We start from the raw sequence: 42855 nt of genomic DNA on the forward strand, positions 1-42855 counted from the left end.
ACGACAAAACCCCCTGGTTTCCCAGGGGGTTTTGATGGTGGGCGCGACAAGGTTTGAACTTGTGACCCCTACGATGTCAACGCAGGGTCCGACTGCGGCTTGCGCACATTATCAATACCTTATGCTGCCACACCGGGCCGACCACGGCCCTAATATGCCCCATGTACCTTTCGCCACGTGCCAGTCACGGGCCAATGGGTCGAGGGATGTCGATTTCCACTTGACCACGTACACCAATAGTGTACATTGCTCTTACAGACAGCGGGGATGGCCCGCTGCACGAGGGGAGCACCCAACATGAACACCTACAGCATCATCCGCACCGATGCCGCCACCCAGACCGTGATTGCTTCGGGCCTCGACGAGGTCGCCGCGGCTGACCGTCTGATCGATGCCGCCGGCGCCTCATATGACATCATTGACGGCGACCAGGCCGGCGCCGATCAAGAGGTTCTGGTGACCACAGCCACCGGCCGCGAGATCTGGTTTGATGCCGCCCTTGATGACGTCAGCGCCACCATCTGCCGCATGCGCCTCCGCAATGGCGCCGCGGTGTACTCCGCAATCGCTCACGTTTGAGGTGCCGGCATGATCCGCTCTGATATCTCAATGGACGACCTGTACGCTGCAGTGACGACCTATGGCGAGACACTGGTGATTACCATCCACCCGTCGCTTGCGGAGGCCCAGGACGAGGCGCTGTGGCGGTGCACAGACGGTGGCATATCGTCTGACCCTGCCGCCTATTACCTCGACGATCACGGCGCCATTGCCATGTGGCCCGACAAGAGCCCTGAGTATACCTGCGTGGCGGGACCGGTCCTGGAGATGCTGCGCAGCGATGTGCAGCTGGCCGCCGACAACGGCGACATCGGGGGGCTTGCTCAGGTCGCCAGGGCCTGGGCACAAGCCCTGGAACAGGTGGAGTGGCCGTGATGAGCACGACGACATTCGGGGCGCTGCTCCGCGCCACGGGGCTATCACAGGTCGAGGCGGCCGCGCTCTATGGCGTCCGCATCGACACCGTCAAATCCTGGTATTCCGGGCGCCGCCGGGCGCCGCCGGATATCATCGGCGATCTGGCGGGGCTGGTCGCCCGCATGGACCGGGCGGCATCCGAGGCCGTCGCCATGATCCGGCGCCAGGCCAAGGCGCAGGGCGCGCCCGGCACTGTCGAGATGGGATATGCCCGATCCGACGCGGAGGCCATCAGCCTCGGCTACCCGACCGCAAGCGCCCATGCGATGACCGTGGCGCTTGCGGTCGGGCGAGCACATGCCGCCGGGTACAATGTCGCGCTTGTCCCGCGCGGGACGACACTCGCGACGGCCGGTGCCCACGATCTGGCATGACGGTTTCCGCTTGACGACGTACACCAATGGTGTACAGTGATCTTACAGACGGCGGGGATGGCCCGCCGCACCAGGGGAGCGCCCGAAATGATCATATCCAGCCAAGAATACCTGAACGAAGAGATCGTCGCCGAGAAGATCGCCGCTTGCGACTTCGAAGTGCAGGTCAGCCCAGCGTTCGTGATTGACGGCGAAATTTACCAGGTAATCCTCGATGGCCACCACAGCTTCGCGGCGGCGATCAAGGCAGGCGTTGCCCCTGTGCTTGTTGAGCGCACTGCGACCGACGATGACCGCATCGGGCTCCTGACCGCCGGCAACATTGATGACTTCATGGCCACATGCTGGATGGACAGCGACTGGCGGGATGCGGTGACTGGGCGTCACGTTTGGTAACACCATGTTCCAACCATTCCCTCATCTCCGCTGCCGCCGGCCACGCTGTCAAGGATTGAGATAATGACCGGCCTCACACGCTATGCCGTCGGCGCGCCCTGGCCGCATCAGCTCGCCGGCGAGGGCTTGCAGATGCTGGTGACGCCCGATGCCGATTGGCTGTCCGTCACCCTGGTGGCCACCGCGCGGGGGCTGACCAGGCCTGAGGTGAGGGCACTGACCAAGGGGCGGATCCGCGTCGGCATTGTCCCGTCCCCACCACTTGTCCATATCCTGCTGATGGCGGACGGAATTGATCTTGACGCGCCCTATTGCATAGGTCTGCACCAGCCAGCCAGCATCGACACCATTCGCCGCGGCGCCGGGCACGCCCGGTCCTGGGCGCCGACCAGACGTGGCGCGCTGCTGCTCGCGGTGGTCGACACCCATGATCGCGCGACCAGGGGGCTGCGCATGGTGTCGCTCAGCCGCGACTGGTGGGTGGCCCTGGCCGATGGTCTCGATGCATGCGGCCCGGTGACGCCGGCCGGGCGCGATGCAGCCATGGGGGCCGCCTATTGCCGGTGGCCTGATGTCACCGCCATGACCGCCGCCGCCACCGTCGTTGAGGTGGCGGGTAAAATATAACCCCGCCCCCCATAAGGGGAGCGGGGCCATATCACGCAACAGATCGGGATGCTTCAATTCACGCCGCCGGCGTAATCAGCCGCCGGCGGCGCGGGCGCCCCGAAGGGCGATAGTCCATCAAGACACGCCGGAGACCAGCGCGTAACTTGAGGATGCATGATCAGGTCGGTGCTGTCAAGCAGGCGGATCAGGTGGCGGCAGATCGGTCAGGCCCACACGCGCCGCGATCATATCGGCGACGTGCTCAGGCGTCAGGCCCAGCCGCGCCATGGCATCCGGCACCGCGCGCTGCGCATAGGCCGTCGCCTCATCGATCGCCAGTTGGCGGCCCGCCTTGCCACCAACGGCGGCCGCCGCTGCCGCAGAAGCACCATAGCGGATCGCCTTGCGCAGCGCGTCGTCCAGATATTGCCGGGTGGTCTCGTCGATCGCCAGATCGGTGAGGATGCGCTTGCGTCGCAGCCATCCGCCGGCCTCACGCACCAGCCATGCCATGCCGGCCACTGCCAGGCCGGCCACCACCTCGACCGCATAGCCGCCGAGCGCCGTCACGATCTGATCCATATCAGCCCCCATACATCACGCCGGCCAGCAGGGCGACGTCAAACACCCGCCGCGTCCAGCCTCGCCCGAAGCGTGGCCATCCCGGTCGGGTCACATAGATGTCCATGCGGCCGGCGCACATATCGACCAACACCGCCCGAGCCAGATCCGGGGCGGCGGCCGCCTTGGCAGCGGCCGCAATGCTGCGCGGGCCGATCACCCCGTCGGGCGCCGCGCCCACCGCCTGCTGCAACAGCCGCGCCGCTCTCGGCACGCCCAGGTTAACCGCCGTGTCGAAGGTGAACAGCGCCAGCGCCGGGTGCAGGTCATCGGCCCGGATCGGTGACCAGAAATGCCCGCGATAGAGCGTCGCCGCATGCTCGCGTGTCATCTCGCGGATGTCGGCCGGTCCTGCATCCGAATCGGCCCGGCGCAGGAAGGCCAGGCTAATCCCCCACCGGGTGATGCCGCCAGGATCGGCCGGATCATCGGTCACCTGACCGTGACCCTCCCAGTGCAGGACGATGTCCAGGGCCTGGTCAAATCGCGTCATGGATCACCTCAATGTCGCGCTGTCGGTGCGCCTCGGTCACCGCCGCCAGCAGCCTGGCGGCCAGATTGATCGCCGCCATATCGGCGCGGACGATGCGGGTCATCTCGCGGCCATGGCTGTCCCAGATCACCAGCACCACCCGGCCATCCACCGCCAGAGCGGTGACCAGCGGCCGGGCGCCAGCATCCACCCGCATATGCGGGTCATGCAGACGGGCCGCGTCGGGCATCTATCAGCCTCCCCATCAGGTGTTCAAGGCCGCGTGGTCCCAGATAGGCGATGGTGACAATGGCCGCGGTGCGGGGTGCGCCGGTCAGTCCGGCATAGGCGACAGCGCCGTCGGCCACGATGCCGATGGCAACCGCCGCGACCAGCTCCCACCACAGATGCTTCGAGAAGAACCGCCGGCGACCGCGCTGAACTTGATCCGCGTGCCATGCCAGGCGCCCGAGATAAGCGAGCACCATCGTGACGCCCAGCAGGTCCATGACCTGTCGCAGCCACGCCCAAAGGTCCGTCAGCATCTGCTGTATTGTCGAGACGATATCCATGCGTCACAGCCCGATCGCCACGGCCATGCCGGCATCTATCGCGTCAAGCTGACCCGACATCAACGCGCCATCAAATATCGCAACGACGGCGAATGTTGCGGCAGCAAATGAGCTTATGGTTGAGTTTGCGCCGATGGCGAATGGTGCCGTGCCAACACCACCACTATAGCTTGCCGTGTCAACCTCCAAACCGTTGATCCGCAAGGAGGCGGTGCCACCAGCCCACGCCAGGCCGACGACGTACCGGGTCGCGGCAGCCAGATTGCTGCCCCCGATCAGATCCGCATACACCACGTCCCCAATCGCGGCGGCCGGCTTGGATCCTTGCGTCCCAAGCCGGAGCCGATGTGTGGCGTCGGTCTCAGACCCGACAAATGTCTGCGCCGATCCAGTAACGCTCGCGGGCATCTTGACTGCGATTACGATGTACCCGGCCGAGGGGGGCGTGATAGACGTCATCAAGACATGACCCGTCCCATCCGTCGTAATCCCAGGGATGCCGGATGCAATACCCGTCGCCGACCACGCCGGCTGTCGGCTGCCCGTGGTCTGCACCGCGACGGCCCCCTCTATGCCCGCCCATGCCGAGACGGCGCCGGCGGCCTGAGTGACAAGGCCGCCGGCGCGCCAGACATCGCGCAGGCCCGTGACAGGGACAGGCGATATATAGTCCGTCAGCAGCGGACAATCCGACGAGAGGGATGCCGGCCCCAGATTGATTGCGTATCCCATAGGTCACCTCAGGCTCAATAAGTGCGTCATAAGCTGCGACGCGATCGCGGCGCCGCCGGTCTCGGATTGATGGCGGCTGTCATACCAGCATCCGAGCGACGACATGGCACCGTATGTCGACCACGCATCGCAAACGTTCAGGACTTCACAACCAGAAGCAGCCGCGACACCAAATATTGCGTCACGGAAATCATAAATTGATGGCGCCGTATTCTCCGAGTTCTTCGGCGGGGCGAATATAATGATGCCCGCGTCTGGGCATACGGAACGAATACTAGAAATATATGCTGATAGGCTCGCGGCGAAATCAACGGTTTGAACGCTGGCAGTCGCATCATTTGTCGCAAGATTGATCATAACAAGATGAGGATTGATTTGGCCAATCCACGTCTTGCTCGTAACGGACAGCGCCTCAAAGTCGGCGGCCGTGGATCCGCCATTGCCCGCCTTGGATATCTCAACGCCGGCAGACGTCGACCGCGCCATGATCCCCCCGATCACGACTGTGCCGACATTGCCCGCGGTCGTGATTGCGATGTCATGAGCGCCTGCGGCAAGACCAGAGACGACGACACGGCTGATGTCTCCGGTGCCGCCTCCGACTGTCTCGATACTTGCGCCGCCATCAACCGACACTTGAAAAGTGCCGTCAAGGTCACGATAGTATACCCAGACCTCAGTGCACCGCGCGCCGCCGATTGACATCGTCGCCGTCGACGCTGTGCTTATGGCGGCGAAACCGTCGAGCGACCACGATTGCGCATCGCCCATGTCATCGATGGTCCATCCCGTGCGGGCATAGGTGACACCATCAAGCGGATAATGGATCGCAGACGACGCATTATTAACGGATATCCAGCCAGATCCGGACAGGGTGTATGTCCCTTGTAAGGCCGTCGATATCGCCTGTGGCACTTGGTACCGCTCCACCTGACTGTCCCCGGTAATGAGGACGCGGAGCACACCGCCGATCTCAGCGGCGACCGCCGATCCGACCGCACGATACGCGTAGAGGCTACGACCATCTGTCGCGAGCGGGTGGCCCGCCGCGCTACCGGACGCTGTGGACGCGGCCGGGAACGTCAGCACCGCTCCACCCCGAGTGACCATGCGCGTGATGCGCTCAGCGCCAGCCGGCCCAGAATACTCGACGTATGGCGGCCATGTATCGGGGGCTTGCCGGACGCGATATCCGTCAAGCCCTATCCCGACACCGCAGCCGATGGACGCGACGATATCGCTGCCCTCAAGCGACAGCGCGACCCGTCCAGTCGTCTCGTCGACCATAAGCGGCCTGCGGCTGCCGATGTAATCGGCGTCGAGCACAGTAACGCGGCCGTTGATATCAGTAATATCTGTCTGTATTGCGACAATGTCGGCGGCAATGTCCGCCGTGGGGCTCGCTGCATGTATCCACCCCGGCGAGCCCTCGACGTCGCCGACATACCACAGTCCGTTGTTGGACGGTGTGTCGTCTGCGATCACCTGACGTGCCGCCGGCGCGTCCGGCACCGGGCTGTCCGGGAGGTCGGCGGCACTCAGCACCCAGGGGACCGCACCGGTGGTGGCAACCTCAAACATGACCGCCTCAAGGGCGCCCCCCCATGCCCGGATCCACGATTTGGGGGGCTCCCATGTCCCGCCCGTCGATGGGTCAAGATCCCGCCAGATCTCCGCAGCCGTCTCAATGGTCATGGTCCCCCACCTGTATCAATAGTGACATCCTCAACGTCCGACCAATCGCCGGTCACCCCTGACCGATTGGTGAGACGCGCCCGCAGGTAATAGCTGCCGTCACCCAGCGCGTCGCCCAGGATCACCACCGTCTCGCCGGGCAGGATCACGCGCGGGCCGGCCGCCGTGACCGGCCCGCTGAAGCCTGCATCGGTATCGCGCTCGATGATCAGCCGGTATGCATGGTCATCATCCGGGATGGCCGTGGTCATCAGGATCTGGTCGAGGCTGCCGCCGGTCAGCGCCAGGGTCAGCACCGGCGCCGCCGGCGCCACCTGATCGGCGACTGCCAGCACCGTGGTGGAGGGCGACCAGTCGGACGCGATGCCGACAGCCGACATCCACCGGATCTGGCCCTCGTACTCGGCGCCATCCTCAAGCGGCGAGATCTCGATTGAGGTCTCGCCTGTGGCCGCGACCGTCGACTGCCAGCCGTCAGCGCCGATCTTGCGCCACCGGACCTGGATGGTCAGCTCGTCGTCATCCCGCGCCGGCCAGCTCACCACCGCCACCGCCGCCCGCGTCACACCGTCAACCACCCGCGACTGCACCACCACATCGGGGGCTTCGGGGGCTGCGACCGGGTCGCGGTCCAGGGCCACCGGCATAGGGTCCGGGTCCGCCTCGTCGGTCTCGGCATCCCATGCCCAAGGATCGTCATAGGCCGCGACCACGATCTTGATGCCCTGATCGGTATCCAGATACTCGTGGTCCAACACCTCATAGACCAGATCGGTCTGGTGCTCGGTCAAGGTCAGCCGCACCCATTGCGACCCGACCACGTCATAGCCCAGCAGATCGGCGGTGATCTCGCCGCTATAGACCGGGCGCTGCGTGCGCAGATGCGCCTTGGCCAGCCGCTGCGCCTGGCCCTCGCTGGGGCAAAAATCCAGCGTGATCTCGGTCGGCTCCACGCCATCGCGGGCCTGGGCATCCAGATCCCGCTGCGGCGCGGCATCTACCACACTCCAGTCGGCGGCCTCAGAGGGGTACGACGCCCGCACCTCATTGATGCGGTCGATCAGGGGTGATCCCGGAGCCAGGTCGAGCGACCAGATATGGTCATCGGTCAGCACCGGCACGTCGACCGGCGCCTGCCCACCGACGGTCAGCCGCTGCCGGCCGTCCGGCCCGGTATCGAGGCGGCCGCCGCAGCACGCCCGCATCTTGTCGAGCACGTCGGCCTTTTTTGCGTCGCTCGTCCATGTGCCGGCGAGCCGCCAGCGTGGTTCAGTGCCTCCCGCCTTGAGCGGGATGGCGTCATCGCAGACATCGGCGGCGGCCGCAAATGACGCCATGTCGATCCGCGCCGGCGGCAGACCATAGCCCACCGGTAAGCCGTGCTCGTCACGCCCGATCAGGTAATACAGGATGACCAGCGCCGCATTGTCCGACCACACCCAGGTCGACGGGTCATCGACATCCTGCGCCGGGTCGCGCGGGTCATAGACACGGGCCGTCTTGCCGACAATGGTCACCGGCGGCGGGCCCTGGTCATAGATCTGGTAGTGGGTCTCCGCCGTGCCGGGCCGATAGGCCGCGACGCTATAGGCGAGGCCCGACAGCCGGTGCGCGGCTGTCCACTCGGTCGGGCTTGCCTCCAGCAGCAGTGGCGATGCGGTCTGCCCAGCCGTCCCAAGATGGGTCTCGACGGTGATCCGATTGGACCACGGCTCATCCGGCACCTTGCCGGTCTCGGCGGTCACCGTGACCGGCTTGTCGCCCAGCCACACCGCCTCGATCGCGGTCATCTGGATGGCGGCATGCACCACGGCCGCGATCAGCGCCGACCTGTGCGGATGACCGGCCTCGCCGGTGTTGCTATAGACCGGGACGCCGCCCAGCCGCACCCGGCCGACGGCATAGGTGCGCGGCGCCAGGGTCTGGCGCGATACCTGGGTGCCGGCCTGCAACTGCGCGCGGGGCGGATCGGGCGCCAGCAGTTTGGTTGCGATTGCGCCGGCAATGCTCAATGCCGTTGACGCCAGCAGGGCCTGCTCGACTGTCAGGACCAGCGCGCTGCCCAGCAGCTCCGCACCGGCCGCGGCGATGATCGCCTGACCAGCCGCGACGATGACGGGGATGGCTGCGGGCATGGATCAGACCTCCCATGCCGCCACGGCCGCACCCGGATCGTGCCGCGCGATGCCGCGCTCGATCTTGGTGATCCAACTTGCCCGGCCCCGGATCGCGATCGCCTCGACCACCACCCCGGTTCGCGCCGGGTCGATGCCGCGGATGATGCCGACATCACCCGGCCGCGCCACATCCGGCGCCACCGTCAGACAGCCGATCGACAGCAGCCCGTCGGCGGCCATCGCAGCCAGCCCGCCCGGATGCCGGCGGATCAGCCGCGCACAGCCGCGCGCGGTGCGATACCGACCGCGCCAAGCCGCGGCGGGATCGGCGCCCCTCACTATCCGCACCCAGTCGGCCGCCCAGATCGAGCAGTCAAGCGCGCCCCAGGCCCAGCCGGCGGCAGCACCGCCCCTGATCCAATCCGTCAGCAGCGCGTCACGGTCAGCCCCAATGGTCATGACAACCCTCGCGGCCAGCGGATGTGGCGCTCAGTCGTCAGCCACTTGGTCCACTCAAGACCGAGGTCACCGGCGGATCGGGCCTGCTGGTCACGATTGCTCAGGAGGCCCAGAACCGGGCGCGACCGATGCACAAACGCGCCCTCACCGGTCAGCACGATCTGGCGCAGGCTGTCGCCGACCGCCCGGTATCGGGGCTGCTGCATCACATACCAGCCCCGGCTGATCAGGCCATCCAGTGGCACCAGCTCACCACCGGCGGCCGCGGCCTCGATGTTCCACCATCCGTCAAATACCTCAAGCTCGCGGCCCTCGACCTCGCCCGATCCGACATCGGACTGCACGGCCGCGATCATCTCATCTGAGACACCCGACACGGTGAGGGTCACCGCGCGCGCCACGCCATTTATCTGGCTGCCCATGCCCTCGATCGAGACCGGGACGCCGGCAAAGCCGGTCCACGCGATGCCGTCGCGGGTCACGGGGCCATCGCCGGACCACAGGTAGATCGGCGCGCTGGCAAAATCCATCTTGATAAACAATGACTTAGCCACGCGCATACCCTGCGCCTGCGCCCGGATGGTCTCGGTCAGGACACCCATGGCGTCACCGTCGTTGGCATGTCCTCAGCCGCGGGCCAGTACTCGGTGAGCGTCGCCGAGGCGGTGCCATAGCGGGCAAGCTGGGTCTCAAGCGCCAGGCCGTCATCAGCATCCAGGCGCATCGGCGCGCGCGCGGAACCCCAATTGATCTCAGCGCCCGCGGTGACGGCCACGCGCAAGCGCGGGATGATGTGCAGGGTCCGGGTCTCCGGGGCCGGGCCGGGCGACAGTCGCACCACGCCATAGAGCCGCTGGCCGGCGCCGCTCCCCAAGCCGAGGAAAACGCCCGGCGCCAGGCCGGTCACCGATCCCTCGGCGATCACCAACGTCGTCGCGCCCAGGGCGGCATCTGTCAGGATCGTGGTCGGCACGCCACCCTGGCTATAGCCGGCGCCGTCGCTGTGCAGGCTGCCGTCGCTGTGTGGGATGCCGCCGATGCGCGGCGCGATCTGCGCGCCATTGATGCAATCCACTGGCCCGACCAGCACCGCATTGACCCGCCCCATCAGCCCCCAGTCCAGCGCCCGCGCCGCCCGGATGGTGTCGGTGTCATAGACCGGCAGGGTGATCCGCGCCGTGATCAGGCTCAGGCCGGAGTATGCGACCTGCTCGCCACTATTGAGCGACCGGCCTCCCGATCGATTGATCGGCGCCGGCCGCCATCCCTCGGCGGCTGGGCGCAGGGCGGATGGCCACTCATAGAGCAGGATCATCAGGCCGCCCCCCCGAAACGCAAAAGGGGCGGCCACCGGCCGCCCCTTGAATGCTTATGCTTGTGGTGTCGTCAGCGGGACGCCAGCGCGTCCGCTACTGTCTGGTCCGGCAGGTCCGCCGGCGTGATCCGGCTATCGCCGAGATAGGCCAGCACCAGCGCCAGCAGCCCATCAAGGCGGTTGTCGCTGTCCTCACGGTCAAATTTGTCCACGCTCTGGCTCTCGCGGAGCATGCAGCGCGCAACGCGAAGTTGGAAGCAGGCCCCCTCGTCGGACTGGGCCCGCAACTGGGTTGCCAGCAGCTTGATGACCGTCTCCCGATCGGTCAGGGTCCGATAGTGCCGCTCATAGTATGAGGCGGGGGCATAATCGTCCTCGCGCACCATCAGCTCAAACCGCGCTTCGAGCGCGGCCTGTTCTGTGGCCAAAGTGGCCACGGGGCATTTTTTGGCCATATCACACCCCCGCCAGTGACACGGTGGCGGGGAAGGTCTTGGCCAGCGCGGTCAGGCCCTTGGCTGTCACCAACACCTGTTCGGTGACCTTTTCAGACCCGTCCGCGCGGGTCACCGTCGTGACCTTGTGTTCAAGGCGTCCGGTCACGAGTTGGGTCTGATATGCCGTCCAGTGGCTGGACCCCGGCCGCTTGTAGATCCAACCGTGCTGCTACAGATAGCCAAACAGATCCTTGGGCCGGACCTGTAACACCTTGGCCGCGTCGGTGATGCACATCGCACCATCGGCCGCCGCGATCCGCTCGAAGGCCGCCACCGTCCCCGATGCCGCCTCGGCGCGCTGCTCCGCCTCAAGCCGCTTGGTGGCATAGTCGGCCAGCAGGCCGCGCAACACCACCGGGTCATCCAGGTTCAGGGCGGGGGCTGCCGCACCATAGCTGCCGGTCTTGCGGATCGACGGCAGCACCTCGGCGGTGACCCAGCGCTTGAAGCGTTTCGCGGCGTCCTTGCGCGACGTGAGGATCAGGCTGTAGAGGCCGCTTTCGTTGATCACCGTCAGGGCCTGTGCCCGCGCATCAGCGATACCCTCGACATTGTCGAGGGTATGCTTTTCGTCGTCGTCGAGGCGGCGAGCCGCATCTGACGTGTTGCCGATCGCGAGTACTCGGCAGATATCAGCCAGCACAAACCATGGGTCGCTATCCCGATACAAGATCCTGACAGGCAGCCCCTCAAAGCTGAAGGGCATGACGGCAGGGGATATGGTAGAAACCAGATAGCCTTCGGTCATCGAGCTCATCCTTCGATGGTTGAGGGTCAGGCCGATCCCGGTGTTGGTAGCGCCAGGATCGGCCGCTTGCATTTGTTTGCAGATTACAATACAACGATTGCCGTGGGCGGCCGATGCTGCCAACAACAATCAGCAAACAATTGCAAGAGGAAGAACCCATGGCCCGTACGGCTGCGATTGGCATCCGCGTTGAGCCGGCGGTCAAGGCCGCCGCCGAGAAGGCGGCGGCGGATGATCACCGCACCCTTGCGTCATTGCTCGAAAAGCTCTTGGTTGAACACCTGCGGACCAGCGGATATCTGCCCCGTCCCTGACATCAGAACCGCGCTGCCTGGATCTGCTGCCACACCTTGGGCGGCACCGCCAGCAGGCCGCGATGACCGTCCTGGGTCTCGATCGCGACGGTGACCAGCCGGCGGCGGGCGCCCATCACAACGCCGATCACGGCGCCGATGATGGCACCGATCAGCCCGGCAAAGCCGCCGAGTGCCACGCTGACCAGCAACCCGATGATGATGCCCAGCACCACCCAACCGACGACGGCGCCAACGATCATCAGCCCAATGGCGCGGCCGGGCGTCCACTCGCTGATATCCCCCCGCAGATCGGCCGCGACCAGCGACGACCACAAGATGCCATGCCGGCTTGGCCACAACCCCTCCGTGTCGCGATAAACGATCCCGCCGCGCTCGATCCGGTATGTCTGCGGACGCCCCGGCAGGTCGCCGGCCAGCACGCGCACTCTCTGGGCTATGATTGCCATGTCGATCCTCGCGGAATAGGTGATAGTCCGCGATCATAACTGCCAATGGTGGTGGCGTCACCGCGTGCCGCGCCGCTGGTACTCGATCAGCAGGCTGGGCACCTCGCGCCGCACCCGTGACATGCCGGCCTGCACGCCGGTGGCGACAGCCTCTTCCACTTCTCGGCGGCCAGTGACGCCTGAGACGTTCAGGTTCATTTCTATTTTCGCGATGGCGGCTTGCCGAGTTATCATGCCACCCTGCTGACCGGCGGCACCTGCCATGATCTGCTGTGTCACATCCGCCGGATAGACATAGCCTGGGCTGCCGACCCGCATAAGCTCCGGTCCATCCTCACCGGCCATGACCCAGCCCGGTTTGGTGGCACCGCCCTTGGCGCGCGGCTGCACCACCGACAGCATCCAATCATCGGCAGCCGTCAGGCCGCTGATCCCCGATGCTGATCCGCCACCACGCCCGCCCCCGAACAGCGCGCCGAGCAGGCCACCGGCCGACACACCCAGCGCGTCGTTGATCAAGCCCCCGGCCGGCCCCAGTCCCGCGGTCCCCTTGATGCTGATCTCAAGCAAGGTCAGCAGCACCCGGTTAAGCACATCGTCAAGATCGGATGCGGTGTCGATATTGCCCAGCATCTCCTCGGCGATGTCAGACCACGCCTTGACGCCGGCGCCGCGCAGGTCGTCAAAGCCGTCCTTGGCCTCATCCAGCGCCCGCTGCATGGTCTCCATGGCGGCCAGGTTGTCGCCGCCCATGATCTCGGTCAGCGCCGGCAGGGTGGCATAGATGTCGGAAACCTGCTGCCGGTATGCCTCCTCCGGCGTGCGCGTGCGGTCATAGAGGTCACGCGCGGCGGTCAGCGCATCCTCGCGACGCTTGGCAGCCGCCACCGCCTCCGGCGTGCTATCCAATTCCTTTTTCAGGGCGTCGAGGGCTTCGCGGCGCCCCCGCGCCAGCACCTCGGTTGCGCGCGCTTCCGCTTCGGTCTGGCCGATCCGCTGGCCGCTTGCCTGGGCTTCGTCATGGATCGCCTGGACCAGCTTGTCGCGCAGCGACGCCTGATCGCGCAGGGTCGACAAGTACTTTTCGACCGGGTTCCGGAGGCCTTCAAGGAGACGCTTGGCATCGGCCAGTTCTTTGTCGACCGTGCTCTTGCGGCCGCCTTTGGTGCCGCTGCCGGAGGGCGATGTTGGGGACGGCGTTGACGATGGCGTCACCACCATGGCGGGCAGCGCGCTCGGCGGGATCATCCAATCATCGGCGGTCGGGGCGGCGATCGCATCCAACTCGCGCTGCAATGCTTCGATCTGTGCGCGCCGTGCCGCAATCTGTGGGTCGATCCGCTCGGCAAGAGGCGCGCCGATCATGGTCTGGATCACCGGATCTTGACTGTCCATCTGCGCCTGCAGATCTGCCAGCGCCGCCTGCGCCTCCCGGATCTCCTCGGTGATCGTGCGCGACGATCGATCGCGGCCAAGTTGGCCGGTGTTCTGGCGGACCACATTAAGCGGTCCGCCAGCCATAAAATCGCGCATCCATTGCGGCACCGGCAGGTCTGCAAGTGCACCCCGGAAAGCGACAACCATGTCGACCAGATCGCCGATATAACCAAGCAGGACGGTGGCGGCATCGATGACATCTGCAAATGGGTCCGCCAGCCGATCCGAGAATACACGCGCCAGATCGGTATACGCGTTGTTGATCTGCCGCAGCTTGCCGCTGATGTCATCGGCAGCAGCCGCCGCCGCGCCATTATACTCGGCGAGCGCGCCGGGAAGCACATTGCGCAGCAGGTCCGACGTCACTTTGCCGTCCATGACGGCGCGCCGGAAGCCACCTGCGATATTGTCGGTGGCGCCGGTCACCTGCGCAAACGACTTGTCGAGCGCCTGCATCAGACCGGGCAGTGGCTCCGTAATCTGCGACAGCTCCTCCGCCTGCAGCTTGCCATTACTCAGCGCCTGGGTCAGACCATACAGCGATTGCTCCACCTGGGTGTTGCTGGCGCCCAGCGCAGCCTGGACATTGGCATAGCCTTCCACCACCGTGCGCAGCTCGGTGGTGGTGATGACGTTGCTGTTGACCAACGGCAGCATGCGGGCATAGGCGTCGGACAGCACCAGCACGTCGGCCGACATGTCCTTGGCCGTCTTACTCAGATAGGCCGTGGCCTCAGCTGCCCCCTCAGTGCTGCCGGTCAGCCGGGTCAGCCGGGTGTCCAGATCCTGGATCTGGCGGACCCGGTCGACCACGTCCAACGCACCCAGCCCGAAACCGGCCATGCCGGCGACGGCGCCAACACCGGCGCCGATCCTGGGCGCCGCGACGGTATAGGCGCGGCGCATCTGGTCATTGATCTTGTCGGCCGCCTTGACCGACCGGCGCTCCATATCGCCCATCGCCCGGTCGGTCTCGCGGGTCACCTTGCGCATGGCGGCCTGCGTGCTGCCGTGCATCTTGGCCATGCTCCGCTCGTACTTGACAAGCGAGGCCTCCATCTGGACCACCAGCCGTTGGATGTCGACATCCTCCGCCATGTCGACCTCCATCCGGCCATGCCGGCTATCGCAGTGTCAGGTGATCCGCATCGGGATCAGGCCGGCCCGGATCATGTCGCGGACCTCTGGGTCACCCTGGGGGACGGGCGGGCCGGGGGCGTGGGCGTCAAGCCATCCATCGACCGACACCATCAACTCCCAGATCGTCAGCCGGTCGACCTCGCGGGGGTGCCATCCGAGGGCAGCCCCGTATCCATAGAGGCGGGCGAGACCGAGGCAGTCATCTCGTCCGCCGCCCCGTTTCCCCTTGGCGCCGGTCGCTTGCGGCGGCCAGTGTGCGCGTCGGTGGGCCCGACCAGCGCCAGCAGCAGCACCGCGTTGCAATGCGCGGCCGTGTCCAGCAGCGGCCAGCGGTCGGGCTCAATATAGGTCTCGACCATGCGCAGGGCCCGGTCCGGCGTCATGCCGCCGCCGATCAGCGCCAGGCGCGCCACCTGCCGCAGATCGGCAATGCGCCAGTCATGGGCGCCGATGCGGCGTTGCAGCGCATAGACGCCGATATCAAGCACCGCCTCGATCTCGGCAAGCTGGGCGATGCCCAGTCGCCAGGGGTGACGGCCATCTCCCCACAGCAGGCGCAGGGTGCCGTCGGTCGCGCGCTCGGTCATAGCGATCAACCCGGCGGCGTCACGACACCAAAGGTCTCGTCGGCCACCCAGGTTTCCGCACCGGTCCGGGCGAGCGACACGGAGACCGTGACAAATCCGCTGTCGGTCTGCCCTCCCTCCGTGAGAGACGAGACCCTGAAGGCGCCGCTGTAATAGCCCTCGCCGCGATAGCCCGCCTTAACGTTGCGGGATGTCTTGGCAAGCATCCACGGCCGCAGGATCGCCATTCCGGCCGCAGTGCTGTCACCAGACATGGTGATGCTGGTCGATGTGTGCGACATCCCGGTGTATTCGATCACCTCACTACCGGTTGGATCGGCGCAATCGACAGCCGTCGAGGTGTACGAGTTGTTGTTGTGCGCGATTTCGCTTTGCTTTGTCCCACAAACGAAATCGAACGCTTCCGTCGGCGTTGCCTGATCGCCGACATAACAAACGAACAGCTTGCCCTCGCGGGGCGGATCATAGGCCATGGATCACCTCTCCCGCGGGATTAGACCGCGTTGGTGTTGACAAGGATGGTTACGAGCCCGATCCGGCGACGCGGACCGTCGCGCTCCACATCGGCGCCGAGCACCTGGACCAGACACAGCCGGTGGCCGGTGATCGTCGCCGGCGCGATGGCCCCGCGCTGGGCATGGCAGCGGTGCAGGCGCTGGGTGATCAGGCCGACGATGGTGTCGGCGGTGACGCTGGCAGCACCGCCGTCGGCATAGACCTTGGCGACCAGCAGGGTGTCGGCCGCGTCCATGTAGCCTTCCGCGGGCGCCGGCGTGCACCGGGGGGCGGACAGCTCCACCCAGGGCAGCGGCGCATCGTCGGGTGCCTCGTCATAGACCCGCCCGCCCACCGCCGCCGACAGGGTGGCGTCGGCCAGCAGATAGGCCCGCAGCCCGATCTGCACCGCCATGCCGGGCATGGTCCAAGCGGTCATTGCGCACCTGTGGTCTTGGCGGCCTCGCGCTTGATGGCCTTGGTCATGGCCCGCGTCAGCCGCGCCTGCATCCGCCGCCGCAAAGCCCGATACGCCGGGAAAAAGAAGGGGTTAGGCCGTGTGCCAGGGTGCGTGCGATAGACGCGGCGGGTGCGCTTGCGGCCGCCCGATGCGGTGCTGCGCAGGCTCAATCCCGATCCACCGGTCCCTTGGCTATAGGTCACGCTGCGCTTGCGCACGCCCGGCTTGGTGCCGTACTCGACCCACCGCGCGTAATAGACGCCCCTCTTGGATCTGTCGCCGGCATAGACCTCGACGGCCAGGCCGGCATTGCCCTTGGCGACAGTCTGGGCCGCACGCCCGGCGCGCAGGCCCACGCCGCTGTCTCCGCTCTCCGCCTCAACAAAGCGCCAGCCGATGCTGTCGCGCAGCCGGCCGGGCGGTGGCCTTGGCACCTTCCGCGGGCGCGGCCGCGGCTTGGTTGATGGTGGCCGCGGCGTGCTGACCGGCGCCATGCGGCGCATCATGTCGGACAGCTCTGTCGCATTGGTCTCAAGCGCTGCGCGCATCTCCATGCGCACGGCAGCCGGGATGGCGGCCAGCTTGCGCTGCAGCCGCTCAAGCCCGGTGACAGTGGTCGCCATGGCGGCACCTCCGGATCAGGCGGCGGGGCCGGCCTCAAGGCTGATATCCAGCATGCTGCGCTTGCGGTCGAGGTCGACCGGGCCGCCCTGGCATTGCCAGACCTGACCATTGATGGTTACCCGACAGGCGCTGGTCACCGCGGCCGTCGCCGCGGAATAGCGCACCCGCAGCACGGCGCCGGTCTGGGCCTCGATGCGCCCGGCCGCCATCGCCTCGGATGCCGTCTCCGGCTTGATCTCGCCCCACACAGTCGCGTGATGGGTCCACCCGTCATAGGCATTGCCGGCGGCATCGACCGACGACACCGGCCGCTCGATCACGCAGCGGTCGCGCATCCGCCCGGCCCGCGCCATCACGCCCAGATCCGATAGGGCAGCAGCAGGGCGTCGGCGCCGGATGGCAGCCGGGTCATGATGGTGCCGGACACGACGTCCTCCCGATGCTCGTACAGCTTGCCGAGGGTGAGCAGGATGGCCGCGCGGATCGGCGCCGGCAGGGTGCCTGTGGCATAGCCGGCGGTATAGGTGATCGCCAGCGACCCGATGTCGTCGAGCCGATCCGGCCAGCACTGGCCGCGCGGCGGCACGATCGCCGACAGATAGCTGCCACCGTCTGCCACCCGATAATCGGTGTCGGCGACCAGCGCCTGGGTGTCGCCGGCCGGGTCCACGATGCTGACGGCCCCGATCGAGACCAGGGGCGGCAGCGGGATCGGCACCGCCCCGGAACGCCCCTCCGGCCAGGCGCTGCCATCCCACGTCGCCCGCCATGTCTGGACGCCGATGCAGCGGCCAAGCCATCCGTCCTGACCGTCGACCATCGCGGTCGCCGCGGCGATCTGGGCCGCGATCAGGTCGTCCTCGTCCTCGTGGTCGACGCGGAGATGCGCCCGCGCCTCATCCAGCGTGATGACCGGATCGGGCGCCGTGATCAGGCGCAGGCGCGGGCGGGGCGGCGGCATCAGGCCACCGGCCGGCGCGCGGCGTGGCCGAGGACCGCGATGGCACCCATAGGTGTGCCTGTGCCATGGGTGCCGCTGAAGTCAGCCAGCAGCTTGAGATACGGCTTGTCGCCGATATAGCCGATCTTGGTCACATCGGCGGCGGCATGGGCCGCGATCAGCGACTTGATGATGCCGCCGGTGCCGACGGTCGCCAGCAGCACATCGCGCTGCTCGACGGCCGCATAGGTCACGTTGTCGTCGCTGTGGGTCAGCTTGTACTCGACCTTATTGGTCCCGGAAAAGGTGATGCCACCGACACCCACACTGATGCAGATCATGCAGCTGTCGAAGCCCCGGATGTCCAGGGCCGCTGGGGTGTTGTCGGCATCATAGGTCGCCGAGGGGATCAGCACCGCGACCCCCAGATTGTTGGCCAGATCGCGCATCGCAGCGCCTCCATCAATGATGATGACGGTGGGCTCGTGCGCCCACCGAACAGTTGTCAGGATGCGGACGCCTGCAAGTATTTGACCGCCTCGAAGTCCAGGGCACCACCGCCGACGCGGCGGGTCACATAGAAACCGACAAAGCCCTTGTGGGTCAGATTGTCGCGGAGCAGGCGGATACCGACCCGATCGACGATCTGATAGGCCGCGCTGAAATCCCCGAAGCCGATCACCGGGCCGTTGCTCGCAAGGGCCGGCATATCCTCCGCCTCGGCGATCGGATAGCCCAGCAGTGTGCCGGCCTGCAGCGCCTGCAGGCTGGGCTGCCAGGCGTAATTGCCCTGACCATCCTTGATCTTGCGGACCGTGCCCACCAGACCACGCGACATCGCAAAGGTTGCCTTGGTCCGGTACGGCGCCTTGATTGAGTAGACAAGGTCGATCAGCTTGTCGCTGGCCGCCGTCGCAGCCCCCAACGACCCGTTTGTGCCCGACGCGAAATACTGGAAGATGCCGTCGGCACGCGTGTCATCAGCAGTCGTGGCCCGCGGATAGTCGAGGATGCCGCGCGGCTTGAGCGTGCCATTGCCGACGAAAAACGCCGTATTCTCGGCGCGGGTCAGCTTGTCGGTCACTTTGGAGATCAGCCACCCCTCGACATCAAATTGCGCGTCGTCCAGAAGCTTCTGGGTCGTTTCCGGGAAGGCCCACATCTCATGGACGGGGATGCCCCACATACCGATCGTCGACGTGCCGGTGACGGTGCGCGGCTGGGTCTCGCCGACCCAACCATAATCCGCCTCGCCCCGGTCAACGGGGCCCTCCAGGCGATCGGTGCCGATGGTCGCGACGCTCGCCAACTGCCGCATGGCCGATGTCTCATAGATGCGGGTGATCATCCGCCCAGACACATCGGCCGGCACCAGATAGCCGCCATCCGGATCAGAGCCCACCGACAACGCTTTGACCTCGTCCGGGCCGAGGCGATGACCGCGGCGCATCGAGCCGTCAAACGCGGCCTTGTAGGATCGATAGTCGTCCACCGCCATCTGCGCGCCGGTCAGCAGCGACATGTCGGCGGCGGCCTTGACCTCGCTGTCAAGCGCCGGACCACCATTGCCGCCGATGCGCAGCCGGCCCATCTGCTTTTCGATTTCAGACGACTTCGCGGCCCATTCCTTAAGGTCCGCATCGATCTTGTCGAGGGCGGCGCTGATGCGGTCGACCTTTGCCTTGGTCAGCGCGTCTTCGGACTTCAGCGTCTTGATTTCATGTTGGGCCGCGTCATTTGCCTTTTTGAAGTCCTCGAAGGTCTGCATCTGCTTATCAAGCAGTGCCTTAAGTTCCGGGTCCATTGTGATACCTCGATGATGATCGGTGTCAGGCGCCAGACGCCAATGCCCGCAGCCGTGCCGCATAGGCGGCGACATCCGTCGACATGCCCTCATCCCGAGGTCTGGTGACGGCCTTGTATCCGTGCGAGGCGATTGCCTTGGCCTCATCACGCGAGTACCCGCCTGCATCCCGCAGCCAAGCCTCGAAATCTCGAATGGTAGTGATGGCGCTCTTGACAGATGCGACCCGCGACTTGTCGTTGGCCGGGAATGTGACCAGGGACAGCTCCAGCAGATCAACGGCGGTCAAGGTCCGGCGCGGCTCGTCCGGCTTGTCGCTGCGGCGCCAGGTCTTGGGGATGTAGCCGATCGAGAGGCCCGACAGCGCGTTGATGCGCAGCAGCTCATAGGCCTCGATCCCACGTGGCGTCTTGGCCAAGCGGCCCTCGACATACAGACCGGTGTTGTCCTCGACCATCTTGGTCCACACGCCGATCGGCATCATGTCGGATGCCGACCACGCGCCGCCGTGCTGCGCCAGCATCGCCGGCATTCGACCCTTGGCTTTGGCCGCCGCCAACGTCGCCTTGAAGGCGCCCTTGGCCACCACATCGCCATAGCTGTCGACGACACCAAACACCGATCCATAGCCCGTAAGGGTCATGGCATCATCGTCATCCGACGCAAGCTTGACCTCGCGCAGATCGCAGCACATGCGCTCCATGATCATCTCCCGTCAGGCGTCTGGTGTGGTCGCCGGATCGGCCGGCGGCGTGCCGGGCGGCACCATGTTGAGCGGCACGCGATATTCATCGCCACCCGGATAGGGGTTCATGTCTTCCAGCGCCCTAATGTCGTTTGGAGACATCGCACCAACAGAATACATCTTGGCGTAATATTCACCGCGATCCTTGACGGCCCCACGAAGTAATCCGCTAAGATTATGTTTTGCGAAGTGTGTTGTGTCTCTGTCTGGTACGCCCAACAACTGCACGTCAATCGACTGCTCGCGTGCCTCGCAGCGAGGTGCGAGACAATGAACATCGTGCGCAATAAACATCTGCTCGGCAGACGCATATGTTGCAGTCTTGTCAGCATAACCAATCATGATTGGCAAAACGCCGAAGGCACGACACTGCTCTTCAATCTGATGTTTGCGCGTTTCGATATGTTGTGCGTCGACACCAGACATTGAGCGGGCAAGAAATTTGGCGTCCATATCAAGGATAATAGGATTAAATCGGTTGTCACCGCTTGCCTGATTTTTTAAAAACGTTACAAGCTCTTTGTGTTTGTCCGGCGGCAATTTGCCGTCAACCGAATAGACACCAGATGTCTGCAATCCATTACGGTGCATATCCGCGTGGCTTTGTTCGGTTGCAATCGCCAGCCCGATCGCCTCTCGCGCCACCTTGATGATGTCGAGGCCGACCGTGGCATCCCATTGCAAGCCCCTCTCATGCCAGACATCGTCTTGACCAAGCACGACGTGCTCGCCGGTGGCCAGGGTCACGCGATAAGTCAGGCGCCAATCACGCCCCTGTTCCACCGAGACGTGGCGCGGGTTGATCGGGATGATCTCCAGGATGCGTCCGTCCACGCCCCGGTTGAGATAGGCCACGGCATTGCCAGTCATCTCGCGGTAGACAGACATAATCGACCGCAACTCATAGGCCGTCTGCCAGCTATTGGGCTTGCGATACAGCAGCCAGTGCAACGGGTGGTCGTCCGCCACCTCAGATCCACCACCCGCGCCACGCCGATGGATCTTGAGCGGCACCTGCGCCATGCCCTGGGCGATCACCCTGACGCAGGCCAGCACCGTCGCGACCTGCAATGCCGTGCTGTCGGTCACCGCGACGCCAGATCGGGCCGCGGGTGTCACCATCCATGCCGGCACGCCGTCGGACGTCAACGCCGACTTGCGGCCCATCAGGCGACCAATCCAACCCATTGGCCGCCCCCCCTATCACTCTTCCCAGAAGCTTTTCACGGGCGCTTCCGCCGTCATCGACACGCCCAGGGCCATCAGCGCGGCACATATGCCGTCGATCTTGTCGGCCGACTTTTTTCGGTCTGGCGCAATGTTCAGGTTGGTGTCGGCGCGCGTGACAACGTTTCCGGCCATCCATTTGGCGACGGGATTGCGCCCATGATCGATGCGGCGTTTGATGATCAGCCGCTCCATCTCGCGCATCGGCGCATTGTAGCTCGATGGCCCCTGCCGAAATTGCACCATGCGCTCAGCGGTTGCGCTATCCGAGCACAGCCGATTGATTAGGTCCGAGCTATTCCACGGGTCGTAACCAATTGACTGGACTTGATATTTGTCCAGCCACTCCCGGATGCCAGCTTCAACGACCGCATAGTCCGTGACGTCGCCATCAGTCGCTGTCAGCCAACCCGCATCAACCCACGCTTGATATGGCAGATCGTGCTTACGCGTGCGTTCAGCGATCCGATCGGCCGGCGCCCACATCCGCCACCGCACCGTGATCCCGTCATCGCCTTCAGCACCGCGCCAGACCAGCGCCAGGGCCGTGATGTCGGTCGTGGTCGCAAGGTCGAGGCCCGCCCAGCACGGCAGCCCGACCAGCTCGTCGTCATTGGCCACCATCCGATAGCGGCTGCTGTCCCAGCGCCTGAGGTCGAGCCAGGCGCCGCGATCCGTTGTCCATACGTTGAGCCGCTTGGTTCTAAATTCGTAGCGCGCTGTTGAGGATTGCTGCGCCTCGATCGCATACCCACGCATCTCGTCAAAGCCGACCGACACACCCAACAGCGGATTGGCCTTGATCCAATTGCGCTCGTCATACTCGTCATCGCCATCGTCCAGCGTGTATATGACGCCAAACAGATGATCGGCAATCACCTTGCCGTCGAGGACCGCCGCGACCGTCTTGCGGGTCTCATAGCAGACGCCCTGCACATTGTAGCCAGCAGTCGTGATGCCCAACAGTAATGGTGATTTGCGGGCACCCATTGCCGACCGCATGACGTCCCATAGCGCACTTGTGTCGTGCGCGTGCAACTCGTCCATCACTGTGAGCGATGGGTTATGCCCGTCCTGTGTCTTTGCCCGTGCATGGATCGGTTGCATCGATCCTGTCGGTGCGGTGATCGACCGGGCCCAGCACTGGATGCCAAGCTCGTCGGTCATCTCCGGGCATCGCAGCACCATCTGCCGTGCTGGCTCAAACACCTTGAGCGCTTGGTCAAATGTCGTGGCCCCGAGCTTGATTTCGGGGCCGTCTTCGTCCGGGCAGCACAGACAGTAGAGCGCCACGCCCGCCGATATGGTGCTCTTAGCGTTTTTGCGGGCCATCTCAATATAAGCGACTGTAAACCGCCTATATTCAGTGCTTATCTTTCGCCAACCAAACAATACAGCCAAGATAAATATCTGTGCAGGCTCAAGTGTTATCGTGCTTGTCGACCAAGACCCTTGGACATGAGGCAATTTTTCTACAAAATCGCAGACATCATTGCCATGCCATGCGCTGTATTCATACAGCCAACCGGACTTCCGACGACTTTTCTTGAGATCATCAAGGTGCCGCTTGGCCGCCGCCCGCACCCATTTGCAGTGCGACACACCCTTGCGATCGGCGACGGCATCCAGCGCATACCGCTCGGCAATCGCCGCATAGTCGCGCACATGACCGGTGTCTGGCCACTCGCTGGGCAGATATCGAGGCGCCGGCGCCGCCTTCACAGGCCGCCGGCGATCACCGGCGGCCGTTGCTCCCGAACTTGCGGGTCGGGCCGCCGCCGTCCTTGGCATTGGTGCCCCTCCCGACCACACGCGACTTGATGCCGGCCACCCCAAAGCCCTCGGCGAGCAGCCGCATCTGCCCGACATAGGCAGCCGGCGCCGCCTCCATCTGCGGGTCAGACCACGCCCTCTGCAGCTCGGCGAGCATTACGCACAGCTGCCCAAACGCGTAGCTGTCTGCAGGCCGGAGCGTGCCGGCTGCAAAGCACTGCGGCGCCAGATCATCCCAGATCGCGAGTGCCGTGGCCGGCAGCCCCTCAGGCGGGATCACCTCCCCTTCAGGCACCTGCACCATCTCGTGCAGATCCCGCGACGGCTGCACGGTGCCGCGAGCCACATGGACCTCAGGCGGCAGGGGCTTGCGTCCACGCGCTGCCATGGCTCACCCCGCATTTTCGGCTGTCGTCAGATTTTATATGACGGTCCAAATCTTAAATCGCACGCGCAAAAAAAAGTCTGACGCGCCGGTCCCGGTCACTTTCTGGCTGGAGATCGACACCCCCCCGGCCTTTTCGAAAGTTGCGCAAAGACGTGTTCATGCGCAATATTGTTTCGTATCGACGGCATCAGTGGTGCATTATTGCAACACATGCCTCAATTTGGGACACCGCCAATCCATGTTGCATTGCGGCATGCCATCGACCGGCGCAGCCTCGCATCAGGCGCTGGCGGCGGCCGCTGCCCGGTCGATCCGCTGCTTGGCCCCGTCGTGATGCCGCTTGCACAAGCTCTGCCAGTTGCCACGATCCCACATGAGGTGCGGATCACCCCGGTGCGGTCTGATGTGGTCGACCACCTGGGCCTCCATCACGCGCCCTGCTGACTGGCACATGACGCACAGCGGGTGCTCGCGCAGATATGCGAGGCGCGCCCGCCGCCACCGGCTGCCATAGCCACGCGCAGCGGCTGTCTCGCGGCCCCGATCGTAATCCGCCTTGACCATGCTGCCATGTGGTCTGTGCATGCGTGGGCGCTTGGGCATTGCACCTCACAACGCAACAGCCCGCCGCGGCGGTCACCGGGCGGGCTGAAGAGACACCAAGACGAGTATTGCATTACCTACATGTCACACCTCTCTGTACTTGTCAATGCTCATGACACGCCACCGCACATCCCTGGTCGCGCCATCCATCGCCACCCAGATCTGACACGCCCGGATCACGTCGCCTGCATCATCACCAGACATCATATCCATCCGCGCACCCCCGCGCACCATGGCAAGCACCGGATCGCGCCGCACGCCCTGTGCCGCTGTCTCCCTCACCCAAGCCGTGTGGATGATGTCCAGGGCGCTCGCCTTGGCCCCCTGCAACGGCGCGCCGCCGCCGGCATTGCCCAGTCCGGCATTGCACCGATAGCCCTGTGCGCCGGCCACCAGATCCACCGCGTCGGCGATCTGCATGGCAGCCTGCGCCAGATCCGAGGTCAACAGCCCCTGTTCCACCGCCAGCAGCACCGCATCCGGCCGCAGCTTGGCCAGCGTCTCAGGTGTCGCCGCAGGATCTGACACCTGCCTGGGCCGCCCGCGCTTGCCCCGCTCCCTGCGCGCTTCAGAGCGACGGCGCCGGCGAGCCTGCTCTGGCGTCTCAGGTGGCGGCGGTGGCGCCTCATGGGCCGCCGCGTCCCACATCTCACACGCCCTGACGACGTGGTCGAGGTCACCACCCACGGTCAGCCGCTGGATCGGCAGCGTCGGCACGCCAGCCGCCATCATCATCTGCCGCCACCGCACCCGGCGCCGGGCAAGTGCCGGATCGTCCGTAGTCACAGCCGCTGCGCGCATGGCCTCGATCCGCTCGATCATGTTTGCCTCACCCACGCCGCACCTCACCCATCACCGACCGGACCACAGCCACGGCGCCGGCATCATGGCGCCTGCTTCCCAGCTCCGCCATCGGCCTGGCCAGCACCGATGCCGCCGTCCGCAGCCGCATCGCCGCCAGCCGCCGCAGCGCCATGTCCTCGGCGATCAGTTGCCGCAAGTCACCCTCAAGCGGCACCGTGCGCCAATGCCATGTCCGCCGGATCTCCCCCGCCGCCTTGGCCAGCAGATCGGCCGGCGCATCGGCCAGGCCCTCGACGTAATCGGCGACCAGCATGGCCATACCATCGCCGTCACCCGGCACCGGCAAGCCCTTGCGCTGCATCCACGCGACAAGGTCGTACATGACCACCGCCGCCGCCTCATCGCTCGCCGGCGCGCACAGCCGCTCGATCTCGTCACGAGTTTCCGCGAGCGCTGCCGGCGTCACCACCGCCGGCAGCGGCTGGGTGATCGACCATGCGCCGATCGCCGCCACCACGGCCACGGTCTGGCGCTCAGCCCCAGCCAGCCAGCCCGGTGCCGTCACGGCGCCGCCTGACGGCCTCAAGGACCGCCCGCCGGGTGCTGTCGTCGTCAAGCTGTGCCCTCGGTCGGCCATGGCCCGTCATCCCCTTGCTGATGCCCTGCAGGGCCTTGCTGATCCATGCGATTGGCTCAGCGGTCCCACCACGGGTCGCCGCGTCCATGATCGCCCGATTGACCGCGATCTCGCCATGGTCGCGGAGCCACTTGCCGACCACGGTCCGCACCGCCGCGACCGGCCGTCCCGACCGGTCGACCAGCCAGTCGAGCTGCGATCCCCAGACCTCGTCTCGCAGCCGCCGCGCCGCGGACCCTGCCTCGTCCATCTCGCCCCTGGCGATCGCCTCGCCGTCCAGGCTCGGGCGATCCGCAGCCGACAATCTCGCTGATCGTCCATCATCGGCCCGGCCCTGCAGCGCAACGTCGCTGCCGATCACGCTAGTGATCGGAATATCTTGGACAATAGGCAAGGAAGAAGAAGGGTTATCTACTGCGCGCGGGGCTGCGCGCGCCCCCACACGCGAGGGGCGGCCATCGTCCGCAAAGTCGCCCCGAAAATCCCCGTTATCACAATCGCTTGTCATACCCCCCTGACACTCGGTCAGGAGGTCGCCACCCCCTGACACTCGGTCAGGAGCCCCCCTGACACTCGGTCCAGGGGTACCCCCTGACACTCGGTCCAGGGGGGGGGCTGACACTCGGTCCAGGGGGGGGGGCCTCTTGGTGACAGACTTGCGCTCTCGCCTCTGACGCGAGGTGTGCATGTTGCATGTCGGTGCCGCGTCATAGACACCCGGCCGCGACATCCCGGCTAGGCGGTCAATGCGGACCTGATATTGTGCCGCCATGCCGGCCGCACTGTCCGCCGGAACGACCATCTCGATCAGCCCCGCATCGGCCAGCCTGTCGACCACCCTCCGCACGCTGCGTGGCTGCATCCCGCACCACCGCCCGAGCTGGACCTGCGACATCGTCGCATTGCGCCCGGCATCATCGGCGCAGTCGGCAAGCTTGAGCAGCACCAGCCGGTCGACTGGCGGCAGATCAGCCGCCGCCCAGACCAGCGCCTGCGCACGCGCGCTCATGACTGGGGCCCTCCGCAATAGGCCTTGCCGGAGTGTGCGTGGTACAGCCTCAGCGCCCGCGCGCGGCGACGATTGGCCTCAGGCAGCATTGTCTGCCGCTGGGCAGGCGATGTCGACGCGTCCCACATCCGACTATGGATGTCGGCCCAGGACAGCGCGGCATCCCGCATGACGGTGACCGCACGCCGGGACATGCCGTAATGGTCGCCGACCTCCGCCAGGATGATCAGCCGCTCGGTCACTCTTGTGCCAGCCATCTGTCGGCCTCCTCTCCGTCCCCAAATGCACCATCAGGGATCGCCGCATACAGCAGCCCGTCCGGACGCATCTGATCCTGCATGTCGATGGCGTGCAGGATGTGGTGGATATCATGATGGGTCAGCACCACCGCCACCGGCTCGTGCCCGCCGTCATGCCACGTGTCCCCGATCTTGACCCGCATCACCGATCCCCCTGTTCACGATCGGCCGGCGCTGCCGGCCACGCCATCGCATCGCCATGCAGCGGCGCCGGCCGCCCGCGCAGCGGCACGCCATGCCCGTCCAGCACCGCCACCACGTCATCCAGAGACCGGCAGACATGCACGGCCGCACCGCATGCCCGCAGATCGGCATGGGTGGCGTCCTGGCCCGCGCTGGTGCCGGTGCGGCCCGCCTTGAGCTCGATGGCAATCACGCCGCAGCGCCACACCATCAGCAGATCCGGCGTGCCGGCCCTCTGCCCCATCTGCTGCGCGCGCACCGCGTCGATGCCGGACCGCTGACCCTCGTTGTGCGGGTGCGTCCACCACGGCCCCTCAGGGGGCGGCGGCAGGCATGCCCGCAGGTAATCGGCGATCTGGATCTGCAACACCTGCTCCGGCCGCTGCCGGATGCGCCGGGGGCCGACAGCGCGGCCCCCGAACGCCGTCTTAGGACGCGCCTTGCCCCGGCGGCGAGGAGCCTCTGTCATGCCCATGATGCCGCCACCAGCAGGGCAACGGAGACAAGCATCGTTATGGTCCCGATCACGACCAAGACGACGCCAACAAGGCCACCAGTGCCTATCGCGCGGCGTCGATAATCGGATACAGAGGACCGCATGATGTAGACCGACAGTCCTGTGGACATCACTGACAGGACTGCAAACATCACTATTAGGATGGTCATCATGGCCGCCCCCTATCCGCCACACTGTGGATCGGCGCGATCACCGGATAGCGGATCACCGGCAGTCCGGCCGCGCGCAGCGCGTCATTGGCCCGCGCCACCAGCTCCATCGGCCGTCGGCCGCGCGGGTCCACCCCCAGCACAGATGCCGCCATCAGCACCGGGTGCGCCGTCGGCGTGATCATCGGGGCAATCGGCCCGCCATCCACCATGGTGACCCGGTCAGCGCGTGCGCCGACCTGCCCCCAGCGCGGGCCGCGGATGATGGCATCCATACCCGCCACACGGCTGAGAGAGCGGTCGTGGACCATCCGCCCGATGCTCCGCCGCACGCGCTGTGGCGTGTGCTCAGGCAGCGCGGCCACGATCGCCTCGATCATCACGGCGGCACCCTCCGGCGCCGCCGCGATGAAGCGCCTGATATAGGCCGTCAGAGGCAGGATCTCGGTCATCATCCGTACCTCTTGGGATCGATGCGGACTTCGCGCCGCATCCGGATTATCATGCGGTCAATCTCATCCTGCATGGTTGCGGCCATCTCCCGCGCCAGGGTTGTGATGATCGGATCGAGCGCGGGCCGCGCCACACCCCTGTACATGTGCGCCATAATCCCCGGATCGACGCGCCTCTGATGACACATCATCGCGTATGCGCCGATATCCTCCCACGTGCCTGGATTGCCCTTGGCCAGATGCGCGACCAGATCGCGCACCAGTTGGTCATCGCTGATCACGTCCGGATCATCCCAGCCGCTGCGCCCCTTGGCGCGCGCGGCCGCCAGCTTGGCCTTGAGCGCCGCGGCATAGCGGTCGACGGCAACATCATCGGGGTGCGGCTCAGGGGCCGACGGCGGCGGCGGCGAGGATGGTGGCGCCATCATCTTATCCCATGCCGCATAGGCCAACTCTTTGTGCCGATGCCACCCGGCGTCGGTGCGGCAGATTGGGCAGACCACCGCCCAATAATAATCATCGGCGTCAAAGTGGCGCAGCGCCGGCCGCGCACCACAGGTGCAGGCCGGCAGCTCACGGAGGGTGCGCGCGTCAGTCATGGCGCCACCTCGCCGGCAACGACCGGCAGAGGCAGCCATCCGTCAATGCTGTCCTCGTCGGCTCTGTTGTGGACGGTGCGACCCCAAACCTCACGATCAGGCCACCAATCGACGCTGTCCACGTACCAACCGGCGCCTCCTCTCTGATGGGCGTATGGGTGCGCGCACCACTCCCCGATATGCAGGAGACCGTGGATGGACAGCAGGATGCGCTGCCCGTCCCGCGGCGCCTTGGACAACGGCCGCAGCGCCTCTGGAGGCAGCGGCGTCGGGGTGTACCAGTTGACATCGGCATCGAGAGACGTGTGGGCGTGCGCCATATACCATGCCGGCGCATATGGCACATTGCACGCCACCAGGCGGCTGTCGTGTACGCAGGCCACGTACATCTCCCGTGGGTGGTCGCGGCACCCAATGACGCTGACGTGCCCACCAAACCGGCGCGCCACCACCAGCACCTCGGCCCCGTCATCCATCACACACCATTGCCCCGGGCCGGGCCTCTTCCTACAGGTCGTGGCCATCACAACGCCTCCCCTGTAATCGTCGATGCCGCATCCGGCAATCTGACTGGTGCAGGCACAGGCAGGACCACTCTGATGACATGGGGGGACACGACCATGCCATCGATCGCCAGCAGCTCACACGCCCTACGCGATGCCGCGCCAAGCACGCCACCCGGGTAGGACTGCCATCCGCCATGTGCGTCGACGCCGGGCACATGCCAGATCTGCACCTTGTCGCGATACAGGCTCACCACGATCGGGATGTGATGGGTGATGGTCCTCTCTGATGCTGCGGCGGCGCACTCGCCTCGCAGCCGCCGCCATGCGTCTGCCGCCTCATCCATGCTGCCAAGCGCGCCAGGGCCGACGGACCCGCAGCGCCGACACGACGCCCGATAGACCAGGTCATCCACTACCATGACCTCCGACCCATTGGCCGCCATGATCTGGACGTCTGGCTTGTCACAGATGCATGTGAGCAGCGCGCTCATGGCAGCACCTGTGCGCTGACCGTGCCGTCAGTGACATCCGGATAGGGGATGCGCACCCGCACGGTGTGCAGGGTGGCAGCCGTGACACATGGTGTGTCGATGACATCGCGCAGCCGGCACCGGCCGGCCAGCTCCGAATAGATGTCGCCGCGCACAAAGCTGCCGCCGTCGGCGCGGCTGTAAAACACGCTGTGGTGACCGTCGTCATAAGCCGCTATCACCACCGGGATCTCCACATCGATGCCATCGGCCGGGTGTGGGACCGCAGGGCCAACGCAGATCCGGTCCTGTGGCTGCTCCGCAGGTGCGGCGTGGCGCAGATACCAGTCGGCCGCAACGCTGTAGGGGCGGATCAGATCGTGTGGATATGCTCGATCGACCACAAAATGCGGCGGATCGACGTCATGCCGGAGGATGTCCAGCACCCCTCCATCATCGCGCCCGATGACGAGAATCAAGTCGCCATGGACGGTCCCCCACCATTGTCCCGGTCGCGGGCCCTCCGGCCCTGCCGTCACATTGTCGGTCATCCCACGATCTCCCCTGTGATCGTCTCCGCAGCCGGCTGCGCCACCGGCCGCGGAACCCGTGCATGCACAATGGTCATCCGATAATCCGGCAGCAGCGCCGCCGCCTCGCGCGCATCGTGCTCCGCGGCGGACAAGCCGAGGTGTGGACCCCCTGACCGGCTATCAGGCATCTCGGACCACAGGCTGACCGGATATCCACTGCGATTGATAGCGACCACCAGCCACACGTCGATCAGAGCATCACTCATGGCCCCGCCCTCCATCCGCCTGATCCTGATCAGGCTGTGTCACCGGCCGCGCCACCCGGATATGCCGGATCGTCACCGTATGGCCGGTGCGCCGCTCAAGGGTCACGGCGCGCACCTCAGCGTCGGCGTGCGACGTCTCAAATCCGGAGTACCAGCCCTCGATGCCGGCATCGCTCACCGCGACGACCGCCCAGACATCGATCTGGCCGTTATCGCTCAGGCCGTCCCGGCGCCGCCGCACCACGTCCTCTGCCCATAGCCGGGCCGCCTCATCCGCTGTCGCGGCTGTCGGCCCCGAGGCATAGCACCCGACGCAGATCATCTGATGTGTCGCCCCGGCACTGGACAGCGCCGCCGCCGGCACCACCTTGACCGGCACGACGGCCGGTTGCTGACATGCACATGGGATATCGCTGGTCGCTAAATCCAGCATCTCGTCTATGGTCATGACACCACCGCCATGCCCTGCGGCCGCCGCAGCATCTGCACCAGACCCTCGCACTCGGCGGCCGTCGCCATCGCCATGGCGATGATCCGCTCCCGCTCCGCCCGGTCCATCACCGCATCGGCCATGGCATCGTCCACCGCCCGGTGGACATCGCCGGTCGCCATCGCCAGCCGCCGCAGCCGCGCATCCAGGCTCAGATTGGCCGGCCCGGAACCCGCCACCTCGGCGACGGTCTGCTCGCGCAGGCGCTTGGCCGCGGGCAGCAGCAGCGGCACATGGCCGGCGGCGATCATCAGCGCGTCCAGCACCGCCGCCACCCGCATGTCCAGCGGCCGGTTGCCACCGCACCGCGCGCGCTCGTCGGGCGTGCGCGCCAGGCAGGTCGCCACCTGGCGCAGACCGCCCAGGGTCTGGCCGGTCATGGTCTCGATTGTCTGCTCGCCATAGGCGGCGCGCAGGGTGATCAAAGTCGATCGCAAGGCCGCCTCGATCGCGGCCGGGTCGGTGCTCAGCGTCATGGCTGGCCCCCTGACTGACGGTGTGACGCAATCTGCGCCGGTGCATGATCATGCTGCATCGCACAGTGTGCGGTGCGATCATGGGCGGTGATCGATTGGCCCGCGGCCAGCAGCACCGCCGGCGCGCCCAGCAGGGCACACACGGTCATGGCTGCCAGCCAGCGGGGGCATGGGGTGGATTGCAAGGGGGCCTCCATTATGGATCGGGGCGGATCAGGCGGCGGGACGGGAGCGGGAGTGGACAGCGCTGTCTGCCTCATCGATCGCCAGCCATTGCTCGCGGCTGCCCCCGTCGGCTGGCCAGGGGACGTCCGCGGGCCAGTGTCGGGCAAACCATCTCATGCACCGCTCATAGGTCGCGGTGGTGACGTCGCCACCGCGATCGACCACGCGCGGCAGCAAATGGCCCGTGTTGGCGATCAGCATGGATGTCCGGGCGAGGGATCGGCCGCTGGCGTCGGTGTAGGCGCGGGCGACGACGATCAAGCGGTCAAGCATCATCATACGCCGGATTATGCGGCATATAGACCGCAGGCCGCAAGGTCTATCGACCAGATGACATCGCATGCCGCACTGCGGCATCCTGACCGCATGACCAATGACGCCCTCATAAACAGGCTCAACCAGGCCTTGACCCGCGCGGGTCTGAGCGACCGGGCCGCCAGCCTCAAGGCTGGCCTGGGCACCGATGCTATCCGCAATATCCGCCGCGGCAAGGCGCCGGGCTATGACCGTCTCCAGCGGCTCGCCAAAGGGCTGGACGTCACCACCGACTGGCTGATCGGCGATACCAGCACCAGCCTCCCGTCAACAGCGGCGACGGCCCGCATGGAACTCCCAATCTCGGGCACCACCCAGTTTCAGGCCGCGCCGACAGGAGCGCGCGACCTGCCGGTGCTGGGGGCCGCCATGTGCGGGGATGATGGCGCTTTTGATTTTAACGGCCAAGTCATTGAATATATTAGACGTCCGCAAAACCTCGACGGCGTCACTGGCGCCTATGCCCTCTATGTGACCGGCGAGAGTATGGCACCACGATATATGGTCGGCGAGATCGTGCATGTGCACCCGGGCAAGCCGATCTCGCCCGGCTGCTATGTGGTGGCGCAGATCCGTAATGGTGACCCTCACACGCAGATGCGTGGCATGATCAAACAATACATTAAGAGAGACAACGACATCGTATCTCTCAATCAGATCAACCCGCAACGAATGATCAATATATCATCAAGCGACGTTATCGCTTTGCACCGTATAGTTGGATCATCGGAGTAACGCTCATGAAGACACATTTTAAACTTGTGATCTGGTCTGCTGCAGCATTTTGCATCTATATAGCAATCAATTATGATTTTTCTGAGCCGGATTATAGAACTGTGCTGGAACGTGCGCGGGCGAAGCAAGCACAAATGGCCACTGGGCTGCATTGTCTGAGCCGATTGGATGGCGCTCACCGCCAATTTGTCGAGGCTGTGAAACCGCTCCTGCGTGATCCATCAAGCTTTGACCACCACAAGACACAGGTTACGTCCGCCATTGGCGGCATCCACGACATCCAGATGCATTTCGGGGCGCGTAACGGCTTTGGAGGTGTGGCCAGGTCGGTGGCTGTCGGCTCATACCGTCAATCCGATTGCAGCGTGACCCGCGTCCAAATTTATCCGGACGAATAATAACGCGGCCCATAGGCCGCATTGCGGTTGACGCGGCCTATATGCCGCATTAACCTGCCCTCATCACCTGATGGGAGGCAGACATGCCGCACACGCCGCCGCCGGGGATCGCACAGATCCCCGCGCCGGTGATCGAGGCCCGCCGCATTGAGGCCGCCTCGATCCTGGCCACCCCCACCGCCCACACAAGCACCCTCGTTGCACTCGCCGCGGAGATTTCGGCCCGCACCGCCGCCGCCTTTGCGCGGCGTGGGGGTGTTGAATGAGCGGTCCCGTGACCCCTCTCGACGCGCTGCAGTGTTACATCGAGTACGGTAATCCCGACGGCAGCGACAGCGGTCAGGTGCACTACACCGCGTGCATCGGATATGGCGTGCATATTGCGCCGGGCGCCGTGGTGGAGCGCGATGTGTTGATCGAGGCAGACGCGTGGATTGGCCCAGACGTACATGTCATGGCCTGCGCCCGGATCGGTCATGATGTGGTCGTTGAGGCCGGCGCAGTGATTGCGCCGTGCGGGCCGGGTTTCGGGAGCGGCTTGTATATTGCGGCTGGGGCGGTGGTCCATGCTGGCGAGATCGTCACCGCCGACGTCGGAGGTGATCCGTCACATCCGTCGCCGCTGATACTCAATGGCTCCCGACACCAGCTTGTCGTCGGTCGCCACCACGTCCGCGCCGGATGCGAGCGCCACCCGCCCTCGGTGTGGCGCGAGCGCGGGCTTGAGATCATCGAGCGCGATGGCGTTGCGACCGACGAGGCGCAGCGCATGCAGGCGGTGATCATCGCACTGATCGACCTGCACGGGTGCGTTGACGCTCCGGACGGTGCAGCATGAGCGCGATCTGCCGCGCTATTGCGGCCCTCACCGCGCCGCCAACGCCGCTGGCGCCGCTGATGTCGCGGCACCATAACCCCGGCGGGGGTATGGGGGGCTGGGTCCACCACGTGCTCCACCAGATCGAGTACGACCTGCTCGTACATGTCGCCCGCCAGCACGCGGCATCAGAGCGCGGCGACCCGTGGGCGCTGACCACCTATCAGATGCTCGATCAGATGTCTGCCATCGCACGGCATCCGCAGGTGCTTGTCGACATCATCGACCGGCTGACCGACCACCTGCAAGCCGTCGGCGGCCATGTCCGGCCCAGCATGGCCGGCAAGATCAAGCAGGCGATGGTGCGCGCTCGCGATCTCTATGTGCGGACCGCGCCCGATCCGCATCAGCCCTGACGATCACCCACCATCAAGACACACCACCGCCGGCCGCGCCGGCGGAACAAGGAGAAATGACATGTTTGGGAAAATCAAAGAGCGTCTGACCGGCGGCGCCAGTCGCCTCACCGGCAAGACCGATCTGCTGGAGGCCATCGCCGCGGCCTGTGTGCTGGTCGCGGCTGCGGACGGCGAGATCGAGGACGAGGAGGTGGCCGCGACCATGGCGGCCCTCACCACGCATGCCACCCTCACCGCGGCCTTCAAGACCAGCGAGATTGAGCGGGTGACCGACGGCATGTTCCGGCGTGCCGGCCAGGGGCGCGCCGGCCGTCTGGGCCTTAAGCGGGAGATCGAGCAGGCCAAGGCGCGCAGCAGCACTGAGGATCTTGAGATGCTGCTGGTGATCGCCGTCGACGTGTCCATGTCTGACGGCGAGATGGAGCCGGCCGAGCGCGTCGTGCTGGGCCAGATCGCCGACATCGTCGGCCTGCCCCTCGCCCGTTATCTCGATGCCTGACCTGTCGGGCGCCGGCCGCACCGCCACCATCGCGGTCGCCATCATGGCCCTGATCGCGGCACAGGTCATCCTGCCCGCGACGCTCGACCTCATCACCTCGCTGGCCGCTGTCGGCGGCGGGTTCTATCTGGGCCGGCGCACGGCCGGCTGATGCCACCATTCCCGGTGCCACACCGGCGCCGGGTACAGCTTGAGGTGAAATATGTTCGAGTATGTCCAGTCAAAACCGTTCGTTTCATTTTCCGAGACCCCACTTGCACCGGGGGATCTGATCTGGCTGCACGGCGATATCGCAGCCGCGGACCACGCGTTTGCGACCTCGGTAATCAGGGGAGCGCTTGGGCTTTCGGCCGCTCCGGCGCCCCGCCCGACGGGCCGGCTCGTCGTGGACGTAGAAACCATCGATATGGGCACCACATCGTATCCCGATTGGGGCTTTGCATACCGCGTTACCGTGCATCGCTGGGGATCGCCCCAGCCGAGGTTCACGAATGCGGGAACGTACATGTTGACGAGCGGGGACATCGGCGGCGGGCCGCAACGCCCCCAGTCCGAGTACGACGACATCCGACGGCGGAGGAGTATCACCCGTTTTTTGCGACGGGCTGATGTAAGAACGACGTGGGCGACGATACCTGCGGACAGCGTTTTGCCGGCGGGGACTCAAGTTTTGACCCGCCGAGGCGAGGTGGTGCAGATCGACGCGATCACGTCTCAATTTGACGGCGGCATCGTCGCGTATGACCCAACATCTGTTTCCCCAATCGGGGCTGAACACAAGGGGCATGAAATGTACAACACCATCACCGTCACCAAGTCCGTCGACAGCGCAATCAAGCGCGTGCCCCATCAGCGCCGTCCGGCAGCGGACCATGTCCTGTTCCTCGGCGGTGACGACGTCGAAATGCGGCTTATCGCCGAGACGGCCCGCTCCGCCGGGGCAACCGTGGTGGACGGCAAGTTGCCGTGGGGTGCCAAGGCGTCGGATTACGCCCGGCTTCTGGACCGGCTGGCCGAGGCGGCCACGCTAGGCATCCCCCACAAGGTGCCCGTCCTCGTCGAGCTTGAGCTTGACCGCGACGTCCCGGCCGGCGCCATCATCATCGACCACCACGGCGCCCGTGCGCACGAGCCCGCATCGATCTTGCAGATCTGCGAGCTGCTGAGCGTGCAGGCCACCAGGTGGCACCGGCTCGTCGCGGCCCATGACGCAGAGTGGTATGCCGGGCTGATCCGGCTTGCCGCCACCCCCGACGAAATGGCCCGGATCGCGGCGATCGATGCCGAGTGCCGCGGCCTGACCGCAGAGCGCATTGCCGAGATCGACCGTGCCATGTCGGCCCCGGTCGAGATGGCCGGCGGCACCCGCGTCGTCAGGATGGCGCACTCCAAGACCGGGCCGGTGGGCGACCGGATCGCCATGGCCGCGATCGCGGCCGGTGCCAAGTCCCCTGCCGATTTCCCGGCATACATCGTCGTCAGCGATGACGGCGAGATCAATTACAGCGGCGACGGGATGATGGCCGCACACCTCCACCGCCTGTTTCCGGGCGGCTGGGCCGGCGGCGCCGGCCTGGGTGATGCCGGAGGCGGCGCCTATTGGGGCAGCACCAGCGCCGATGCGGCCGACGTCCTGTCGATCCTCTCGGCCCTGTTGCCCGAGGACGTGGCCCATTACGCCGCCCACGGCGCAGCCTGACCACACCACCAGCTTCCGCGCCGCTGACCACCAGCGGCGCGGCCCATATGGAGGCTGCCATGCTCTTGCGCACCATCCGCCGACGCCCGCGCCTGCGCCACCTGATGCGCAGGATCGCCGGCACCGCCCTTACCCTCTGCGCCGTCGGCACTGCCACCGGCGCCGTTGCCGGCGTGGTCGCCCTCACCACCCGGCAGCCGATGGACTGGGTCGCGGCCCTGTCCCTGGCGGCGGTGATCCTGGCCATTGTCATGCTGGTGGCGCTGGTCGCCATCGATGTCATCGAGGGGGACGAGGCATGACACCCGCCGAGCGATTTGCCGTCTCCCTGCCGTCCGAGGCCATCCGGATTGCACTGGACGATCTGGCCAGGGTTGAGGCCGACGACCGTTACGGCATCGACATGTACCAGTGGCACAAACCAACAGATGGCGGCTGCGTTGTTTGTCTGGCTGGCGCGGTCATGGCTACCTCACTCGGTGCCCCAGTAAGGGATTTCTTGGTTCCAGGTGACTTTGCAAACCGCCAGATCAAGGATCGGTTAATAGCGCTTGATTATATAAGGGGCGGTTTGCTTTCTAGCGCGATGGGTATGTTTGCGGACATTAATGCCACCGGCCCACACGACTGGGGCACGGCCATGTATATTACAAACCAGTGCTCAGTTTTCGTGCCCGAGTATGAGGATGATCCGGTGGCTTGGCGGACAGCCCTTGTGGCCGTGGCCGACTATCTCGCCGCCAACGGCCTATGAGGGGGCATGTTCCGATGACCGCATCCTCGACCGCCCGGTATCGGGCCATCGCATCCACACCCGATCGCGGCGTGATCGCCGCGACGTCGGCCTCCATCGCCGAGATGGCACGGCAGGATCTGCACCGCATCCTGCTGACATGCAGTGCCGCGTCAGATCCCGCCGCGCGCACCGCCCGTGATGCTCTCACGCTACTCGCCCCTCAGACACAGGCCGGCGGCAGCAATGCCTATCGGCAGGTGCACCGTGAGGGCCTGCACCACGTCGTCATCACCATCTGCCGGTCCGATTATACCGGCGAGGGATTGACACCCCATGACCAGAGGAGCCCGGATCATGTCTGATCTCGCACCCGCCGCGCCCACCTCGATTGCGGCACCACCCCACATCCCCGGCGCCGAGCGAGACCTTGTCCGACTGCTCGCCGGTATCGAAGACGGACAGTTCGCCGTCGACGCAACCACGCTCATGCGTGAGCTGCAATCGGTCATGGCCCAGGCGGCCCTGACCGCCAAATCGGTCAGCGGCGAGCTGACCGTCAAACTCAAGCTCAAACAGGAGGGTGGCGTCGTCGAGATCAACGCCGACGTCGCCATCCGCAAGCCCAAGCTGCCGCGCGCCAAGTCCGTGCGCTGGCCGCTGCCCGGCGGCGGCTTTGCGCAGAGCAATCCCGCGCAGATGGACATGCTGCGCCCGGTGACCACCGGCCGCGCCGCGGCCTATGCCGATTGAGGATCGCCACCTATGGATAGATTAATGCAATTTTTTGCATACGCTCATCTGTCAGCGCACCTGCAGTCGGTGAGCCGTCCCTTTGCCGACTTGGCAGAGATGATTGTTGACACACTGCCAGCAAATCCGGAGCGCACTGTCGCGCTTCGCAAGTTGCTGGAGGCCAAGGACTGCGCCGTCCGGGCGTCATTGTACAAGGATAACTGATCCCTTCGGCTTCCGCGCCGCTGATCACTGGCGGCGCGGATCACACAGGAGGCCACCACGTGGCAGACGACACCATCATCCAGGGTGACGCCCTGACTATCCCTGGCAATGTCGCCGAGATCGCGGCCTTGCAGGAGGATATCTCCAACAGGCGCTTGCTGTCGTTGGATAGTCCGGACCTGCTGGCGCAGGCGCAGATGATCGTCCTCAAGGGCGCGGGCGGATCGGACACCCTCACCTCCCTCAAGCGCTATCGCGACGAGGTCGCCGCGGCGCCGCTGCGTCTCAAGGGATGGACGACGCTTACCACTGTCGGGTCGCTGATCGCCCATATCCTGCGCTATCGCCAGCCCGACACCACGCTGTATGCGTCGGTCGATGCCGACGGTCTCACGGCCAGCCTGACGGCAATCTACAATGAGGCAGGCCGCCATGGCTATGAGCCGGACCTGTCGGCGGACGACGACCAGCAGGCGGCCCTGCGCAAGATGATCGGTGCCACCGCCCTGGTGGCACCGGCTGACGCGCCGGTGTTTGCGGGTTGGGGCGACCACACCGTGTCCTACCCCTATCCGGTCAGTCCGGAGTGGACAGCCTGGTACAAGCTCCACAAGCGCTGCCGCGCGGCCCTCGACGGCACAGGCCAGGGCCTCACCCAGGAGGACCTGGCCGAGTGGCTGTCGGATCATGCCATGGACTGGGCGATGGTCGACGGCCAGACGTCAGACCCGATGATCGACGACTGGGTCGCGTCACTCGCAAGCCAGGGAGCTGCGATCGCCAAGCCGTCGCAGCTGATGGCCCTCAGCCGCGGGCTGACGATCAACGTCGACACCAAGGTCACCTCCGGCGTGCGGCTTGAGACCGGTGAGGTCCAGCTGACCTATGAGACCGAGCACAAGGGACCGGCCGGGGGCACCCTCACCATGCCGCGCTATGCGGTCATCCGCATCCCGGTGTTCGATCACGATCCGATGATGCGACACATCGGCGTTGATATCCGCTATCGCATCGCCGGCGGCAATATCCGCTGGTACCTGCTGCTGCACCGGCCGGACATGGCCTTTGTCCTCGCGGCCCGCGCCACTGCCCAGCGCGCGGCTGAGGCCACCGGCGTCCCGCTCTATTATGGCGCGCCGCCGCAGGCTTCGGCGCGCGTCTGATCAGCTCCCCGGCGCGCGCCCGCGGATGACCACGCCTCCCATCCGATGACCGGGCCCGCGCCCACCTGCCCCGCCGGGCATCCTCCCGGCTCACGCCGCCCGGCGGGGCCTTGTCTCATCCCAAGAGGTACGGATCATGACCGAGATTGCATCCCGCACGGCTGAGTGCTCCGAGGACGAGCGCGGACGGTGTCGCGATACCTGCATCAAGCAGATCACCGACGCTCACGCCAGCCGGCGCGCATATATCGCACTGAGCATCGACCAGGATAAAAAGGCTGATATGACGGCCCACAGCACCACCGCCGAGACACTGTATCTCGTCGGCGTGGCGATGATCGGTCTCCAGCGTCGTCTGCCGGACCATATCGGCGACGCGCTGGGGCGGGCGCTGGCCACGGCCCTTGGGAGCTCACACCAAGTGTCGGCTGACGACATCGGCCATCTGCTCTTGGCTCTGGCCGACGCCACGAGAGAGGTCGACATGGCAGAGCGGGAGCGCGCCCATTGATCGCGCTTGCTCCCATCACCTGGCGCGGCGCGCCGGTGCCGGTGATCACCATGTGGTCCGGTGAGGCCGATCTGCGCAAGCCGCGTGTGTTGCGCGAGCGCTGGGGCGGCGACCGGCTGCTGATCATCGACGACGGCGTCGACGCGCCCGGTGTGGGCCGGCCCCTGTTCACCCGCCTCCATCACGGCCGGTGCCGGCGGGTGGTGCAGGCGCGTCTGTGCCAGATCTGCGCACAGCCCCTGGGTAAGGCCTGCATCGCGATCAGCCACGGACGCACCCATGCCGGCCACCCGCTGATCCGTGATGGCTATCCCATGCACGACGCCTGTGCCGGCCGCGCGCTGACGGCATGCCCGGCCCTGCAGCGCGGGATTACCGACCGCAGCCTGCGCTGCTGGCTGGTCCCGACCGGCCAGTGGGCGCGCCTATGGGTCAAGATCGGCATCGCCACCGGCAAGGACGCCGACGAGCGGGTCAATGACATGGTGCGCGGCACCGACGGCCAGATCGTCAGCGGTCCGGATCTTGTGCTGCTCCGCCACACCCCGATGCGCGCCGACGATCTGATGGCGCTCGCGGCCATGGAGGATGCCGGCAGATGATGCAGATGCCGCTGCCGCTCAAATCGACCATCACCGACCAGGGCCGCCTGATCGGCAACAGCGTCTGCCCGTCCGAGGCGGCGGCGCTGGTCAAGGCCAACGCCACACACCTCATGCCTCGCGCCAATCCGGCCGCGATCGCAGCAGCGGAGTAGCAGCGATGGGACAGATCGAGCGCGGCTATAGCGAGGCTGAGGCCGCAGCCATCCTCACCGACCTGGGCTATCCGCTCAGCCCGCGCACATTGGCGCGGCTGCGCGCCAGCGGTCAGATCGGGTATACCCGCCTCAGCCCGCGCCGGGTCAGATACCGGATGTCGGACCTTGAGGCCTATATCACACGAGGACATCCCGTCACATGCCTGTCGCCAGCCGTACCGTCGCAGATATCCAGATCGGCCGCTACCGGCTATGCCGCCGATCCGGCGGCCGGACATGGAGCCTCAGGTGGTGGGACCGCGCCTCTGGCGCCAGCCATCGCCGCAGCCTTGGCCTCACGGATCTGATCGAGGCCCGACTTGCCGCGGCGCAGTATGTGATGGCGGATCTGCGGACGTCGCACTACGAGCACCGAGAGCGGCGCGACGCGCTGCGGGATTTGAGCGCGATCGTCCTGGGCGACGCGCTCAACGCGGCCGAGGACCAAGCGGCGGTTGACACCCTCCGGCAAGACGTCGCACAGATGATCGCCGCTCAGCGCCGCCCCAGCCATGGCGACCCGCGCGACCTCTCAGTGATCGAGGCCCTGGTCCCATACCTTGAGCAGCACACCGACGGCCTGCCGAGCGGTCCTGTGGCACGCATATCGGCGCGTCACCTCCGCGACGTCATCGGGATAGAGGCGACCGTCGCCGACCTCACACCCGCCCGACAGCGCGAGATCATCATGGCCCTTGCCAGACGAGGCCATGCGCCCGGCTACATCTCGCGGACCATGTCCGTCCTGTCGGCGGCCATCGGCCACGCACGCCGGGACGGTGTCATCATGGCGGCGCCGCTGATCACCCTGTCACGCGACCGCATCGCGGCGATCATCGGCGCGCCCGACGAGCACACGCACCGCCGCCTCGATATCGCCGATCTGGCCGCCATGGTCTCAGCGCTCGGCGACACACGCCGGTCCGCCCATCTCCATCGCTATGTCATCCTGGCCCTCAACACGCTGGGCCGGCCAGATGCCGTCTGCGATCTGACCAGAGCACAGATCGACCATGAGATGCGGGTGATCGATCTCAACCCCGCCGGACGTCGGCAGACCAAAAAACGGCGCCCCGTGGTGCCGATGACGGCCACGCTCGCGGCGTGGCTCACCGCGTGGGATGCCGAGGATCAGGATCACAGCCTGCCGCTGGTCTGCCATCGCGGCCGGCCGGTCGCCAACCCCAAGCGCGGCATCCGCTCGACGGCGATCAGGGCCCGGCTCATGGCCGCTGACGACTGGTCTCCGGAGCGGTCTGTCGTCCCCTATACCCTCCGCCGGTCCATGGCCCGCCTGCTCCGCACCCGTGGCGTCCCGCTCGACGATCTGGCGGCGCTGCTGGGCCACAAGTCGCGCGCGCACGGCACGACCGAGATCTACGCCGATGTCGAACCGGCGCAGATGCACCGGGCGCGGACGGCCATCGACGGCATCATGGCTGAGATAGCTGCAAGGGGGGGCCCCATCATGCCCTGTGTGACGACGGGCCAGTCACGGGCCAATGACATACCAACGCATGTGGTTTGATTACGCCACATACGACAAAACCCCCTGGTTTCCCAGGGGGTTTTGATGGTGGGCGCGACAAGGTTTGAACTTGTGACCCCTACGATGTCAACG

General features: G+C 65.9%; 68 protein-coding genes and 2 pseudogenes. 25 read left to right on the forward strand and 45 right to left on the reverse strand.

Features of this window, described 5'->3' with window-relative positions:
- The first annotated feature begins 297 nt into the window (after window positions 1–297).
- The 5 genes from WG924_RS27065 to WG924_RS27085 all read left to right on the forward strand — a co-directional run bounded on the left by WG924_RS27065 (window position 298) and on the right by WG924_RS27085 (window position 2375).
- Window positions 298–579 carry a hypothetical protein gene (locus WG924_RS27065; protein WP_345936152.1) on the forward strand — a complete coding sequence of 94 codons (282 nt, stop codon included), beginning with the start codon at window positions 298–300 and terminating at the stop codon, window positions 577–579.
- A gap of 9 nt (window positions 580–588) precedes the next feature.
- Window positions 589–936 (forward strand): hypothetical protein, encoded by a 348-nt coding sequence (locus WG924_RS27070; protein ID WP_345936153.1) that lies wholly within the window; start codon window positions 589–591, stop codon window positions 934–936.
- Window positions 936–1352 (forward strand): helix-turn-helix domain-containing protein, encoded by a 417-nt coding sequence (locus WG924_RS27075; RefSeq protein WP_345936154.1) that lies wholly within the window; start codon window positions 936–938, stop codon window positions 1350–1352. The genes WG924_RS27070 and WG924_RS27075 overlap by 1 nt, the downstream gene beginning before the upstream one ends.
- 87 nt (window positions 1353–1439) lie before the next feature.
- Window positions 1440–1748, forward strand: a complete 309-nt coding sequence (locus WG924_RS27080) for a hypothetical protein (protein ID WP_345936155.1) — start codon at window positions 1440–1442, stop codon at window positions 1746–1748.
- Window positions 1749–1811: 63 nt separating this feature from the next.
- Window positions 1812–2375, forward strand: a complete 564-nt coding sequence (locus WG924_RS27085) for a hypothetical protein (RefSeq protein WP_345936156.1) — start codon at window positions 1812–1814, stop codon at window positions 2373–2375.
- 174 nt (window positions 2376–2549) lie between these two features.
- Here WG924_RS27085 and WG924_RS27090 read toward each other — a convergent pair whose 3' ends face one another.
- From WG924_RS27090 to WG924_RS27145, 13 genes are all read right to left on the reverse strand, one after another.
- Entirely contained in the window at window positions 2550–2939 is a 390-nt protein-coding gene (locus tag WG924_RS27090) for a hypothetical protein (protein WP_345936157.1), read from the reverse strand.
- Window position 2940: 1 nt separating this feature from the next.
- Complete coding sequence (locus tag WG924_RS27095) at window positions 2941–3471, reverse strand: glycoside hydrolase family 108 protein (RefSeq protein WP_345936158.1); 531 nt, start codon at window positions 3469–3471, stop codon at window positions 2941–2943.
- Window positions 3458–3700 (reverse strand): hypothetical protein, encoded by a 243-nt coding sequence (locus tag WG924_RS27100; RefSeq protein WP_345936159.1) that lies wholly within the window; start codon window positions 3698–3700, stop codon window positions 3458–3460. The genes WG924_RS27095 and WG924_RS27100 overlap by 14 nt, the downstream gene beginning before the upstream one ends.
- Window positions 3675–4022 carry a phage holin family protein gene (locus tag WG924_RS27105; RefSeq protein WP_345936160.1) on the reverse strand — a complete coding sequence of 116 codons (348 nt, stop codon included), beginning with the start codon at window positions 4020–4022 and terminating at the stop codon, window positions 3675–3677. Before WG924_RS27105 ends, WG924_RS27100 begins: the two co-directional genes overlap by 26 nt.
- Before the next feature lie 3 nt (window positions 4023–4025).
- Window positions 4026–4754 carry a LamG-like jellyroll fold domain-containing protein gene (locus tag WG924_RS27110; protein WP_345936161.1) on the reverse strand — a complete coding sequence of 243 codons (729 nt, stop codon included), beginning with the start codon at window positions 4752–4754 and terminating at the stop codon, window positions 4026–4028.
- A gap of 3 nt (window positions 4755–4757) precedes the next feature.
- Entirely contained in the window at window positions 4758–6449 is a 1692-nt protein-coding gene (locus tag WG924_RS27115) for an SGNH/GDSL hydrolase family protein (RefSeq protein ID WP_345936162.1), read from the reverse strand.
- Window positions 6446–8584 carry a phage tail protein gene (locus tag WG924_RS27120; protein WP_345936163.1) on the reverse strand — a complete coding sequence of 713 codons (2139 nt, stop codon included), beginning with the start codon at window positions 8582–8584 and terminating at the stop codon, window positions 6446–6448. Before WG924_RS27120 ends, WG924_RS27115 begins: the two co-directional genes overlap by 4 nt.
- Before the next feature lie 3 nt (window positions 8585–8587).
- Window positions 8588–9025 (reverse strand): DUF6950 family protein, encoded by a 438-nt coding sequence (locus WG924_RS27125; protein WP_345936164.1) that lies wholly within the window; start codon window positions 9023–9025, stop codon window positions 8588–8590.
- Window positions 9022–9627 (reverse strand): hypothetical protein, encoded by a 606-nt coding sequence (locus WG924_RS27130; protein ID WP_345936165.1) that lies wholly within the window; start codon window positions 9625–9627, stop codon window positions 9022–9024. The genes WG924_RS27125 and WG924_RS27130 overlap by 4 nt, the downstream gene beginning before the upstream one ends.
- Window positions 9615–10340: a hypothetical protein gene (locus WG924_RS27135; protein WP_345936166.1), complete on the reverse strand. Its 726-nt coding sequence runs from the start codon at window positions 10338–10340 to the stop codon at window positions 9615–9617. The genes WG924_RS27130 and WG924_RS27135 overlap by 13 nt, the downstream gene beginning before the upstream one ends.
- 71 nt (window positions 10341–10411) lie before the next feature.
- Window positions 10412–10795 carry a hypothetical protein gene (locus tag WG924_RS27140; protein WP_345936167.1) on the reverse strand — a complete coding sequence of 128 codons (384 nt, stop codon included), beginning with the start codon at window positions 10793–10795 and terminating at the stop codon, window positions 10412–10414.
- 1 nt (window position 10796) lies between these two features.
- Complete coding sequence (locus tag WG924_RS28275) at window positions 10797–10994, reverse strand: phage antirepressor KilAC domain-containing protein (protein WP_372045164.1); 198 nt, start codon at window positions 10992–10994, stop codon at window positions 10797–10799.
- Window positions 10995–11006: 12 nt separating this feature from the next.
- Window positions 11007–11585, reverse strand: a complete 579-nt coding sequence (locus WG924_RS27145; protein ID WP_372044817.1) for a BRO family protein — start codon at window positions 11583–11585, stop codon at window positions 11007–11009.
- A gap of 158 nt (window positions 11586–11743) precedes the next feature.
- On the opposite strand from WG924_RS27145, the gene WG924_RS27150 reads away from it, so the two are divergent.
- Window positions 11744–11899, forward strand: a complete 156-nt coding sequence (locus WG924_RS27150; protein ID WP_345936168.1) for a hypothetical protein — start codon at window positions 11744–11746, stop codon at window positions 11897–11899.
- Window positions 11900–11901: 2 nt separating this feature from the next.
- Here the strand turns inward: WG924_RS27150 and WG924_RS27155 are convergent, their stop codons facing one another.
- The 32 genes and pseudogenes from WG924_RS27155 to WG924_RS27305 all read right to left on the reverse strand — a co-directional run bounded on the left by WG924_RS27155 (window position 11902) and on the right by WG924_RS27305 (window position 32465).
- Window positions 11902–12348: a hypothetical protein gene (locus WG924_RS27155; RefSeq protein ID WP_345936169.1), complete on the reverse strand. Its 447-nt coding sequence runs from the start codon at window positions 12346–12348 to the stop codon at window positions 11902–11904.
- 57 nt (window positions 12349–12405) lie between these two features.
- Complete coding sequence (locus WG924_RS27160; RefSeq protein ID WP_345936170.1) at window positions 12406–14895, reverse strand: tape measure protein; 2490 nt, start codon at window positions 14893–14895, stop codon at window positions 12406–12408.
- Between the two features lie 155 nt (window positions 14896–15050).
- Window positions 15051–15512: a gene transfer agent family protein gene (locus tag WG924_RS27165; protein WP_345936171.1), complete on the reverse strand. Its 462-nt coding sequence runs from the start codon at window positions 15510–15512 to the stop codon at window positions 15051–15053.
- Between the two features lie 5 nt (window positions 15513–15517).
- Window positions 15518–15985, reverse strand: coding sequence for a phage tail tube protein (locus tag WG924_RS27170; RefSeq protein WP_345936172.1), 468 nt, complete (start codon window positions 15983–15985; stop codon window positions 15518–15520).
- 20 nt (window positions 15986–16005) lie between these two features.
- On the reverse strand, window positions 16006–16446 hold the full coding sequence (locus tag WG924_RS27175) for a DUF3168 domain-containing protein (protein ID WP_345936174.1): 441 nt from the start codon (window positions 16444–16446) through the stop codon (window positions 16006–16008).
- A complete protein-coding gene (locus WG924_RS27180) occupies window positions 16443–17090 on the reverse strand; it encodes an HK97 gp10 family phage protein (protein WP_345936175.1) in 648 nt (215 codons plus the stop codon). Before WG924_RS27180 ends, WG924_RS27175 begins: the two co-directional genes overlap by 4 nt.
- Before the next feature lie 15 nt (window positions 17091–17105).
- A complete protein-coding gene (locus WG924_RS27185; RefSeq protein WP_345936177.1) occupies window positions 17106–17444 on the reverse strand; it encodes a phage head closure protein in 339 nt (112 codons plus the stop codon).
- Window positions 17444–18052: a head-tail connector protein gene (locus tag WG924_RS27190; protein WP_345936178.1), complete on the reverse strand. Its 609-nt coding sequence runs from the start codon at window positions 18050–18052 to the stop codon at window positions 17444–17446. The genes WG924_RS27185 and WG924_RS27190 overlap by 1 nt, the downstream gene beginning before the upstream one ends.
- Window positions 18052–18480: a hypothetical protein gene (locus WG924_RS27195; protein WP_345936179.1), complete on the reverse strand. Its 429-nt coding sequence runs from the start codon at window positions 18478–18480 to the stop codon at window positions 18052–18054. Before WG924_RS27195 ends, WG924_RS27190 begins: the two co-directional genes overlap by 1 nt.
- Before the next feature lie 56 nt (window positions 18481–18536).
- The gene (locus WG924_RS27200; protein ID WP_345936180.1) at window positions 18537–19835 is read right to left on the reverse strand and encodes a phage major capsid protein; all 1299 of its coding nucleotides are present in this window, start codon (window positions 19833–19835) and stop codon (window positions 18537–18539) included.
- A gap of 25 nt (window positions 19836–19860) precedes the next feature.
- Window positions 19861–20538: an HK97 family phage prohead protease gene (locus tag WG924_RS27205; RefSeq protein WP_345936181.1), complete on the reverse strand. Its 678-nt coding sequence runs from the start codon at window positions 20536–20538 to the stop codon at window positions 19861–19863.
- Between the two features lie 12 nt (window positions 20539–20550).
- Window positions 20551–21747 (reverse strand): phage portal protein, encoded by a 1197-nt coding sequence (locus WG924_RS27210; RefSeq protein WP_345936182.1) that lies wholly within the window; start codon window positions 21745–21747, stop codon window positions 20551–20553.
- A gap of 36 nt (window positions 21748–21783) precedes the next feature.
- A complete protein-coding gene (locus tag WG924_RS27215; RefSeq protein ID WP_345936183.1) occupies window positions 21784–23472 on the reverse strand; it encodes a terminase large subunit in 1689 nt (562 codons plus the stop codon).
- Window positions 23473–23542: 70 nt separating this feature from the next.
- The gene (locus WG924_RS27220; protein ID WP_345936184.1) at window positions 23543–23968 is read right to left on the reverse strand and encodes a hypothetical protein; all 426 of its coding nucleotides are present in this window, start codon (window positions 23966–23968) and stop codon (window positions 23543–23545) included.
- 279 nt (window positions 23969–24247) lie between these two features.
- Window positions 24248–24532, reverse strand: coding sequence for an HNH endonuclease signature motif containing protein (locus tag WG924_RS27225; RefSeq protein ID WP_345936185.1), 285 nt, complete (start codon window positions 24530–24532; stop codon window positions 24248–24250).
- A 123-nt stretch (window positions 24533–24655) separates the two neighbouring features.
- Window positions 24656–25408, reverse strand: a complete 753-nt coding sequence (locus tag WG924_RS27230) for a hypothetical protein (protein WP_345936186.1) — start codon at window positions 25406–25408, stop codon at window positions 24656–24658.
- Complete coding sequence (locus tag WG924_RS27235; protein ID WP_345936187.1) at window positions 25401–25940, reverse strand: hypothetical protein; 540 nt, start codon at window positions 25938–25940, stop codon at window positions 25401–25403. Before WG924_RS27235 ends, WG924_RS27230 begins: the two co-directional genes overlap by 8 nt.
- Window positions 25909–26316, reverse strand: coding sequence for a hypothetical protein (locus WG924_RS27240; protein WP_345936188.1), 408 nt, complete (start codon window positions 26314–26316; stop codon window positions 25909–25911). The genes WG924_RS27235 and WG924_RS27240 overlap by 32 nt, the downstream gene beginning before the upstream one ends.
- A 513-nt stretch (window positions 26317–26829) precedes the next feature.
- Window positions 26830–27021: pseudogene (locus tag WG924_RS28280) on the reverse strand (helix-turn-helix domain-containing protein); the annotation flags it as partial.
- Entirely contained in the window at window positions 27018–27278 is a 261-nt protein-coding gene (locus tag WG924_RS27245; RefSeq protein ID WP_345936189.1) for a hypothetical protein, read from the reverse strand. The gene WG924_RS27245 and the pseudogene WG924_RS28280, both read right to left, overlap by 4 nt.
- Window positions 27260–27463, reverse strand: coding sequence for a hypothetical protein (locus tag WG924_RS27250; protein WP_345936190.1), 204 nt, complete (start codon window positions 27461–27463; stop codon window positions 27260–27262). The genes WG924_RS27245 and WG924_RS27250 overlap by 19 nt, the downstream gene beginning before the upstream one ends.
- Window positions 27463–27870 (reverse strand): PDDEXK family nuclease, encoded by a 408-nt coding sequence (locus WG924_RS27255; RefSeq protein ID WP_345936191.1) that lies wholly within the window; start codon window positions 27868–27870, stop codon window positions 27463–27465. The genes WG924_RS27250 and WG924_RS27255 overlap by 1 nt, the downstream gene beginning before the upstream one ends.
- A 98-nt stretch (window positions 27871–27968) precedes the next feature.
- Window positions 27969–28172 carry a hypothetical protein gene (locus WG924_RS27260; RefSeq protein ID WP_345936192.1) on the reverse strand — a complete coding sequence of 68 codons (204 nt, stop codon included), beginning with the start codon at window positions 28170–28172 and terminating at the stop codon, window positions 27969–27971.
- Window positions 28169–28621: a hypothetical protein gene (locus WG924_RS27265; RefSeq protein ID WP_345936193.1), complete on the reverse strand. Its 453-nt coding sequence runs from the start codon at window positions 28619–28621 to the stop codon at window positions 28169–28171. The genes WG924_RS27260 and WG924_RS27265 overlap by 4 nt, the downstream gene beginning before the upstream one ends.
- Window positions 28621–29220, reverse strand: a complete 600-nt coding sequence (locus WG924_RS27270; protein WP_345936194.1) for a hypothetical protein — start codon at window positions 29218–29220, stop codon at window positions 28621–28623. Before WG924_RS27270 ends, WG924_RS27265 begins: the two co-directional genes overlap by 1 nt.
- Window positions 29217–29744 carry a hypothetical protein gene (locus tag WG924_RS27275; RefSeq protein WP_345936195.1) on the reverse strand — a complete coding sequence of 176 codons (528 nt, stop codon included), beginning with the start codon at window positions 29742–29744 and terminating at the stop codon, window positions 29217–29219. Before WG924_RS27275 ends, WG924_RS27270 begins: the two co-directional genes overlap by 4 nt.
- Window positions 29744–30217 carry a hypothetical protein gene (locus WG924_RS27280; protein ID WP_345936196.1) on the reverse strand — a complete coding sequence of 158 codons (474 nt, stop codon included), beginning with the start codon at window positions 30215–30217 and terminating at the stop codon, window positions 29744–29746. The genes WG924_RS27275 and WG924_RS27280 overlap by 1 nt, the downstream gene beginning before the upstream one ends.
- Window positions 30214–30747: a hypothetical protein gene (locus WG924_RS27285; protein WP_345936197.1), complete on the reverse strand. Its 534-nt coding sequence runs from the start codon at window positions 30745–30747 to the stop codon at window positions 30214–30216. The genes WG924_RS27280 and WG924_RS27285 overlap by 4 nt, the downstream gene beginning before the upstream one ends.
- Window positions 30744–30995 carry a hypothetical protein gene (locus tag WG924_RS27290; RefSeq protein ID WP_345936198.1) on the reverse strand — a complete coding sequence of 84 codons (252 nt, stop codon included), beginning with the start codon at window positions 30993–30995 and terminating at the stop codon, window positions 30744–30746. Before WG924_RS27290 ends, WG924_RS27285 begins: the two co-directional genes overlap by 4 nt.
- Complete coding sequence (locus WG924_RS27295; RefSeq protein WP_345936199.1) at window positions 30988–31443, reverse strand: hypothetical protein; 456 nt, start codon at window positions 31441–31443, stop codon at window positions 30988–30990. Before WG924_RS27295 ends, WG924_RS27290 begins: the two co-directional genes overlap by 8 nt.
- Complete coding sequence (locus WG924_RS27300) at window positions 31440–31961, reverse strand: hypothetical protein (RefSeq protein WP_345936200.1); 522 nt, start codon at window positions 31959–31961, stop codon at window positions 31440–31442. The genes WG924_RS27295 and WG924_RS27300 overlap by 4 nt, the downstream gene beginning before the upstream one ends.
- A 213-nt stretch (window positions 31962–32174) precedes the next feature.
- Window positions 32175–32465, reverse strand: coding sequence for a hypothetical protein (locus WG924_RS27305; protein ID WP_345936201.1), 291 nt, complete (start codon window positions 32463–32465; stop codon window positions 32175–32177).
- Between the two features lie 87 nt (window positions 32466–32552).
- Between WG924_RS27305 and WG924_RS27310 the strand changes: the two genes are divergently transcribed.
- From WG924_RS27310 to WG924_RS27395, 19 genes and pseudogenes are all read left to right on the forward strand, one after another.
- Window positions 32553–33236, forward strand: a complete 684-nt coding sequence (locus WG924_RS27310; protein WP_345936202.1) for an XRE family transcriptional regulator — start codon at window positions 32553–32555, stop codon at window positions 33234–33236.
- Window positions 33237–33241: 5 nt separating this feature from the next.
- Window positions 33242–33634: a hypothetical protein gene (locus WG924_RS27315; protein ID WP_345936203.1), complete on the forward strand. Its 393-nt coding sequence runs from the start codon at window positions 33242–33244 to the stop codon at window positions 33632–33634.
- A gap of 83 nt (window positions 33635–33717) precedes the next feature.
- Window positions 33718–33900, forward strand: coding sequence for a hypothetical protein (locus tag WG924_RS27320; protein ID WP_345936204.1), 183 nt, complete (start codon window positions 33718–33720; stop codon window positions 33898–33900).
- Window positions 33901–33908: 8 nt separating this feature from the next.
- The gene (locus WG924_RS27325; protein WP_345936205.1) at window positions 33909–34472 is read left to right on the forward strand and encodes a hypothetical protein; all 564 of its coding nucleotides are present in this window, start codon (window positions 33909–33911) and stop codon (window positions 34470–34472) included.
- Window positions 34469–34867, forward strand: a complete 399-nt coding sequence (locus WG924_RS27330; protein WP_345936207.1) for a hypothetical protein — start codon at window positions 34469–34471, stop codon at window positions 34865–34867. Before WG924_RS27325 ends, WG924_RS27330 begins: the two co-directional genes overlap by 4 nt.
- A gap of 61 nt (window positions 34868–34928) precedes the next feature.
- Window positions 34929–35369, forward strand: a complete 441-nt coding sequence (locus tag WG924_RS27335; RefSeq protein WP_345936208.1) for a TerB family tellurite resistance protein — start codon at window positions 34929–34931, stop codon at window positions 35367–35369.
- Window positions 35362–35520 (forward strand): hypothetical protein, encoded by a 159-nt coding sequence (locus tag WG924_RS27340; protein WP_345936209.1) that lies wholly within the window; start codon window positions 35362–35364, stop codon window positions 35518–35520. Before WG924_RS27335 ends, WG924_RS27340 begins: the two co-directional genes overlap by 8 nt.
- 51 nt (window positions 35521–35571) lie before the next feature.
- Window positions 35572–37068 (forward strand): hypothetical protein, encoded by a 1497-nt coding sequence (locus WG924_RS27345; protein ID WP_345936210.1) that lies wholly within the window; start codon window positions 35572–35574, stop codon window positions 37066–37068.
- Between the two features lie 59 nt (window positions 37069–37127).
- On the forward strand, window positions 37128–37370 hold the full coding sequence (locus WG924_RS27350) for a hypothetical protein (protein WP_345936211.1): 243 nt from the start codon (window positions 37128–37130) through the stop codon (window positions 37368–37370).
- On the forward strand, window positions 37367–37822 hold the full coding sequence (locus WG924_RS27355; RefSeq protein WP_345936212.1) for a hypothetical protein: 456 nt from the start codon (window positions 37367–37369) through the stop codon (window positions 37820–37822). The genes WG924_RS27350 and WG924_RS27355 overlap by 4 nt, the downstream gene beginning before the upstream one ends.
- A gap of 14 nt (window positions 37823–37836) precedes the next feature.
- A complete protein-coding gene (locus tag WG924_RS27360; RefSeq protein ID WP_345936213.1) occupies window positions 37837–38166 on the forward strand; it encodes a hypothetical protein in 330 nt (109 codons plus the stop codon).
- Window positions 38159–38554, forward strand: a complete 396-nt coding sequence (locus tag WG924_RS27365; RefSeq protein WP_345936214.1) for a YfdP family phage-associated protein — start codon at window positions 38159–38161, stop codon at window positions 38552–38554. The genes WG924_RS27360 and WG924_RS27365 overlap by 8 nt, the downstream gene beginning before the upstream one ends.
- 12 nt (window positions 38555–38566) lie before the next feature.
- On the forward strand, window positions 38567–38761 hold the full coding sequence (locus tag WG924_RS27370; RefSeq protein WP_345936215.1) for a hypothetical protein: 195 nt from the start codon (window positions 38567–38569) through the stop codon (window positions 38759–38761).
- Between the two features lie 59 nt (window positions 38762–38820).
- Window positions 38821–39924 carry a DUF2303 family protein gene (locus WG924_RS27375; protein WP_345936216.1) on the forward strand — a complete coding sequence of 368 codons (1104 nt, stop codon included), beginning with the start codon at window positions 38821–38823 and terminating at the stop codon, window positions 39922–39924.
- Between the two features lie 136 nt (window positions 39925–40060).
- On the forward strand, window positions 40061–40435 hold the full coding sequence (locus WG924_RS27380; protein ID WP_345936218.1) for a hypothetical protein: 375 nt from the start codon (window positions 40061–40063) through the stop codon (window positions 40433–40435).
- Window positions 40432–41037, forward strand: a complete 606-nt coding sequence (locus WG924_RS27385) for a hypothetical protein (protein WP_345936219.1) — start codon at window positions 40432–40434, stop codon at window positions 41035–41037. Before WG924_RS27380 ends, WG924_RS27385 begins: the two co-directional genes overlap by 4 nt.
- Complete coding sequence (locus WG924_RS27390; RefSeq protein WP_345936220.1) at window positions 41034–41192, forward strand: hypothetical protein; 159 nt, start codon at window positions 41034–41036, stop codon at window positions 41190–41192. Before WG924_RS27385 ends, WG924_RS27390 begins: the two co-directional genes overlap by 4 nt.
- A 5-nt stretch (window positions 41193–41197) precedes the next feature.
- Window positions 41198–41371: pseudogene (locus tag WG924_RS28285) on the forward strand (helix-turn-helix transcriptional regulator); the annotation flags it as partial.
- Window positions 41372–41394: 23 nt separating this feature from the next.
- Entirely contained in the window at window positions 41395–42762 is a 1368-nt protein-coding gene (locus tag WG924_RS27395; RefSeq protein ID WP_345936221.1) for a tyrosine-type recombinase/integrase, read from the forward strand.
- Window positions 42763–42855: the final 93 nt, after the last annotated feature.

The sequence above is a fragment of the Tistrella arctica genome (genome assembly GCF_039630945.1).
Lineage (GTDB): Bacteria > Pseudomonadota > Alphaproteobacteria > Tistrellales > Tistrellaceae > Tistrella > Tistrella bauzanensis.

Coding starts and splice junctions, on each gene's coding strand:
- WG924_RS27320 (WP_345936204.1), top strand. CDS start 33,718: ATGCCGCACACGCCGCCGCCGGGGATCGCACAGATCCCCGCGCCGGTG.
- WG924_RS27120 (WP_345936163.1), bottom strand. CDS start 8,584: ATGCCCGCAGCCATCCCCGTCATCGTCGCGGCTGGTCAGGCGATCATC.
- WG924_RS27175 (WP_345936174.1), bottom strand. CDS start 16,446: ATGACCGCTTGGACCATGCCCGGCATGGCGGTGCAGATCGGGCTGCGG.
- WG924_RS27395 (WP_345936221.1), top strand. CDS start 41,395: ATGCCTGTCGCCAGCCGTACCGTCGCAGATATCCAGATCGGCCGCTAC.
- WG924_RS27160 (WP_345936170.1), bottom strand. CDS start 14,895: ATGGAGGTCGACATGGCGGAGGATGTCGACATCCAACGGCTGGTGGTC.
- WG924_RS27315 (WP_345936203.1), top strand. CDS start 33,242: ATGAAGACACATTTTAAACTTGTGATCTGGTCTGCTGCAGCATTTTGC.
- WG924_RS27310 (WP_345936202.1), top strand. CDS start 32,553: ATGACCAATGACGCCCTCATAAACAGGCTCAACCAGGCCTTGACCCGC.
- WG924_RS27090 (WP_345936157.1), bottom strand. CDS start 2,939: ATGGATCAGATCGTGACGGCGCTCGGCGGCTATGCGGTCGAGGTGGTG.
- WG924_RS27210 (WP_345936182.1), bottom strand. CDS start 21,747: ATGGGCCGCAAGTCGGCGTTGACGTCCGACGGCGTGCCGGCATGGATG.
- WG924_RS27245 (WP_345936189.1), bottom strand. CDS start 27,278: ATGGCTGGCACAAGAGTGACCGAGCGGCTGATCATCCTGGCGGAGGTC.
- WG924_RS27190 (WP_345936178.1), bottom strand. CDS start 18,052: ATGCCGCCGCCCCGCCCGCGCCTGCGCCTGATCACGGCGCCCGATCCG.
- WG924_RS27105 (WP_345936160.1), bottom strand. CDS start 4,022: ATGGATATCGTCTCGACAATACAGCAGATGCTGACGGACCTTTGGGCG.
- WG924_RS27265 (WP_345936193.1), bottom strand. CDS start 28,621: ATGACCGAGATCCTGCCTCTGACGGCCTATATCAGGCGCTTCATCGCG.
- WG924_RS27080 (WP_345936155.1), top strand. CDS start 1,440: ATGATCATATCCAGCCAAGAATACCTGAACGAAGAGATCGTCGCCGAG.
- WG924_RS27170 (WP_345936172.1), bottom strand. CDS start 15,985: ATGGCCTATGATCCGCCCCGCGAGGGCAAGCTGTTCGTTTGTTATGTC.
- WG924_RS27095 (WP_345936158.1), bottom strand. CDS start 3,471: ATGACGCGATTTGACCAGGCCCTGGACATCGTCCTGCACTGGGAGGGT.
- WG924_RS27225 (WP_345936185.1), bottom strand. CDS start 24,532: ATGGTCAAGGCGGATTACGATCGGGGCCGCGAGACAGCCGCTGCGCGT.
- WG924_RS27165 (WP_345936171.1), bottom strand. CDS start 15,512: ATGACCGAGCGCGCGACCGACGGCACCCTGCGCCTGCTGTGGGGAGAT.
- WG924_RS27185 (WP_345936177.1), bottom strand. CDS start 17,444: ATGGCGCGGGCCGGGCGGATGCGCGACCGCTGCGTGATCGAGCGGCCG.
- WG924_RS27345 (WP_345936210.1), top strand. CDS start 35,572: ATGTTCGAGTATGTCCAGTCAAAACCGTTCGTTTCATTTTCCGAGACC.
- WG924_RS27380 (WP_345936218.1), top strand. CDS start 40,061: ATGACCGAGATTGCATCCCGCACGGCTGAGTGCTCCGAGGACGAGCGC.
- WG924_RS27390 (WP_345936220.1), top strand. CDS start 41,034: ATGATGCAGATGCCGCTGCCGCTCAAATCGACCATCACCGACCAGGGC.
- WG924_RS27180 (WP_345936175.1), bottom strand. CDS start 17,090: ATGGCGACCACTGTCACCGGGCTTGAGCGGCTGCAGCGCAAGCTGGCC.
- WG924_RS27140 (WP_345936167.1), bottom strand. CDS start 10,795: ATGGCCAAAAAATGCCCCGTGGCCACTTTGGCCACAGAACAGGCCGCG.
- WG924_RS27155 (WP_345936169.1), bottom strand. CDS start 12,348: ATGGCAATCATAGCCCAGAGAGTGCGCGTGCTGGCCGGCGACCTGCCG.
- WG924_RS27110 (WP_345936161.1), bottom strand. CDS start 4,754: ATGGGATACGCAATCAATCTGGGGCCGGCATCCCTCTCGTCGGATTGT.
- WG924_RS27280 (WP_345936196.1), bottom strand. CDS start 30,217: ATGAGCGCGCTGCTCACATGCATCTGTGACAAGCCAGACGTCCAGATC.
- WG924_RS27150 (WP_345936168.1), top strand. CDS start 11,744: ATGGCCCGTACGGCTGCGATTGGCATCCGCGTTGAGCCGGCGGTCAAG.
- WG924_RS27145 (WP_372044817.1), bottom strand. CDS start 11,585: ATGACCGAAGGCTATCTGGTTTCTACCATATCCCCTGCCGTCATGCCC.
- WG924_RS27335 (WP_345936208.1), top strand. CDS start 34,929: ATGTTTGGGAAAATCAAAGAGCGTCTGACCGGCGGCGCCAGTCGCCTC.
- WG924_RS27290 (WP_345936198.1), bottom strand. CDS start 30,995: ATGAGTGATGCTCTGATCGACGTGTGGCTGGTGGTCGCTATCAATCGC.
- WG924_RS27205 (WP_345936181.1), bottom strand. CDS start 20,538: ATGGAGCGCATGTGCTGCGATCTGCGCGAGGTCAAGCTTGCGTCGGAT.
- WG924_RS27130 (WP_345936165.1), bottom strand. CDS start 9,627: ATGGGTGTCCTGACCGAGACCATCCGGGCGCAGGCGCAGGGTATGCGC.
- WG924_RS27195 (WP_345936179.1), bottom strand. CDS start 18,480: ATGCGCGATCTGGCCAACAATCTGGGGGTCGCGGTGCTGATCCCCTCG.
- WG924_RS27135 (WP_345936166.1), bottom strand. CDS start 10,340: ATGATCCTGCTCTATGAGTGGCCATCCGCCCTGCGCCCAGCCGCCGAG.
- WG924_RS27270 (WP_345936194.1), bottom strand. CDS start 29,220: ATGACTGACGCGCGCACCCTCCGTGAGCTGCCGGCCTGCACCTGTGGT.
- WG924_RS27260 (WP_345936192.1), bottom strand. CDS start 28,172: ATGATGACCATCCTAATAGTGATGTTTGCAGTCCTGTCAGTGATGTCC.
- WG924_RS27355 (WP_345936212.1), top strand. CDS start 37,367: ATGACACCCGCCGAGCGATTTGCCGTCTCCCTGCCGTCCGAGGCCATC.
- WG924_RS27115 (WP_345936162.1), bottom strand. CDS start 6,449: ATGACCATTGAGACGGCTGCGGAGATCTGGCGGGATCTTGACCCATCG.
- WG924_RS27100 (WP_345936159.1), bottom strand. CDS start 3,700: ATGCCCGACGCGGCCCGTCTGCATGACCCGCATATGCGGGTGGATGCT.
- WG924_RS27285 (WP_345936197.1), bottom strand. CDS start 30,747: ATGACCGACAATGTGACGGCAGGGCCGGAGGGCCCGCGACCGGGACAA.
- WG924_RS27330 (WP_345936207.1), top strand. CDS start 34,469: ATGAGCGCGATCTGCCGCGCTATTGCGGCCCTCACCGCGCCGCCAACG.
- WG924_RS27065 (WP_345936152.1), top strand. CDS start 298: ATGAACACCTACAGCATCATCCGCACCGATGCCGCCACCCAGACCGTG.
- WG924_RS27305 (WP_345936201.1), bottom strand. CDS start 32,465: ATGATGATGCTTGACCGCTTGATCGTCGTCGCCCGCGCCTACACCGAC.
- WG924_RS27370 (WP_345936215.1), top strand. CDS start 38,567: ATGGATAGATTAATGCAATTTTTTGCATACGCTCATCTGTCAGCGCAC.
- WG924_RS27200 (WP_345936180.1), bottom strand. CDS start 19,835: ATGGACCCGGAACTTAAGGCACTGCTTGATAAGCAGATGCAGACCTTC.
- WG924_RS27220 (WP_345936184.1), bottom strand. CDS start 23,968: ATGGCAGCGCGTGGACGCAAGCCCCTGCCGCCTGAGGTCCATGTGGCT.
- WG924_RS27085 (WP_345936156.1), top strand. CDS start 1,812: ATGACCGGCCTCACACGCTATGCCGTCGGCGCGCCCTGGCCGCATCAG.
- WG924_RS27300 (WP_345936200.1), bottom strand. CDS start 31,961: ATGACGCTGAGCACCGACCCGGCCGCGATCGAGGCGGCCTTGCGATCG.
- WG924_RS27340 (WP_345936209.1), top strand. CDS start 35,362: ATGCCTGACCTGTCGGGCGCCGGCCGCACCGCCACCATCGCGGTCGCC.
- WG924_RS27075 (WP_345936154.1), top strand. CDS start 936: ATGAGCACGACGACATTCGGGGCGCTGCTCCGCGCCACGGGGCTATCA.
- WG924_RS27125 (WP_345936164.1), bottom strand. CDS start 9,025: ATGACCATTGGGGCTGACCGTGACGCGCTGCTGACGGATTGGATCAGG.
- WG924_RS27295 (WP_345936199.1), bottom strand. CDS start 31,443: ATGACCATAGACGAGATGCTGGATTTAGCGACCAGCGATATCCCATGT.
- WG924_RS27360 (WP_345936213.1), top strand. CDS start 37,837: ATGACCGCATCCTCGACCGCCCGGTATCGGGCCATCGCATCCACACCC.
- WG924_RS27275 (WP_345936195.1), bottom strand. CDS start 29,744: ATGGCCACGACCTGTAGGAAGAGGCCCGGCCCGGGGCAATGGTGTGTG.
- WG924_RS27365 (WP_345936214.1), top strand. CDS start 38,159: ATGTCTGATCTCGCACCCGCCGCGCCCACCTCGATTGCGGCACCACCC.
- WG924_RS27070 (WP_345936153.1), top strand. CDS start 589: ATGATCCGCTCTGATATCTCAATGGACGACCTGTACGCTGCAGTGACG.
- WG924_RS27350 (WP_345936211.1), top strand. CDS start 37,128: ATGCTCTTGCGCACCATCCGCCGACGCCCGCGCCTGCGCCACCTGATG.
- WG924_RS27250 (WP_345936190.1), bottom strand. CDS start 27,463: ATGCGGGTCAAGATCGGGGACACGTGGCATGACGGCGGGCACGAGCCG.